Raw genomic sequence first — 57,671 nt, 5'->3', positions numbered from 1 at the left:
GAACTACCTCAAAAAGTATAACGATCCGCGTTTGCCAGTATACGCGCAGCCTTTATCGACAGATCCTAATGCCTATGTTGGGGAACTTTATGGTTTGAAGCAAGGTGATGAGCGTAATTCTAATGGTGATCAAACTGTGGTAAGCTTGCCAAGCGTGTATGCTATTGGTGCTCAGGCTCCAACAATTTTACTTGATTATTCTGAGGTTGAATTTATGCTGGCAGAGATTGCTGCCCGTAATCTTAGCGTAGGTATAACAGGCACCGCTGAAGAACATTACCAAAAGGGTATAAAAGCTTCTTTCGCATTCGCGAACTTAAGCGAAGATGAGGCTAACAACTATATCGCAAGAGTGCCTTATGTTGCAGCAGAATGGAAAGATGCTATTGGTTCTCAGAAGTGGATTGCAATGTATACACAGGGTATCCAAGCATGGCTGGAACGCCTTCGCCTGGATTTTGAAGACCCATATACCGGAGAAGAAATTTTTGTAGCTCCCATTGGTGGCTCTACGGATCCGGATGTTACTTTAGTTCCGGAGCGTATGTCGTATCCAGTTACTGAAGCTGCACTAAATGGTGAAAGCTACCAAGCTGCAATAGATTTACTTGGGAAGAATTCCAAAGGTGTTAAAACCTGGTGGGATATTTATTAACAGTCTTTATTGTTAATAGAAACAGATGGATCAGAGTACTAGAGAATAGTCTTCTTCATCGAAGAATATGAATCATCCCGAACTTTACAAAAGCTACACTTAGCTACTAAAAGAGGGTATCGAAGTACTGGAACACCATCAATAGACAGACATAAAAAGCGCCTTAGTAATCTAAGGCGCTTTTTGTGCTTTTATACTTCTCAAAAGATTCGGGATGGTTTATATTTAGTTTATAGCAATAAAACAGTAAGAGCCTCAACTAACATATAACTGAGATCTTGCTGTTTAAATTCGGATAGCAAGCTTACTTATAAATCAAGAATACTGCCGGTTGTTTATGTATATCGGGCAGATGGCCGCGCCACTGGCTGATACTTTTGGTTCGGATAAATTCGTGTTCAGGTGAGGTGATGTTGGCAGCGATGCAGAGTTTTGTTTCGGAGTGCAGCGTCGCGATTACATCCTCCAGCAGTTTGTTGTTGCGGTAGGGCGTTTCCATAAAAATCTGTGTCTGGTTGCGCTGCTGCATCTCTTTTTCCAGCTGGCGCAATGCCTGCAGCCTTTCATGCTTCTCAATTGGCAGGTAACCATGGAAAGCGAACTGTTGCCCGTTAAAGCCACTGGCCATCAAACTTAAAAGTATAGCCGATGGTCCGGCAAAGGGCACCACTTTTATACTGTGCTGGTGTGCATACTTTACCACCTCTGCGCCGGGGTCGGCCACGCCCGGGCAACCGGCTTCCGAAATGATGCCGGCATCTATACCTTTCTCCAGCAGCGGCCTCAGCGAAGCCTGTACCTCGGCAGGCGTAGCCTCTTTGTCTACCTGCATAAATTGCAGCTGCTCAATTACCAGTTCCGGGCAAATGCTTTTCACATAACGGCGTGCAGTGCGCAGGTTCTCCACAATAAAGTAGGTAAGGTGCCGTACGGTGTCCTTTACCTGCGGTGAGATTACCAGATCGGCTGTACCGTCGGCAAGTATGGTGGGGATGAGGTACAAGGTGCCGGGTTGTTTCATAGTGATTTGATTGCTGGTTGTTTCGCAAAGTACCTCGCGCGATTCCGCAAGTTTTACAGCATTATTTGTCTGAATCAGGATTTACAGGATTTCAGGATGAAGAAAGTATAAAAATGCAGAATTATGCTATTTAGATTAGGAACTCCGGAAGATAAGGACGTATTACAGGCAGTATAAAGTATAATCATCCCAACATTCCTGTGGTAGGCCCCTCGAAAAATTCTGCAAATCCTGATTCAGATAAATTGATCAGTGTTCCAGAAAATTCGTGACCAGTTCGTATACTTTGTCCGGTGCCTCGGCATGTACCCAATGGCCTGCTTCCGGTATGGTTTCCACCTCCACCAATGTAAACAAATGCTCAATACAGCCATATACATCTTCCGGTTTGATATACCCAGATCGGCCGCCCTTGATAAACAGCGTACTCTTTTTGAAAGGCACATCAGAAGTTATAGCAGCAGCTACCTGGTCGTAATTCTTTTCAATGACGTCCAGGTTCATGCGCCAGCCGAAAGTGCCGTCTTCCTGGCGGTATAGATTCTTCATCAGGAACAGGCGCACCTCTTCTTCGGGTATAGTTTTAGCCAGCTGGGCATCAATATCGCTGCGGCTTGTCAGCTTCGCAAAGTCTACGGACTGCAGCGCGGCAATAATCTCGTCGTGGTGCGGCGGGTAAGCTTTGGGGGCAATGTCGACCACAATCAGTTTGGTGATGCGGGTCGGATAGTGAAGCGCATAAGTCATGGCTACTTTGCCGCCCATCGAGTGGCCCATAATCGCGGGCGTTGGTATCTGCAGGTTATCTACCAGCTCCAGCACATCGGCCGCCATGGCATTATAATCAAATTCTTCGGAGTGGGGCGACCGGCCGTGGTTGCGCAGGTCTACCAGGAACACGTTGTAATGTTCTGCCAGTCGCTTGGCCAGGGTTGCCCAGTTATCCAATGTACCGAATAAGCCATGCAATATCAGCAGCGGCTGGCCATGGCCCATTTCTTTGTAGTGTAATTTCATCTTTTCAGTTATCAGTTCAAAGTACTGGTTTTGCTTACGCAAGTATGGGCAAGGCGATGGCTTTATGCATTTATAGTATAGCTGGCGTGCCTTCGTTCTGCTGGCGTGCCTTTTCAACTCGTGCCTTTTTGTAGCATCAAGTTAGAGATTGCACGTTCTTGTAAGTCAGCGTCAGAGACCCGCGCCAGCAGAACGAAGTATAAACACGCATACCTTTATCTCCAAATTTCCACATCCTTAAATCACCCAAATCAATTTTCCTTCATCCTGCTGTGCTTTCAAAACACCAAACGGCTCCAGCTGCAATCCATACTTTTCAAATATCGCCAGTACCTCTTCGCGCCCAGAAGGATCTACAGCAACCAGCAGGCCGCCGCTGGTTTGCGGATCGCAGAGCATGTGTTTCTGCTCGGGTGTAAGCGTTGCAACTTTGTGGCCATAGCTGTCGAAGTTGCGGTGTGTTCCGCCCGGAATGGCTTTCTGCGCGAGGTATTCCAGCGCTTCGGGCAGCACCGGCACCTTATCGAAGTATATTTCCGCCGTCAAATGGCTGCCCTCGCACATCTCTGAAAGATGGCCGAGTAGGCCGAAACCGGTTACATCCGTCATGGCTTTTACCTGTGGCAGCTGCCCTAATTCGGCACCAATCCTGTTGAGTTGCATCATCTGCTGCGGTGCAAGTTGCGCGTGCTCAGGCTGCAGTATAGCTTTCTTCTGCGCAGTAGTCAGTATGCCTACACCGAGGGGTTTGGTCAGGTATAGTTCGCAGCCGGCGGTGGCGGTGTCGTTCTGTTTCAGGTTTTTGATATCCACCATACCGGTTACGGCGAGGCCGAAAATGGGCTCCGGGCTGTCGATGCTGTGGCCGCCAGCCAGCGGAATACCTGCTTCGTGGCAGATGCTGCGTGCGCCTTCCGTTACGCGTCTCGCTACTTCCGGAGCCAGCTTATCGATGGGCCAGCCAAGTATGGCAATGGCCATCATCGGCGTGCCACCCATTGCATACACATCCGAAATGGCGTTAGCCGAAGCGATTCTTCCAAAGTCATAAGCATCATCCACAATCGGCATGAAAAAGTCGGTGGTGCTGATAACGGCGCGGCCCTGGCCGATGTCGTACACGGCGGCATCGTCTCGGGAATTGTTGCCGACCAGCAGGTTTTTGTTTTCAGGGTAACTTATTTCCGAGTGCAGAATAGCATCTAGTACTTTAGGTGATATTTTGCAGCCGCAGCCCGCGCCGTGGCTGTATTGTGTCAACTTTATACTTTCTGTGGATGTATCTTCCATTGATTTAAATCAGGTTATGTTTTTGGGCCAGCTGCAGCACTTGCGCAGCATTCTCTTCGGGGTTTATACCTGTTAGATCCAGCGGAAGCACATGCTCCCGCTGTTCCAGGCCATACGTATAAGTTTTATCATAATAGGTGAGGGCCAGCTCTACCATTTTCTCCATGTCGCCGGCGGCAATAGCAGCCAGTGCATCTTTGGTAGCCAGGCCACCCAACCGTTTTTTTATTCTGAGGATCGATGCCTCCAGTAAGGCAGGATCAGTGCGGCAATATTCCTGGGCCAGCTTTTGCACACGGAGCTTTTTGGGTAATTGCAATACAATGGTTGGTGCCTGCTGCATCTGGTTAAAAAAGGGCTTGGGTAGCACCACCCGGCCAATCGTTATACTTTCATCTTCCAGCCACAGGGGTTGCCGGTCGTTCAGTTTTAACAGCTGCATGCCCAACAGGTTTTCGAAATGTTCGGTGCTGGGCTGCGGTGGCATATCTATACTTCCAAAAGCAGAACCTTTGTGGCTGGCCAGAGCTTCCAAATCTATACATTGCTGGTCGTGCTTTTGCAGGTAGGGCAGCAGGTCGGTTTTACCGCTTCCTGTCAGGCCACCCAGTATAAGTATAGGCCGGGTTTTGGCAAAAGCCTCCTGCATCAGGTGGCGGTAATTTTTGTAGCCGCCCTCCAGCAGATATACTTTAAACCCGGCGAAATCAAGCAGCCAGGCCATGGCGCCACTACGCATACCGCCGCGCCAGCAATGCACCAGCAGTTCTTTGTCCTTCGCCAGCTTTTTAGCTTCCTTCACAAAACCCGACATGCGGGGGCCAAAGGAATCCAGTCCAAGCAGCACCGCCGGATCGTGGCCCTGTTGCTTGTAGGCCGTGCCGATAACGGCACGCTGGGCATCATCAAAAATAGGAAAAGAATGTGCTGCCGGCATGTGCCCCACCGCATACTCTTTGGGCGCGCGCACGTCCAGCACAGGCAAAGTCTCAGCCTTTTCCAGGAATTCCTGAATGGAGATAGCGTTTATCATTTACTTTAGCTGGCGCAGGTATAACTGAATCGTATTTTCCAGCCCAAGGTATAGCGCGTCGCAAATAAGGGCGTGGCCAATGCTTACCTCGTCCAGCCCCGGCAGGTTATCTTTGAGATATTTCAGGTTGTCAAGATCCAGGTCGTGACCGGCGTTGAGGCCGAGGCCAAACTCCTTTGCTTTTTGAGCGGCAGCCAGGTAGGGCGCAAGAGCTCTTTCTCTGTTCTGGTGGTAGTTTTTGGCATAAGCTTCGGTGTAGAGCTCAATCCTATCAGTATTTACCAGGGCTGCGCCTTCAACCATACTTTCTTCTGGATCAACAAAAATAGAAACCCGGATGCCGTCTGCTTTCAAGTCCTGTATTACATCCGTCAGAAAATCTTTATACCTGCGTGTATCCCAGCCGGCGTTGGAGGTGATGGCGTCTGGTGCGTCGGGTACAAGTGTGGCCTGTGCGGGCTTTATCTCTTTTACCAGCTTAAGAAAGTCCGGTGTCGGGTTGCCTTCAATGTTAAATTCGGTAGTAACCACTTCTTTTAAATCATATACGTCGCGGTAGCGGATGTGGCGCTCGTCGGGGCGTGGGTGCACGGTGATGCCCTGGGCGCCGAAACGTTCACAATCTCTGGCAGCCTGCACTACATTTGGCCGGTCGCCGCCGCGGGCGTTCCGAAGCGTAGCTATTTTGTTTATATTTACACTCAGCTTGGTCATAAGGTGGAATGTTGTGGCTTCTGCAGCCAGTTTATACCTTTGTTCTATAAATGACTAAATTTAGTTGAATTTTGTTTAACATGTTTAACTATAAGCCCGGCTGTGGCCGCGTATACACCAGAAACTAAACCATAAGGTGCAGCATCTCAACCTATAAATACATAAAAAATTAAAACTATGACCTTAAAAGAACGCGTTGATACGGACATAAAACAAGCCATGCTGGCCAGAGATAAAGTACGCTTGCAGGCGCTGCGAAGTATAAAGTCGCAGGTGCTGCTGGCCGAAACCGAAAAAGGCGGCATTACGAATCTGTCGCAGGACACAGAGATGAAGCTGCTGACGAAGGCAGCCAAACAGCGCCGCGAATCGGCAGCGCTCTACGCCCAGCAGGGCCGCACCGACCTGGAAGAGATAGAGTTGAATGAACTGGCTGTAATTGAAGAATACCTGCCCAGGCAGTTGGATGAAGGTGATTTGCGCATACGCCTGGTAGAAATTATTCAGCGCGTAGGAGCTACCGGCCCATCGGATATTGGCAAGGTAATGGGCGTAGCTTCCAAAGAACTGGCAGGCCAGGCGGACGGACGCGCTATTTCGCAGACAGTTGGCCAACTGCTCAACAACACCGATTTTTAAAGTATAAAGGCTGTATCCGGAATCCTACTGAATGCTTCCGGATGCAGCTACAATACAAGTAGGCAAAGGTATAACCATCAGCTTAATTTTTAACCTTGAGTACATTCGATATTTTTCTGGCTATTCCGATAGCGTTCGGGGCTTTTATGGGCTTCCGGAAAGGGCTCCTGCTGGAGCTGATATCGTTGGTGGCGCTGGTGCTGGCCATACTTGGCGGGCTCAAACTGCTGGACACGGCTTTGCCCGTGATGGAAAGCTTTATTGGCGATGTGCATGGGCTGCTGCCTTTCGTTACCTTTCTGGTGGTGTTTGTGGGCATTGTGCTGCTGGTGCGCCTGGTGGGATTGCTGCTCAAAAAGGTCGTTGATTTTACGCCGTTCGGCTTGTTCGACAACGTGCTGGGTGCCATACTGGGTGCGCTGAAGTGGTGCGTGGCGCTGAGCCTGCTGCTTTATGTGGCTGATATAGCCGGTATCAGCATCACCAAAGAAACAGCCGATGCCTCGGTGGTATACCCGGTAGTACTTAAAACCACACCTTTCGCGCTGGACATCCTAAGCTATGTGCTTCCGTTTGTAAAGGCGCTCGTCTTCTCGCTGAAGCAGCACTTTTAATGTGCTAATTGCTTAATGAGTTAATATGTTGATGATCCCTAATTTATTTAATGTGCTGCTGATTTTATTTTAGGGTATTCCCGCGCAAAGTAGACGAGGGTTATAGAGCCTAAGCCACTAGCATATTATTCTATTAGCATATCAGTACATTAAACAATCAGCACATTAAAATCATGCTTCTGCTCCTCGATAACTTCGATTCGTTTACTTATAACCTGGTCGATTATTTCGGACAGCTGGGTGTAGAGGCAAAAGTGGTGCGCAATGATGTGCCGTTGGCTGTGCTGAAACAACTGCCGGTTACGGCTGTCGTGCTGTCGCCAGGGCCAGGTGTGCCGCAGCAGGCGGGCCACCTGATGGATGTGATACAACATTACCACAGGCGGGTGCCGATGCTGGGCATATGCCTGGGCCACCAGGCCCTGGGCGAATTCTTCGGGGCGAAGCTGGAGAAGGCGCTAAGACCCATGCATGGCAAAATATCTGACATAGCCTGCGTAGCTGATCCGATTTTTGCAGGGCTGCCTGCCACGATGCCGGTGGTGCGTTATCATTCTCTGGTGCTGCGGCACATGCCCCAAACCCTTGTACCACTGGCGCATACGCCCGATGGAGAGTTGATGGCGTTCCGACACAAAGCACTTCCAATCTATGCCCTGCAGTTTCACCCGGAGGCTGCACTCACTACTTATGGGTTGCATATGCTCCAAAATTGGCTTAGTATTGTTAATATTATAGTATAAATATCGTATACTTTCAAATCACGAATTTTTTACATAGCTTCTCACACGAAATGGATCTACAAATCAGACAAGAAGGCGAGTTTGCGTATATAGACGAGGGGCAGGGCGAAGTGCTGCTGTTGTTGCACGGCCTGTTTGGCGCGCTGAGTAACTGGAATGGCGTGGTAGAACATTTTTCCAGGAATTATCGTGTCGTTATCCCGCTGATGCCTATCTATGAAATGGCCCTGCACAAGGCGGGCGTACCCGGGCTGGTATCGTTTGTAGAGGATTTTGTAAACTTAAAGAAACTGACGGGCATGACGGTGCTCGGCAACTCGCTGGGCGGGCATGTGGCGCTGGTGTATACTTTAAAAAATCCTTCTAAGGTAAAGCGCCTGGTGCTCACGGGCAGTTCCGGACTGTTCGAGGATTCGATGGGCGGATCTTTTCCGAAGCGAGGCAACTATGAGTATGTAAAAGAACGTGTAGAGTATACGTTCTACGATCCCGCCACGGCCACGCAGGAACTGGTAGATGAAGTATTCGGAATTACCAACAGCAACGCCAAGTGCCTGCGTATCATCGCTATCGCCAAATCGGCGCAGCGGCATAACATGGCCAAGGATATCACAAATATTCAGGTGCCTACGTTGTTGATATGGGGGCTGAACGACACCATTACGCCGCCGCTGGTAGGGCATGAGTTTAACCGCCTGATGCCAAATTCAGAGCTGCATTTTATCGACCATTGCGGCCATGCTCCTATGATGGAACATCCGGAGAAGTTTAATAGTATTTTAGAGAAGTTTTTACAAAAAGAAGCGATAAACGCACCAGCCACATGATAGCAGAAGAACTCATCAACCAAATGATTCCGCCGCTGAAGCTGTATGACACCGTGGAGAAAGCCCTGCGTTGGATGGATGAGTTCCACGTAAACGAACTGCCCGTGGTCAGCAACCGCAGGTACCTGGGGCTGGCAACCGAGCATAACCTGATTGAACTGGACGACCGCAGCCTGCCGCTGAAAGAAGTAACACTGGAATACCAGGACGTACACGTGCAGCAGCACCAGCATTTTTATGATGTGATGGAGGCAGCCATCAAAAATAAAATCCAGGTGGTGGTGGTGTTCGACGAGGATCAGGATTACGTTGGTATCATCACCATAAACGATACGCTGGCCGCTTTCGGGCAGATGTCGGCCCTGCAGGGGCAGGGTAGCATCCTGGTGCTGTCCATGGCAGAGCGCGACTATTCGCTGGCCCAGATCAGCCGCCTGATAGAAGAGGAAAACGTAAAGATACTCAGCGCCTACGTGTCGCCGGACGAGCTGGACCCCTACCAAATCAAACTGACGTTGAAGTTAAATGCGTCTGACCTTACCCGCATTATTGCCACCCTCGAGCGCTTCGAATACCGCATTACGGCTCAGTTTAACGATGGCGCCAAGTATGATGTGGGCCGCGACCGGCTGGATATGCTCCTCAAGTACCTCGACATTTAGCCGGTGGCAGAAGTGGTGCAACTGCGCTCCTGTATTTTCCTGCTTCTGATGTTGCTGCAACGTGTGGTTATAGCCATGCCCTGCGATCCGCCTACAGTGGTGATAACGGGTATAGCACTGCAGGGCAACCACGACACCAAAGCACAGGTGCTGCTGCAGGAATTAACTTTTGCATCCGGCGATACAGTAGCCACGAATGAGCTGGAGCCCCTGCTGGAGGACAACCGCAAACGGCTCTTTAACCTGCGCCTCTTTCACAGTGTCAGCTATACTTATACTTGCCTGCAGGGGCAGGTGCTGGTAACTTACCTGGTGCAGGAGCGCTACTACCTGTACCCCATTCCTATTTTTGATTTTGCTGACCGTAATTTTAATGCCTGGCTGGAGAAGGAAGACTGGAGCCGCATCGACTATGGCCTTAACCTGGTGAAGCGCAACTTCAGGGGGCGCAACGAGGATGTGCGGCTAAAAGTGCAGCGTGGCTTTAACCGGTGGTTAGAACTGGTATACCGCGTGCCTTATATCAGCCGCAACAACAAATTAGGGATCGAGGTCGGCGCGTTTGATTACCGCAGCCGCACCATCAATTATACCAACAGGCAAAACAGGCAGGTTTTTTACGAGCAGGAGCAGGGCTTGCCTATCCGGCGTACTTCCTTTGCGGCCGCGCTGCTGCACCGCCAAAGCGTGCAGCGGCAGGAGGCGCTTACGCTGGCTTACCACACCGAGAGTATCTCTGACACAGTAGCGCGCCTGAACCCCGCATACTATGGCAACGGTATGCGTGAACGGCAATACCTGCGGCTGGAAGTGTCTAAAGTCATTAACCTGCGCAATACATTTGCCTACCTCTTGTCGGGCAGCTATTTTGAGGCCGCTGTTGGCCAGACATTCTTCCTGCACAACAGCGGCTCGCCGTATACCACCATCCGGGCAAAGTATGTAGATTATGCCAAACTATCTGCTAAGCTATACTATACCATAGGAGCAGAGGGGCAACTGCGCCTGGCCCGGCATTATGCCTTTGCGGATAATGCGGCGCTGGGCTTCCGGTCGCTGGTTCGCGGATATGAGCTGTACGTGGTGGGCGGGCAGCACTATGCCCTTTTTAAGCAGGGATTGTCGCGCCTGTTGGTGGATATTAAAAGCATAAGGCTTACCTTTATCAACAATCCGAAGTTTAACAGCATACCGCTGGCAGTATACTTAAATGCTTTTACGGATGCAGGCTACGTGGCAGATAAGACCTTTGCGCAATACAACCCACTTGCAAACCGCCTGCTGGCGGGTGGCGGCCTGGGGCTGCATGTGGTTACATTTTACGACATAGTTCTGCGGATGGAATACGCCATAAACCGTGAAGGCGACAGCGGGCTTTACTTTGGCGGGCGTTTTCCGTTTTAAGTATAGAAGTATAAGTAGCCGAAAGCAGCTAACAGTAAAAGAATCTTATGTTTAATATCCGGATACCTGTGTCTTTTCATCTATGAAAATAGCTATACTTGGCAGACCCTTCAGTGAGCACATCGCGCCTTTTGTACAGGAACTTTTTGATGAGCTGCAGCGCCGGCAGGCCGTGCTGGTTGTGGTGGAGCACTTTTATTTATACCTGAAAAACACGATTAAGCTGCCTTTAGGCATCGAAACCTTTAAGCGCGGCGATAAGCTGGAAGGCGTGAACGTGGTGCTGAGCATCGGAGGCGATGGCACTTTGCTGGACACGGTGACCTATGTGGGCGCCCAGGAACTTCCTATACTTGGTATTAACACGGGCCGGCTCGGCTTTCTGGCCACCATCCCTTACGACAGCATCAAGGTGGCGCTTGACGCCCTCTACAAAGGCCATTATACTTTAGATGACCGCGCTCTGATCCGGGTAGATTCTGACCAGGAAATATTTGACGGGATAAACTTTGGCCTGAACGAGTTTAGCCTGTTAAAGCGCGATACTTCGTCTATGATAGTGGTGCACACGTATTTAGATGGGGAGTACCTGAACTCTTACTGGGCCGACGGGCTGGTAGTAGCCACGCCAACGGGCTCCACGGGCTATTCGCTTAGCTGTGGCGGGCCTTTGGTATTGCCGCAAACCAATAATTTTGTTATTTCGCCCGTGTGCCCGCATAACCTGAACGTACGGCCCATGATTGTGTCTGATAAAAGTGTGCTTTCGTTTGAAGTAGAAGGCCGTAGCAGTAGTTACCTGGCTTCGCTGGATTCCAGATCAACTGCCGTGGACATGAACCTGCAGTTAGCCGTGAGGCGCGAAAGCTTTGTGGCCCGGCTGATAAAGCTGCACCACGTTAACTTTTTGTCTACACTGCGTAGTAAATTAAACTGGGGATTAGATAAGCGCAATAATTTGTTAGGGTAATACAAGATAAATATATAGTGTTATTTCTTTAGAAAGGTTTTATCCTTATTTTTGTCGTGCATTAAATTGAATTCTAAATTATCCATCCTGAGCAAGCACTTTAATATCAACTGCTTATAGCCATAGCCCTGATGCTTGTGCGCGTATACTTGTAATCCCGGTGAAATACCATTCCTTTAGATGTCTTTAACTTATGAGCAGATCATTTACCCTTGCGTTACTTTTCTTTGCGCTTGCTGTGTTTGCTACAGAGGCAGATGCACAGCGCTATATCAAAGAACAACGCTACGGCAGTGTGGGGGTGAGCGTAGGAGCGATGAACTACTTTGGCGACATTGTGCCGGAACCCGATTTTACCAGCCTTCGCTTTAAATCAACCCGGCCAACCATAGGCCTTAGCTATGCACATCGGCTGGGGCCACATATAGCTGTTAGAGGTGCTTTTAACTGGGGCCGTATTATAGGAGACGATGCCGTGAGCGCATCTGCAAACGAAGGAGAGAACCTGGGCCGCTACAAGCGTAACCTGTCATTCCGGAACGACATCAAAGAATTGAGCGCCGTAGCTGTCTTCGATTTGCTTGAGAACCGCAGGTCTTACCGCCTCCGGCCGGATTTTGTGCCATACGCATTTCTGGGAGTAGCTGTATTTCATCACAACCCAAAAGCATACTACGAGAACGGTTCGCGCCCGGGCCTTGATCCTGCCAGCGATATACCCACAGGATGGTACGAACTGCAGCCACTGGGCACCGAAGGGCAGTTTGCCGGCGATGCAGGAACGTATCCCGCCCCCTACAAACGCCTGCAGATTGCCATTCCGTTTGGGCTGGGCGCCCGCTACAAGATAAACACCCGCCTGGACATAAGCCTGGAAGTAAGCTGGCGAAAAACGTTTACAGACTACCTGGACGACGTAAGTACCTCCTATGTAGATAAAGCCTTGTTCCTGAGCGATTATGCAGGCGTTAACGACAAAGCATCGGCCATTCTATCAGACAGGAGCGCCGAAAGCGGATTTGATACAGTAGAAGATCCGAGTGGCACAGTATACGATGTGGTGCCGGGATATGGCTCATCCGTGAACACGTCTAGAGGCGGTGATTCAAGCAACGACTGGTACATTACCACCAATCTTACCCTGAGTTATATTGTGCCTCCCAGAATCAGAAGTCCTAAGTTTAGATAATAGATTCACAGATGTAATCGTTGTTCTCTAAACTCCGTATAGCGTTCCATGACTTTACAGCATTTCAAGCAGGCACTCCTTATTTGTTGCACACTACAAATAGGAAGTGCTTTTTTCAGCAACCCTGCTCTGGCGCAAGGCCCGGTATCCACCAGCGAGGTGGGGGCAGGCATAGGCGGTGCAAACTATAAAGGTGATCTGGCGCCCAATTATCGCCTGCTGAACAACCAACCAGCCTTAACCGTTTTTTACCGGCGGGATATGTCTAACCCGATTACGCTTCGGGGAGGAGTGATGCTGAGTCATCGCATTTTCGACAACAACACCATTGGCGACCATTCTTACGATTTGCCATACCCCGACTACCGGCAGGCCGAATTGCGCCTTAGCATGGCAGAACTGTCGGCCGTGATGGAGTATAACTTCCTTGATTATTATGACCTGCAACAGCGGCCACGCTTTTCGCCCTACTTTTTTGCCGGTGTGGCAGGCTTAATCTACAACGCCAAACTCGAAACCGACAGCCCTGTGCTGCAACCGGAATTAAACAAAGCCTTTGATACACGCCTGGCCTTTGCCATACCTTTTGGGGTAGGTATAAAATATGCCCTGAGCAAGCACTGGAACCTGGGGCTGGAATTTGGCGCACGCAAAATGATAACCGATAACCTAGATTACCTTTCAGAGAAAGACAGCAAGCGTTTGGCTAATCCAAACGACAAAGATTGGTATTACTACAACGGCATCAGCCTGTCCTATACTTTCTACAGAATTAACTGCCCCCCACCTTATAAGAAAACCCCCGGCATATTAGATTAGGAAAGAATGTTAGCAGAATTTATACTGCTTTTTGTAACTTGCAGGGAAATTGTGGTTTAATGAATCTGAAGGAGCAAGTAGATGTAGACAATTTACCCAAGCATATTGCCGTTATCATGGACGGTAATGGGCGTTGGGCAAAGCAGCGGGGCGGCTTACGGATATTCGGTCATCAAAATGCTGTGAAGGCAGTGCGCGACACGGTAGAGGGCGCTGCAGAACTGGGCGTGAAGTACCTGACGCTGTATGCTTTCTCGACGGAGAACTGGAACAGACCGGCTATGGAAGTATCGGCCCTGATGCAATTGCTGGTGTCCACCATCCGCAAAGAAACGGCTACCCTGAATAAAAACGACATCCGGCTAAAAACCATAGGCCATACAGCGAGCCTGCCTGACGCCTGCCAGCAGGAACTGCAGGAGGCAATGGAATTAACAAGCCAGAATAGCCGCATGACACTGGTGCTGGCGCTCAGTTACAGTGGCCGCTGGGACATGACGCAGGCCGTGCAACGTTTGGCGCAGGATGTGGGTCATGGTATAGTAGCAGCCGATGCGATTACGGAAGCTACCATCAGCCAATATCTCTCTACTGCCGGTATGCCCGATCCGGAACTGCTTATACGCACAAGCGGCGAGCAGCGGATAAGTAATTTTTTGCTTTGGCAGCTGGCTTATACAGAGCTTTATATCACCGATCTGCTCTGGCCTGACTTCAGGAAAGAACATCTTTACGAGGCCATTGTGGCTTACCAGCGCCGGGAACGCCGGTTTGGCAAGACAAGTGAACAACTAATTAAGTAAAAATATTAATGACAAGATGCATCTGGGTGCTTGTGTTTCTGCTTTTAACAGGCACGGCTTCGGCCCAAGTTCTGAATAACCCATCCCCAACAAACCCCCTCGACTACTCACAGCCGAAACAATACCGTATTGGAGGTATAAACGTAAGCGGTACCAATTTTCTGGATCCGAATGCGCTGATATCCGTAACCGGCTTAAAAGTAGGCGATGAGATTACGGTACCGGGCGAGGACATCAGCCGCGCTATCCAGAAACTTTGGGATCAGGGTATTCTGGGCGATGTGGAAGTATACGTAACAAAGATAGAAGGCGATCAGATCTTTCTCAACTTTGAGTTAAAGGAACGTCCGCGTCTTTCCCGCTTCACCTTTTCCGGCATCAGCAAAACCCAGCAGGATGCCCTGAAGGATAAGGTGAGCCTGCAACGCGGCAAGGTGGTTACAGATGCCGTGCTCAACAGCACCCGTAACGTTATCCGTAATTATTTCCTCGAAAAAAGTTACCTGAACGTTAAAACTACCATCACCCAAAAGCCTGATCCGTTGCTGCCAAACAGTGTGGTGCTGAATGTGGACATAGATAAAGGTGATAAGGTAAAAATAGCAGATATTGACATTGTGGGCAACGAGGCTTTTACAGATAAAAAGCTGAAGCGCCAGATGAAAAAGACCAAGGAAAAGCGTTTCTATAAGATATTTACCTCTTCTAAGTTCCAGAAGAGCGAGTACGAGGCCGATAAGGAAAAACTGATTGCTTTTTACAACAACCACGGATACCGCGATGCGACCATTGTTTCTGATACAGTGTACAATGTGAGCGACGACCGCCTGGCTATCCGGATTACCATAGATGAGGGCAAGCAGTATTATTACCGTAACATTACCTGGAAGGGCAACTACATTTACGACGATGCTTACCTGTCCAGGTTGTTGGGCATTGATAAGGGCGACGTATATAACGCAGAGGAGCTCGACAAGCGCCTGCACTATAATCCGACAGGCATTGATGTATCTGCGCTTTACCAGAACGATGGCTACCTGTTCTCCAGCATTGAGCCGGTGGAAGTGGCCATTGTCGGCGACTCTATAGACCTGGAAATGCGCGTATTTGAAGGAGCACAGGCAACTATAGACAAAGTAACCGTATCTGGCAACGACAAAACCAGCGACTACGTGATTCTGCGGGAACTGCGCACGCTGCCCGGTCAGAAGTATAGCCGTGATGATTTGATCCAGTCGCGCAACGAACTGGCAGCTCTTGGTTATTTTGATCCTGAAAACATTGGCCTGAACCCGCTACCAAACCCGGTAGAAGGAACAGTAGATATTAACTATAGCGTAGTAGAGAAACCCAATGACCAGATAAGCCTGTCTGGCGGCTGGGGCGGAACGCTGGGCCCTGTAGGTACCGTGGGCCTGACGCTCAACAACTTCTCTACCCGTAAGTTTTTCGACTGGGATGCCTGGCGGCCGATTCCGAGCGGTGACGGGCAACGGCTGGCACTCAACATCCAGGCAAACGGTAAGTATTACCAGTCTTACTCGCTGTCGTTTACAGAGCCGTGGCTGGGAGGCCGCAAGCCTAATTCTTTGACTGTAAGTATATTTAAAACGGTTTACAGAAGAAGCATGGGGCTTTATGGCTCTTATGGCTCGGCAGAGTCCGACAACGACAGCCGCCTGAATGTGAATGGAGCATCTATAAGCCTGGGCCGCAGACTGAACTGGCCGGACAATTATTTCCAGATGAGCCATGCGCTATCATACAATCAATATAATCTGACGAACTATGCACTGTTTTCGGATTTCAGCGATGGCACCTCAAACAGTGTTTCCTTTATCAACACCATTGCCCGCTCCAGTATAGACAACCCGACTTTCCCGAGAAGCGGATCTTCCCTGACTTTAAGTATAAACCTGACACCACCATACTCGCTGTTTACAGAAAAGGAAAACAATTATGAGTTTGTGGAATTCAACAAATGGATGTTCGATGGCTCTTACTTTATAAATCTGGCAGGGAATTTGGTATTGAATGCCAGAGCACACTTTGGTTTCCTGGGATCTTACGGATCTGCTAATGTAGGTCCTTTTGAGCGCTTTAAATTGGGTGGTTCCGGTATGGGAGGAAGCGGAGGCGGTAATTTCTTTGTAGGTACAGAGTATATCGGCTTGCGCGGCTATGATGAAGAAAGCGTGGTAAACAGTGCTGATCCGACATTAAGATCTGCCGGCGGCGTGGCTTACGACAAGTATGTACTGGAGATGCGTTACCTGATATCGCCTAACCCGGCAGCCACTATTTATGGCCTGACGTTTTTAGAGGCAGGTAACAGCTTCAGCTCTCTTAAAAACTATAGCCCGTTCAAATTGTATCGTTCGGCGGGTGTGGGCGCCAGAATTTTTATGGCCGCCTTCGGGTTGCTGGGCTTTGACTATGGCTGGAGACTGGATGATATACCAGGCCAGCCTGATATGAAACGTGGCCAGTTCCATTTCATGATCGGCCAGCAGATACGCTAAGGAAGGGAATTAGTATGAAAAAGTTTTTGTTCATCTTTTTAGCAGGTTTTTTATTCACGCATATTTCACAGGCACAGAAGATTGGCTATATTGACTCGAATTTTATTCTGAGCAAGATGCCGGCTTACAACAAAGTGCAGCAGGAAATGGATAAATATGCGGAGAACTGGCAGCACGAGATAGAAGGTTTGCAGCAGGAATTAGACAAGCTGAAGCAGGAGTACAAGGCCGAAGAAGTGCTGCTAACTGAAGAGATGAAGCAGAAAAGGCAGGCCGAAATAGCCAAAAAAGAAACAGAGGTGCGCGAATATCAGCGCAAAGTTTTTGGCTACGAAGGAATGATGTTTAAGCGCAGGCAGGAATTAATGCGCCCGATACAGGATGAAGTGTTTACGGCTGTAGAAAAAGTATCCAAGGACAAGGGCATCCAGATGATGTTCGACAAATCAGGTGACCTGGTGCTGATTTATACCAATCCGGTACATGACTATACCGAATATGTGCTGGAAGCGCTGGGGCTGGTATCGGAGCAGCAAAACCAGCCAGGTGCACAGCCCGCCGGAGGCATAATAGATAACCCGGATGATTTGCCCCAAACCGAATCCCTGGAGCAGGAACAGGAAAATCAGCCCGCACCACAACAGCAGAATACCAGGCCGAAGCCGGCACCAAAGAAGAAGTCTAATAACTAAACCCTGAATAATTAATTAACCAACCAATGATGAACAAAATCAAAACCTTAGTAGCAGCGTTTTTGCTGATCAGCTTTGCATCTTTTGCACAAACAGGCAATCAGCCTTTAAAAATTGGTTATACTAACGTAGAGTATATTCTGCTGCAATTGCCAGAAAGCAAGCAGATTGAGTCTGAGCTGAAAACACACAGCACACAGCTGGAAAACCAGCTACAGGCCAAGTATACCGAGTACCAGGCCAAAGTAGATGCTTATCAGAAAAGTGCTGCCACCATGGATAAAACTATCCGTGACGACAAAGAGAAAGAGTTGATGAACATGAACAACTCTATCCAGGAGTTTCAGCGCAGCGCACAGGCTTCGTTGCAGGCTAAGGAAAAATCTCTAGTAGATCCCGTTATCGCTAAAATCGACAAAGCTATCAAAGATGTGGCCAAAGAGAGCGGTTATACTTATGTTATCAGCAACCAGGCTTTGTTAGCTGGTCCAGAAGATGGCGATATTTCACCGCTTGTGCTGAAAAAGCTTGGCGTTGATCCATCTAAAGTTCAGCCAGAGCCTGCACCTGCAGCTGCTAACCCGGCTGCTGCCACTCCGGCAGTTAAAGCTCCGGCTAAATCTACGAAGAAGAAGAACTAAGTATAGTAAAACTATTTTTATAGTTCCGGAAAGCCGTTGTTTATACTTCGGCTTTCTTTTTTTATACAGAATTTCCAGAAAACAGTGGCGGATTATACAGATCAGGAACAAACAGATTCAGACGACTCCGACGAGCTGTACGAGCATCACCGGATTGTGGTAGACAAAGGGCAGGCTTTGCTGCGGATAGATAAGTTTTTGATGGACCGCCTGCCAAACGTAACGCGCAACAAACTGCAGGGCGCTATCCGCTCCGAATCGGTGCAGGTAAACCAGAAGCCGGTTAAAGTAAGCTACAAGGTAAAGCCGCTGGATGTAATTACCATAACGCTGGCAGAACCCCCGCGCGACACAGATGTTGTGCCCGAAAACATTCCGTTGGATATTGTATATGAGGATGAGGAGCTCCTTATTGTAGACAAGAGCGCGGGTATGGTGGTGCACCCGGCTTATAACAATTGGAATGGCACGCTGGTAAATGCCCTGACATACTACCTCCGTAACCTGCCCACAAGCCGTAACGGGGAAGGCAGGCCCGGCCTGGTACACCGCATCGATAAAGATACTTCGGGGCTGCTGGTAATAGCCAAATCAGAGTATAGTATGGCTTTTCTGGCAAAACAATTTTTCGACCATAGTATAGAGCGCACCTATTATGCGCTTGTCTGGGGTGTACCCAAAGAAGATACCGGAACTATCACGGGTCATGTTGGGCGCAGCCCTAAAGACCGGCGCGTAATGACCGTATACCCCGACGGCTCGTATGGCAAGCATGCCGTAACGCACTACAAGGTGTTGCGTAGGTTTAAGTATGTATCGCTGGTGCAATGTAACCTCGAAACTGGCAGAACACATCAGATCAGGGCACACATGAAGTATATCGGGCATCCGCTGTTTTCGGATGCCATGTATGGTGGTGATAGTATTTTGCAGGGGATGCCAAGCGGAAGCTACAAAACTTTTGTGGAGAATGCGTTTAAGTTGATGCCCCGGCAGGCGCTGCATGCCAAATCACTGGGTTTTGTACATCCAACAACCAGAGAATTTATACATTTTGAATCTGCACTGCCGGAAGACTTTGAAGCAGTGCTGCAAAAGTGGGCTTTGTATGAAGCGCAGTAATAGCCGCTACAGCCAGCCATACTTGCAAAAAGCAGCTTAGGAGTAGAGAAATGCTGAAGGTTAAGTATACTACGCTGGTACAAAGTAGCGCACAGGCCGCACCTTGCCGGGAAGGCTTCAGCAAAAAATACGAACTAAGTTTCCTCCTTATTCTTAAGAAGGAGCAGCTTTTATAATTTACTTTCCGCTAAGTTCTGCTGTTGTCTGAAAATCACCAGCAAGCAGCAAGTATAGATAACAAAAAGCCCGCTCTGTTCAGAGCGGGCTTTTTGTTGATGAAGCTTATAAGGCAAAGATTATGGCTTCTTGGATTTGTTGATTTCAGCGAGGGCAGTTGCTGCCTGTTCGTTACCAGGGTCAAGCGTTTTTACTTCTGTCCAGTATTTCGTAGCGTTTGCTCTGTCGCCTTTCAGGTAGTAGTAATAACCCAGGTAGGAGTTGGCCTCAATCAGATCCTGCTTAAACTTGTCCTTCTCATTGGCAGTCAGCTTGATAAACTCCTCGTAATAAGGTTTTGCAAGACCTTGCTCGGTTTCAGGGTCCTGGCTGGCATTGGCACGAGCTCTCCACAGGTAAGCATAAGGATAAGTCGGGTTATCCTTTGTTACGTTTGCATAAGTCTCATCAGCCAGCTTAAAATATTCGGCTGCTTTCTGAGGATTGTTAGCCTTTACCATATCCTCGCCTGCCATCATATAGATGTTACCCATATAATAAAAATCGGCATTCGATGGCTTGATGGTTTCGCGCTTCTTGTTCAGCACGGTAATAGCCTGGTCATACTTTCCGGTGCTGGCATAGGCATTGGCAAGTTCCTGGTAAAGCTCTACTTTGGTCGGGTCCATTTCCAATGCCTTCTGCAGGTTTTCAACGGCCTTTTCCGGTTGGCTGTTTTTTGCCAGGATACGACCATAGTATTCATAATCCTGCGCAATTAATTTGTTAGGATCTACCTTCTGCAGATATTGCTCCATGGCCTGCAGCGCCTTATCGGGCTGGCCGAGCTCCAGGTAAGAGTAGGCTCTCAAGCGGTTCATCACCGTATTATCCGGCTCCTGCTGCAGTACCTGCTCTGCCACTTGCAGGGCTTGGTCGTAATTTTTGGTCAGGAACAGGAAAGAGGCATACTTGGCCTGCGTTTCCGGTGTCTTCTCAGCCATATCTACATACTTTTTAAATGTAGAAAGGGCCTTGTCATACTGGCCGGCAAAATAATACAGCTCGCCTAAATCGCGGTAAACAGGGGCGAAGCTGGGATCAATTTCAATAGCTTGCTGGAATGCTTTCTCTGCTTCGGGGAAGTTGCGGGAACTGGTGTACAACTGGCCCCGGCGCAGGTAGGCTTTCGCATACTTATCATCCAGTTGGATAGCTTTGTCATAAGCCGACATGGCTTCCCCGCCTTTTTTAAGCTTCAGGTATGCGTCGCCAAGTATAACATTAGCTACCGGGTTTTTGCTTTCGCGCTCCAGTGACTGCTTCAGGTAATCAATACCTTTAGTTATTTGGGCATCGGTGGCATTTGGCGCTTCCACATAAGCTTCGCCGATCATGGCAAGTACATAGGGGTCTTTTTTACCTCTTCCTTTCAGGGCCTCCTCAAAGTGCTGCTCAGCGGCAGCCTGATTGCCTTTTTCAAGCTCTATTTTTCCCAAGCCTACATGATTAATGTAAGATTTGGAATTTTTGGAAATACCCTGGTTGAAATAGTAAGCTGCCGAATCGGGCTTCTCTGTTCTCAGATAAATATCGCCAAGGGCAAAATAAGCATTATCAGCTGCATCCTTGTCATTCAGCTGAGATTTGTAAATAGATTTTGCTTGCTGATATCGCTCTAAATCAACGGCTCTTCTGCCTGCATCACTTGATTGCGCCAGCGCGGCAGTTGTCGGCATGGCAATCCCCATCAGAACGATGTACTTCCAGTTATTGGTCATTGTATTAAAGTTTAGTTGGTTGCAATTATTTGTTTGTTGAAGTAAAGGTTTTAGTTACCCAGGCCAATTACACGAACCGGCATGGTGGCTGGCACCAGACCAGATTTTAATATAATGCGCTGTCCTTTGTCTCCGGCTACAAAAGATACAAAACCTGTGCCAAGTCCGGCGCGGCCTTCTGCACTGATCATGTACAGGAAGCGGCGCAACGGGTAAGCGCCCTGTGCAATATATGCCTGGTAGGGCTGGTAATAACTTTCTGTTGTAACAGGATTCGGATCTTTACTGATGCCGATTACTTTTATTTTATTCAGAAATCCTACTGCCGTAGAATCATCTAAGTCGCTGATCCAGTTTACCCCGATTACGCCTAATGCATTCTTGTTCTGCGATACATAATCAATCAGGGCCTCATGTGAGTTGGATGCAAATGTGTTTTGCGGCAGCTTATGGTCAGCCGTCAAAGAATCCCTTACGTAGCGGCTCGTGCTAGAGTTGTTGTTATCGAAAACGATGGTAATATCCTCCAGATTGCTTTCGCTGTTAAGTTCTTTCCAGCTCTTTATATCTCCATTAAAAATAGCCTTAACCTGTTCCATCGTCAGAAGCGAATCCGGATTGTCGTTATTCACGATGAGGGCTATGGCATCGATAGCAATTTTGGTTACGCGTGGAATTATCTTACGCTGATCAAAAACTGCTTTTTCCTGCTCTGTAAGTTCTCTTGATAGTACAGCTACCTGTGAGCTGTCGTTGAGCAGGCTTTCTATCACAGCACCCTCAGACAGATACTGCGGTTCTATTTGCGCATACTTGTAAATGCCTTCAAAAGTATTTACCTGCGACGCGATAATAGGTTTGAAGGATTCATCAACACTGATGGTTACATTGCCCGACGTAGGCGTATTTGTTACTTCTGATTTGCCGCATGCACTCAGCGCCGCCAGTGCCAACGCCATCAGGAAAGGCTGAATTCTAATCTTCATATCTTCTTTTTCGTTTAGAGTCGCTTTGGTATACCCGCATAAACCGGACTACGCCATACAAAATCAATACTCCCCCCAGAATAATCTTAACGGTATGCGGCACAGCCAGATTCAGTTTTTTCTCATCAGCAAATAAGAGAAACAAGCCCAGGCCAACGTATAACAGTGTCATCAGCAAGGCAAACCACTTTGCAAATTTATTGAAGATATTCACGGGCGAATTATCTTGTTTTCGTCTATCCATGATTTGTCTCCTCCGGAAGAATTAAGTTATAACCCATAAAAATAAGATTTTTGCTACAAAAAAGAAAGCAGAAGCTTACAAAACTAGTTTGTGGCCTCTGCTTCTTATTATTGATTTTTATACTGCTACTTCAGGCTGAACCGTATGGGTAAGGTATAGCGTACCGGCACAGCCCTGCCGTTCTGTCGTCCGGGGGTCCATTGAGGCATCTTACGGATTACACGTATTGCTTCTTCCTCTGTTCCAAATCCGAGCCCTTTTAATACCTCCACATTCTGAATGCTTCCGTTGGCTGCTACCACAAAGGTTACCACAACAAGCCCTTCTGCGCCTGCCTGCCTGGCGCGGGCAGGATAGTTTATGTTGTTGCTCAGGAATGCAAAGAGCGCTTTTTCACCACCCGTAAATTCGGGCATCTGATCTACAGTTATAAAAGGTTCGTCAGAGTCGGTGGTTCCGGTACCTGCATCTATACCTGCCGGCGGAGCAACTGTTATCGTTGTGGCCGGTACTTCGGGTGCTACGCCATCCATGTTTTTCGTGCCGATGTTGGCAGTTTTCAATTCCTCCTGGCTGGCAAGTTCCGTAACAGGTTCCGGCGAATCATCAGGTACTATTTTCGTGCTGGTGTAGGCAGCAGTTTTAACAGGCTGGGCAGGCGTAACAACAGGTACCTTAATTTCCTTTGGCTTTTCTACTACTGGTGGGGGAAGTATATCAATAGGTATAACAAGATCATATACCGGCTTTTCATATTTTACCTGTTCGCCAAACAAAAGGGTTTTTAGAAGCGGCGTGACCAGTGCCCCTGAAAAAGTAACTGTTGCAAGTATAGTGGCTATAGCCAAATGTCTGCTATACTGCCGGCGTAAAGCATACGCGCCATACGCTTTGTTTCGGCCGCTGAACACTACATTGTTGAACGTGGTGCTGAATAAATAGCTCTTTTCCATGGGCATTGTTGTTTTAGGTGAAGTAATTAACTGTTTTACATCTCAGAAGTAGGGGGTTTGGTTGATAAATTTCTTTCTTTATTTACAGTGCGGTTGAGCATTGTTATATCTTGTGCCGCATCGCAGGCACTTTGGTGATGCAGGAGGAGATTAGGATAAGATACGAATAAATTTTAAACAAGTATGCATGCTGACTATTTATTTTTAATAGAAACAAAAAGCCCTGTCCGGAAGGACAGGGCTTTTTGTTTCTAAGGATTGTTTACTTGATAGTAAAGCGAACAGGCAATGTATAACGTACAGGTACTGTTCTGCCGTTTTGCTTACCTGGGGTCCATTTTGGCATTGATTTCACAACGCGTACGGCTTCTTCGTCAGTACCGGCACCTAGTTTCTTGAGTACCTGTATATCCGATATTTCCCCTGTTTTGCTTACTACGAAAGAGAGTACTACCAGGCCTTCTACACCGGCGCGTTGCGCAGCTGCCGGATAGCGGATGTTTTTGCCCAGGTACTTCAGCATCTCGCTTTCGCCACCAGGGAACTCCGGCATCTGCTCCACATAAGTATAAGGCTTCTCCTCTACCGCTTCGGCCACAACGTCGCTTGTACCGTCGATGTCACCCAAATCAGGTGGCGCGTTGTTGTCGCCTTCTATGGTTTCTACGCCGGCATCAATTTCTTCGAGTACCTCTACGTCCGGAATTTCTTCCTCTTCGACTACCTCTTCGTCACGCTTCACTACCGGTGGCGTATACTTCACTGTAGAACGCACAGGCGGTGGCGGTGGTGGCAACTCCGGTGGCGGTGGCGGTGGCGGTGGGGTGTTTTCCTCCACTGGTGGTGGCTGTGCCAGTTCTACTTCTGTTACGATTCGCTCCGTTTCTACTACTTCTTCTTCGCCTACAATCATCTTCTTTATCAGTGGAACACTGATGAAAAGTAAGAAGAGGAGCGTGGCAATGATAGCGGCCTTAATAAGGTGCGAGTTGTAAAGCTTGCGAAGTAGGTAGGCGCCATATGCTTTGTTTCGTCCGTCAAAGACGATATCATCAAGCGAGGCCTTATCTAACTTACTTGCTTCCATATCTATTGTCCGATTTTAGTTTCTACCAATTGCTTGTCGTTGTCGGTTATCTCCACAAGGGCATACTTTTTGGTATCTGTGATTCTTAATTCATCCAGAATATCTACAACGTTCTTGTAGCGCGATTCATCCATAGGCTTGATCATTACAGTCATCTTGTCGTTGTTTTTAACTTTTGGAGATCTAAGCACATCGCGGATGCCACTATCAGAATAGTCGGTTTCTATTAATTCGGGGTTCTCAGCCGGATCGCCGAGGCCAAAGTAATAAAATATCCGATCATTATCGCCCAGGATGATGGTCATCGCATTGCTCGCTTTCAACACAATTTGCTCTTCTTTAGGAACGTCTTTCACAGGCATGTTTATTTCCATTGTCTGTGGCTTGGCGAACGTGGTGGTAAGCATAAAGAACGTTAATAGCAGGAAGGCAAGATCCACCATCGGTGTCATGTCTATTTTGGTAGACATTTTCTTGGCGCGTTTCTTCCCTCCCTTGCCGGAGTCCGCTTGCTGTTGTACTTCTGCCATTTCTTATTTCCTTTCTTTTAAAGATTACGAGGCTTGGCTTCCATGTCTGTAATCAGGTTAAACCTGTTTACTTTCTTGTCCTGCAGCGTATTTATTACCTTCTGAACCGTATCATAGTTTACGTCTACGTCTCCTTTAACAGCAATAATTACCTTCGGATTCGACAGGCGGGTTTGCAGCACCCAGTCGCCAAGCTCATTTTTAGCTGAATCGATAGGTATGCCGGGCTGGTTTACCTGCTGGCGTTCCTTGCTGCTCATGTCCAGAAAAGACTTCAACTGGGCAATAGGCACCCCAAAGTCACCCATCAGCGAGAAGGTTTTCTTCTCCTCGTCGGTGAAGTTTATCCCGTACTTGGCCGCTATCTTGTCAATTAACTTCATCTTTGTATTCTGACCATCTACGCTATAAAACACCCGGTCTTCGTTATCGATAGAAATAGTGATAACGTTGGAGTCAGGAAGTTTTGTTTCTGATACAGATGAAGGTGTGTCTACGACCACTACTTCATCCGGCGTCATGGTAGCCGTCAGCATAAAGAAAGTAACCAGCAAGAAGCCCAAGTCCACCATCGGCGTCATGTCCAACGACGGGTTGTTCCTTTTTACTTTTACTTTAGGCATTGTTTTAGGTTAAGGTTCAGTTATACAGTGTGCTGTCTTACTGCCGGAGCCGAGTCATGCTGTGCCGCAAACGTAGAGATAATGCTGAAACCAGCTTCATCTATACTATACGTAAGCGCATCAATTTTGCTTGTAAAGTAGTTGTAAGCAATAATGGCAAGCGCAGAACCCGTGATACCGATAGCCGTGTTAATCAAGGCCTCAGAGATACCGTTTGAGAGCGCTGTCGCATCCGGGTTACCAGATGTGGCAAGGGCCGCAAACGCCTTAATCATACCTAATACCGTACCAATCAAACCAGTCAGTGTAGAAATAGAGGCGATAGTAGAGATAATTACCAGGTTTTTCTCCAGCATCGGCAACTCCAGGGAAGTAGATTCTTCAATTTCTTTCTGGATGGCAGCTACTTTTTCTGCTTTCAGCAGTTCCGGCTCGTTCTGCATTTCTTTGTATTTGAGCAGACCTGCCTTCACCACGTTGGCCACAGAACCTTTTTGCGCATCACAGGCAGCAATCGCGCCATTGATGTCATGCTGGTTAAGTCTGGCAGAAATGGTACGCACAAAAGAAGTAACGCTTTTAGTACCTGTTGCCCTGCTGATAGTAAGAATACGCTCAATAGAGAAGATGAACACCATCAACACAAGCGCCATCAGAATAGGCACCACAAATCCGCCTTTATATACAATGCCGAGGTAGTTGCCCGGAAGCGGGTGATTTTCGCTGCTGCCGCCTTCGAAGTTGGCCGGATTGCCCAGAACAAAAATATAGATCAGGATACAGGCAATTACCGCCAGCGGAATTACGATAGTAGCAAATACAGAACCTGTCGTCCCGCTTTTAGCTTCTACATTAGCATCTTTGCTTACTACTGCAGTCTTTTTTTCCATTTTTTTAAGAGTTTAAAGTTTAAAGTTTAGCTGTTTGTGTTGTAATTAAATTGTTTGTGTAAATGTAAAATGTTAAGAGTTTTCGGATTTGTTCCTTTAATGAATTTGCAATTTCTGCTTTTTCTGCAATTTTCAAATACAAAAGACATAAATTTTAAAAATTCCTGTCAAATCTTCCCTGCGGCGTCGTCCCTCCTTTCTTATATTATAATTGCAGTAAACAGGCTATTCTGCCTCTACAAATCTATTGATTCTGATGATTTATTCAAATAAATCAAAGTATAAACATTAAATATTTGCTACAGTTATTCTCTTTTGCCCTGATACGCTGCCTGGTACATAGCACAGTAAGGCTATGCCTGCTTATAGCCTGTCGCAACTGCATGCGGGCAGGGTACAGTTTCGGGGCCTTAGATCCTATGCTACGTAAAAGCGTTCAAAGGGTGTTATTCAGGTATGTTTTATAATGGTGGTATAAGTATAGCGATTTTTTAGCACTAATACCTGCTGACTACTGTTTTTTTGCTTCATTCCAGTAGCGGTCCATCTCTTGCAGGCTCATATCCTGCAGGCTTTGGCCGTTTTGCGCAGCCCGGGCCTCCATATACTGAAAGCGATGTATAAATTTCAGGTTTGTTCGTTCCAGGGCTTCTTCGGGGTTTATATCTATAAACCGGGCAAAGTTAATGAGCGAAAACAAAAGGTCGCCAAACTCGGCTGTGGCGAACGTTTTGTTAATGTTAGCGGTGTCTTTTATGTTGAACTCCGATTCAAACTCATTTAGTTCCTCCTGCACCTTTTTCCATACCTGGGCCTTCTCTTCCCAATCAAATCCGGCACCGCGGGCCTTTTCCTGAATGCGCATGGCCTTTATCAATGCCGGCAACGACGAGGGTACGCCACCCAGCACCGATTTGTTGCCCTCCTTCAGTTTGAGTTTCTCCCAGTTTTGCTTTACTTCCTGCTCTGTTTCCGCTTTCGTGTCGCCGTAAATGTGCGGGTGACGGAAAATAAGTTTATCGCACTGCGCATTTAGTACGTCCGCTACATCAAAAGCGTTTTGTTCAGCCGCAATTTTGGCATAAAACACCAGGTGTAGCATCACATCGCCCAATTCTTTCTTTATTTCCGGCAAATTATTTTTCAGGATGGCATCTGATAACTCATAAGTTTCTTCTATGGTGAGGTGGCGCAGACTGTCCATGGTTTGCTTGCGATCCCAAGGGCATTTCTCCCGTAAATCATCCAGCACATCCAGCAGGCGGTTAAAGGCCTGCAACTGCCTGCCCCGCGGGCTATCGTCTAAGTATGTCTTGTTCATGCAGGCAAATATACTAAAATGATGGAACTGCTTGTTTACGTGAATTCCGGGTATTGCTGCTTTGGGGGTAACAGGAACTGGACTGCAACGCAACGATAAGCAGAGAAAATGTGCTGAAAGTGAAAATTAAAATTATTACTTTTGCCCGGATAAAAAATGACGACGAGTGGCTTTAATAAAATCAATTTCAGGAATACGGGGAACAATTGGCGGCAAAGCAGGTGAGGGGCTCACGCCCGTGGATGTGGTAAAGTTCTCTGCTGCCTTTGGCGCATGGATGCTGCAAACCACCGACAACAACACCATCGTAGTGGGCCGCGATGCCCGCCTTTCTGGTGAAATGGTAAACAAGCTGGTTTGCGCCACGCTGCAGGGGCTTGGCATTCATGTAATAGATGTAGGCCTGTCTACTACACCTACTGTTGAGATGGCGGTTGTAAACAAAAAAGCGGGCGGCGGCATCATACTTACCGCCAGCCACAACCCCAAGCAATGGAACGCCCTGAAACTGCTGAACCATGAAGGCGAGTTTATCTCGGACGAGGAGGGCAGGCTGGTGCTTGAAATTGCGGAGAAGGAAAGTTTTGAATTTGCACAGGTAAACAACCTGGGCAAGTACAAGCAAAGCGAAAATACGCTAAAAAAACACATCAAAGCTATTCTGGATTTGCCATTGGTTGATGTGGAAGCAATAAAAGCAAAAAACTTCAGCGTAGTGGTGGATGCCGTAAACTCCAGCGGCGGTATTGCGGTGCCGATGTTGCTGGAAGCGCTGGGTGTTACCAGAATTGAGAAACTGTACTGCGAGCCCGATGGCAACTTTGCCCACAACCCGGAGCCGCTGCCCGAAAACCTGCGTGAAATATCCAGGACAATCGAAAAAGGTAAGTTTGATCTGGGCATCGTGGTAGACCCTGATGTAGACCGCCTGGCGCTGGTGAACGAAGATGGCAGCATGTTCGGCGAAGAGTATACTTTGGTGGCCGTGGCTGATTATGTGCTGCAGTACCAGAAAGGGAACACTGTATCTAACCTGTCGTCTACACGTGCGCTGCGCGATATAACCGAAAAAGCCGGCGGCGAATACAATGCTGCTGCCGTAGGCGAAGTGAATGTGGTGAACAAGATGAAAGAAACCAACGCCGTCATTGGCGGCGAAGGCAATGGAGGAATTATTTACCCGGAGCTGCATTATGGCCGCGATGCTTTGGTGGGCATCGCCTTGTTTCTGTCGCACTTGGCGAAGGCAAACATGAGTATGACGCGCCTGCGCGCTTCTTACCCGAGCTATTATATCTCCAAAAATAAAATTGAGCTGACGCCGGAAGTAAACGTGGACGAGGTGCTGCGCCAGATGCAGGAGCGTTACGCCAAGCAGCCTATCAACACCATTGATGGTGTAAAGATTGAGTTCGACAAAGAGTGGGTACACTTGCGCAAGTCTAATACCGAGCCCATCATCCGCATTTACGCCGAGTCGGACAGCAATGCCACGGCCGAACATTTGGCAAACAAAATAATTGCCGATATCAAAGAGATTATCTCTGTAAAAGCATAAAATATGTGTTGTTGTAGCTGTACATACATCCCATAGCAATAAAGTTGCGCCACAAGGATATGAGACTTGCTCAGCCTGCGGCGCAACTTTTTTTTATACTTTATTGGTTCATAACTATAGTATCTCAATTTAAAGCTTACCAACATGCGTGTTTATTTAGATAATGCCGCCACCACTCCGCTGGACAAAGAAGTTTTTGACGCCATGGCTCCCTTTATGCTGGAGCATTATGGCAATCCGTCATCTATCCATTCGCATGGGCGGGAAGTACGATCGGCCATCGAAAAAGCACGCCGGACAGTAGCTACCCTGTTAAACACGTCGCCGGCTGAAATTTTCTTTACGTCAGGCGGCACCGAGGCTGATAACGCTGCCATACGTTGTACCTGCCGCTCCCTGGGCATCAAACACGCTGTTACTACTAAGCTGGAGCATCATGCGGTGCTGCATACCATGGAACTGCTGGCGCAACAGGAGGGAGTAAAGGTAGATTATTTGCACCATGACGAGCGCGGCAACCTGGATCTGGAGCACCTGGAGGAATTGCTGGCCAGCCAGCCGCAAACCCTGGTGTCTGTTATGCATGCCAACAACGAGATTGGCAACCTGAATGATGTGGAGGCGATTGCAGCAATTTGCAAAAAGTATAACGCGGTTTTCCATTCTGATACTGTGCAGACCATGGGCCACTACAGGCACGATGTACAAAAGCTGGGCGCCAATTTTATCGTGGGCTCGGCGCATAAGTTTCATGGGCCCAAAGGCGTGGGTTTTCTGTACAGTGATGCCGGTATCAAAATTCAGCCGCTGATACAGGGCGGGGCACAGGAGCGCAACATGCGCGGCGGCACCGAAAACGTATACGGCATCATCGGCCTGGCCAAAGCCCTGGAGATTGCCTACCGCGATATGGAAGAGCATGCCACTTATATCCAGGGCCTGAAAGACAGGATGATTTATAAGCTGCAGGAGCAAATGGATGAGGTAAGTTTTAACGGCATGTCCGAATTTGGCGACAAAAGCCTGTATACGGTGCTGAACGTGAGCCTGCCTGCTTCCGACATCAACGAGATGCTGCTCTTCAGCCTTGATATCAACAAGATATCGGCTTCGGGCGGAAGCGCCTGCAGCAGCGGCGCCAATACCGGATCGCACGTGCTGCGCGCCCTGGATATTGATCCTGCACGCGGCTCCGTTCGTTTCTCGTTCAGCAAGTATAATACCCCCGAAGAAATTGATTTCGCAGCCGAAACACTGGCGCAGATGTATAAAAAAGTGCTGGCCTAAGCACGGTGGGTTATACTTTAAAGGCCCCGGCAGCAGTGTTGGGGCCTTTGTTTTTTAGTGATACGCGCAATGCTTCAGAAGTATAGAAAGAGTAAGTATAAATCAGCAAGTATAAATAAGAACGATGACAAGTATAGGTGTTTTCTGCGGAGCCAGCCACGGCTTTAACGATATTTACCGCAAGGCTGCCGCCGAACTGGGTGCAGCCATGGCGGCACAAAGTATAACTCTGGTGTTTGGCGGCGGCAAGGTAGGTTTGATGGGCACGATAGCCGATGCCGTGCTGGCCGGTGGCGGAAAAGCAATCGGCGTGATTCCGCAAAGCCTGGTGGACCGTGAGGTGGCGCATGCCGGCCTAACCGAGTTGCATGTGGTGCAGACCATGCACGAGCGAAAAGCCCTGATGGCATCTTACGCTGATGCATTTGTTGCCATGCCGGGCGGCTTCGGCACCCTGGACGAGGTAAACGAAATCATTACCTGGAACCAGCTGGGCATTATCCGCAAGCCAGTCGCTTTTTATAACGTGAAGGGCTTCTACAACAAGTTCCTGGAAATGATTGACCACAGTGTGGAAGAAGGCTTTATAAAAGCATCGCAGCGAGACAGCCTGGTTGTGGCAGATGAGGCCTTGCTGTTGCTGCAGCAAATCAGGGACCAAGCCGAAGCTTCTTTGGATAAGCCGGTTGATTTTGAACGAATTTAGTATTTGCTGATTTTCAGTATGCGGTTTCTGATAAGCAATCATCCTGTTGCCCTTCTGCCGCAAGTTTAGTGATAGCGTAATTTTCAACTTCTTTAATTTTTTGCTATCGCAGAAAGCAAGTTGAAAACTTGAAATATATACTATCACAAGTTACGCTATCGCTAAACTTGCGATAGTATGAGAAAAGAAGAATCAACCCCTTAGCTCCGCAGCACCATTGCCTTCACGGCGTCTACCCAAAGCGCATTAGAGTTAAGGCTTTCTACCAGTTGCCATTTTTCGCCACCGGCTGCTAAAAACAGGTGCTTAAATTCTTCGCCTACTTCTATCGTAGTTTCCAGGCAGTCGGCTACAAAAGCGGGGCTATAGGCCAGTACCTTTCTGATGCCTTTCGCCGGCAAATCCTTCAAAATAATATCAGTGTATGGTTTCAGCCACGGATCTTTGCCCAGCCTGGACTGAAAGGATACGGTGTACTGGTCTTCGCGCAGGCCCAACTCAGCGGCCAGCAACCGCGATGTTTCAAAACAGGAAGCACGGTAACAGTATTTATTCCGTTTGTTGTAGCTGTTGCAGCAGGCGCCCAGCTGGCAGTAGCCGTGGTCGCTGCCTTTTAGTATCTGTCGCTCGGGCAATCCATGGTAGCTGAAAACTACAAAATCATAATCATCCTGGGCCATATGCTGTTTGCCCAGCGTGGCAAAGGCATGTATAAAACCCGGATCATCGCAGAAGGAGGAGATAAATTTGATGTCCGGAATAACCCACCAGTCTTTTACAATTTCCATCACCTTGTCGTGCACCGAGCCGGTTGAGGCAGAGGCGTACTGCGGAAACAATGGCAGCACAATAATCCGATCCACGCTTTGCGCGCGCAGCTCTTCCAGGGCGCTTTTTATACTTGGGCTTTGATACCGCATCCCGAAAGCCACGTAATAATCCGGGCCCAGCGCCGCCTGCAGCTTCTGTTGTAAATCCTGACCGTGGTAAAGCAGGGGCGAACCTCGCTCTGTCCAGAGTTGCTTGTATATTTTGGCGGACTTAGGCGCCCGGAATGGGGCGATGATACCGTTGATTAAGGCATAACGTTGCACCGCAGGTATGTCTATCACGCGCTTATCGAGCAGGAACTCGCGCAGGTATTTACGAACATCGGGGGTATTGGGGCTGTCTGGTGTGCCGAGGTTTACCAGCAAAACCCCAATCTTGCCTTGGGCTTTTTTACTCATTTAAGTATAAGTGCTTTTCTCTGCAAAGATACAGGTATAAGGCGTAAAATGTTGACGTATAATTTTCCGGAACCGGTAAAGAAGCTACTGAAACTGTAAAAGCAGGAAACATCAGAAATGTTTTAAGATCATGACACTAAGTATAACCATGGCTGCTTTTGCTTAATCCTTACGGAGGTTGAGAGCCCTTGCCTGCAGCCTTGAGTACTTCGGCACGTCCGCAAAGCCCTGTCTTGCCTTTGCCCCAGGCTCTGCAAAGCACTTTTCCTGTTAACGATTTGAGAACAATGACAGGCACTTATGGTGTTTTAAGATCGATAATTTTGAAATAAGCCAAATAAATTCTTTACCTTTGCGGTTCTAAAAATGGCGGACGGGTTCCGCCGACTTAAATTTATAAAAGCAAATGGCAGTAAAAATCAGGCTGGCCCGCAGAGGCCGTAAAAAATCAGCTATGTACGACATTGTGGTAGCTGATGCGAGAGCGCCACGTGATGGTAAGTTCATCGAGAAATTAGGTACCTACAACCCCAACACCAACCCGGCTTCTATCAATTTTGATGAGGTAAAGGCGTTCCAGTGGGTGATGAACGGTGCGCAGCCAACAGATACCGTAAGAGCAATGCTTTCTTACACAGGCATACTGTACAAAAAACACCTGCAGATAGGTGTGGTAAAAGGCGCTATTAACCAGGAAACGGCTGATGCGCGTTTTGATGAGTGGAAGCAGGCAAAAACAGCTAAAATTGAAGGCAAGCGCCAGGATGTTGGCACTGCAAAAGATGCAGCCCGCAAAGCTGCTCTGGAAGCTGAAACAAAGAAAAAAGAAGCACGTGCAGAGGCTATCCGTCAGCGTGAGGCTGATAAGGCTGCCGCTAATGCACCGGCTCCGGCTGAAGAAGCTTCTGCTGCCGAAGGCGAAGCTACTACAGAAGAACAAGCATAAATTTTTGTGCCATGAACCAGGATGCCTGCTTTTTGCTGGGACATATTGTAAAAACACATGGCACAAAAGGGCAGGTAGTCGCATTTTTTGACGTAGACTATCCCGAGGATTATGATGATTTGGAATCAGTCTTCCTGGAACAACAGGGAAGGCTGATTCCTTTTTTTATTGACAGCATGGAGCCGCAGCCGAAAGGCCGCTACATCATTCGTTTTGAGGACATCAAAACAATGGAGCAGGCTGAAGCCTTACGTGGCACTTCTTTATACCTGCCCCTCGATGAGCTTCCGGAACTGGAAGACGATCAGTTTTACTTTCATGATGTGATCGGCTATACGGTAGTAGACGAAAATCATGGACGGCTAGGTACGGTGAAGGAATTTTATGACTTGCCGCAGCAACAATTGATGTCTATGAATTATTTAGACCAAGAGATGCTGATACCCGTTATGGACGAAATCCTGCTGCGCGCCGACCATGAGGCTAGAGAACTGCACGTAAAACTGCCTGAAGGTTTGCTTGAAGTATACACCCAGCCTGCCAACCCCGACGAGGCCGATGATGCCGACACGGAGGACGAACAACAATAATGCGTTTCGATATTATCAGTTGCCAGCCCGACCTGCTCGACAGCCCTTTCAGTCATTCTATACTGAAGCGGGCACAACAGAAAGGGCTTGTGGAGGTGCATGTGCATGATTTGCGCAAGTATGCTATCAACAAGCACGGCCAGATTGACGATTACGCTTTTGGCGGTGGTGCTGGCATGGTGATGATGATCGAGCCGATTGACAAGTGCCTCTCGGAACTAAAAGCAGCACGCACCTATGACGCGGTTATTTACATGACGCCGGACGGACAGACGCTGAATCAGCGGATGGTGAACCAGTTTTCGCTGCTGCATAACGTAATTATACTTTGCGGCCATTACAAAGGCGTGGATGAGCGTGTACGGCAGCTGTTTGTTACCCACGAAATCAGCATTGGCGATTATGTGTTATCGGGCGGAGAACTGGGCGCGGCTGTGCTGGCTGATGCCATCATCCGTATTATTCCGGGTGTGCTCAACGACGAGTCTTCGGCGCTAACAGATTCTTTTCAGGACGGGCTGCTGGCGCCGCCTGTTTATACCCGCCCTGCTGAGTACAATGGCTTGAAAGTGCCCGACATTCTGCTTTCCGGCGATTTGCCTAAAGTGGAGCAGTGGCGCTTTGAACAAGCGGTTGCGCGTACCAAAGCACGGCGCCCAGATTTGCTTGACGAATAGAAATTATCTGTATACCGGGCAGGTTCCATCGCTATCCGGTGTTACGTTATACTGCTTGGCAGGCAAACTTTGGTGAGGATAAGGCAGCACTACATTGGCTTTACAAGTGTAAATCAGGCTGCATCTGCCTTTCTGCTAAGAAGGCAAAGGCCGCAGTTATATTTTTTTTCTGTAAAGGTTCTTATGTAATAAATAATTGCATATCTTTGCAGTCCGAATTTTGAAGAAGATATTTTTAAGAACATAGCCATCATGAGCGAGCTAATTAAATTTCTAGAGCAGGAATCTACTGAAAAACGCGCCTCTTTCCCCAAGTTCCAGGCCGGCGATACCATTAACGTGCACGTTAAAATCCGTGAGGGTAACAAAGAACGTATTCAGCAGTTTCAGGGTGTTGTGATTCAGCGCAAGAACCCAAATACAAATGGTGAGACGTTCACTGTTAGAAAAGTATCTAACCAAATCGGACTTGAGCGTATCTTCCCGCTTCTTTCGCCTTCTATCGAGAAAATCGAACTGGTGAGAAGAGGTAAAGTAAGAAGAGCCAGAATTTACTACCTGAGAGGACTGCAAGGCAAAGCTGCCCGTATCAAAGAAAGAAGATAATAATACCTGTTATTATAATTGGAGTGAAAGAGGAGCTGCTTTGGCAGTTCCTCTTTTTTATTTATACTTAGCTGGCCGGCATTTATACCTGTCCTGCAAAAGAATTGAAGATGAAAAAACTGTTTTTCCTGCTGCTTCCTGTGTTCGCACTGCTCTCCGGCTGCAAAACAGACTACGCTAACCTGCCCACCTATTCCGGTGCCAGGCAACTGCAGGCCGTGATAGAAGTGCCGGCCGGCAGCAGCCATCGCCTGATTTATAACCGCGAAACAAAGGAATTTGTGAACGACAAGAAAGCCGGCCTGGATCGCGTTATCCCGTTTCTGCCTTATCTGGCTAACTTCGGGTTTATACCTTCTACTGAGATTAGCAGCAATGGCAACGGCCTGAAAATACTGGTAATAGCCGAGAGCCGGGAGCCTGGCACCGTAATGGAGGTAATTCCGCTGGGTGTTATGCAACTGGAAACCGCCGGCGAACTGGAGCATGTGGTGGTGGCTGTGCCGGCACGACCCAGCGAGCAGCTTATCTCCGCCACCGATTTCGCCAGCTTCAGCAAACAATATCCCGGTATAAAAAGTATTCTTCAAACCTGGTTTACGCACTACAATCCCACTGCCCACACTACATTTGTAGGCTGGCGCAACGAAAGATTTGCCGATGAGGAAATACAGCGCTGGATGAAACTGTAAGTATAACTATGGCTGCTGTGTTTCTCCTGTTTTAAATGGGGAACAGCTAAACCGATTGTTTCCGGCGCAGCAAGTATAACCTTCAGAAGTATAACTCATGATTTAAAACTTCTGGCAGTTATAACCATTTATCTGACACGAACAGGGCTTATGCCTAGTGTTCTTATACTTGTACCTTTTTACTTATCGTTCTGGTAATCAATAATTCACACATCCGGCTGTCGTCTCGTAAAAAAGAAGTAATTTTGCAACCTCAAATTTAAACGTATGGCCGAGACACCGCATAAAGCCGGGTTTGTAAGTATAGTGGGCAAGCCAAACGTAGGCAAGTCTACGTTGATGAATGCGCTGGTAGGCGAGAAGCTGTCCATTATCACCTCCAAAGCGCAAACCACCAGGCACCGTATTATGGGCATCCTGAACGGCGAGCACTTTCAGCTGGTGTACTCTGATACGCCCGGCATCATCAAGCCGCAATATGCGTTGCACGAGTCGATGATGGGTTTTGTGCGCACCTCGCTGGAAGATGCCGATGTGATACTTTTTGTAACTGATATTTACGAAAAGCACGACGAGGAAGAAGTTATAAAGCGGCTGCAGCACGCAGAGGTGCCGGTACTGGTGCTCATCAACAAAATAGACCAGGCCACGGCAGAAGATGTAAGGGATAAGATGATTTACTGGCAGGAGAAAATGAGCCCGACCGAGGTGCTGCCGATTTCAGCCCTGCACGGCACCAACCTGGAGCATCTGTTTGATCGCATACTGCATTACATGCCCGCGCATCCGGCCTATTTCCCGAAGGACGAACTGACCGACAAGCCGGAACGTTTCTTTGTGTCGGAAATCATCCGTGAAAAAATACTGCTCAACTATAAAAAAGAAATTCCTTACAGCTGCGAAGTGGTAATAGAGGAGTTTAAAGAAGAAGAGGACATTATCCGTATCCGCGCCGAAATAAGCGTGGAGCGCAAAAGCCAGAAAGGTATTGTGATTGGCCACAAAGGCGAGATGCTGAAGAAAGTAGGCACGCAGGCTCGCGTGGATATGGAGGAATTTTTCGGGAAAAAGATTTTCCTGGATTTGTATGTGCGCGTGAACGAAAACTGGCGAACCGACCAGCGGCTGCTACGCCGCTTCGGTTACAACGAGTAAGTAGGCGCACTGCATAAAGCTTCGGGGCAAGGCGCTCCGGGGGCACTTTAACAATTTTATTATTTACTAATGTCGAACATTATTGCCATTGTGGGCCGCCCGAATGTGGGCAAGTCCACCCTTTTTAACCGCCTGGTAGGTAAGCGCAAAGCCATCATGGACAACGAGAGCGGTGTAACCCGCGACAGGAGCTATGGCCACGGCGAGTGGGTAGGCAAATTTTTTACTGTGATTGATACCGGTGGCTACGTGCATGGCTCCGATGATATTTTTGAAAGCGAAATAAACAAACAGGTAGAGCTGGCCATACAGGAGGCGGACGTAATACTTTTTATGGTAGACGTAGACGCTGGCCTGACCAGCCTGGACGAAGAATTTGCCAACATATTGCGCCGCACCGATAAACCCATCCTGATTGTGGCCAACAAGGCTGACACCACCGCACGGGCACAGCAGATGAACGAATTTTATGCTTTGGGAATAGGCGAGGAGATTTACCCGGTATCATCGCAAAGTGGCTCGGGCACCGGCGAGCTGCTGGACGAGATTGTGCGGCATTTTGAAGACGAAGGTATAGAAGATCCGGATGCAGGCATTCCGAAGATTGCGGTACTGGGCCGCCCGAACGTGGGCAAGTCTTCGTTTATTAACCTGCTGCTGGGCGTAGACCGTAATATTGTAACAGATGTTGCCGGCACTACCCGCGATGCCATCGATGCACGCTACAATGCCTTTGGCAAAGAGTTTATTATTGTGGATACTGCCGGACTGCGCCGCAAAAGCAAGGTCAGCGAAGACATAGAATTTTACTCCGTGATGCGCTCGGTGCGTGCCCTGGAAGACGCCGATGTATGCATCATCATGCTGGACGCTACCCGTGGCATAGAGGCGCAGGATGTAAACATTATTATGCTGGCCGAAAAAAACCGCAAAGGCATTGTGATACTGGTGAACAAGTGGGACCTGATAGAGAAAGATACCCACTCCACCAAGAAGTTTGAGGAAGATATCCTGGAGCGCATCGCGCCCATCAAGTATGTGCCGGTTATTTTTACTTCGGTGCTCACCAAGCAGCGCATACACAAGGCGGTAGAAGTGGCAATGGACGTGTATGATAAAAAGACACAGAAAATCTCTACTTCCAAGCTGAACGACAAGTTGCTGCCTGATATTGAGCGTTATCCGCCACCCGCTATTAAAGGCAAACTGGTGAAGATTAAGTACGTTACGCAACTGCCGACGCACAACCCGACGTTTGCTTTTTTCTGTAACCTGCCGCAGTACATCAAAGAGCCATACCAGCGCTACCTGGAAAACAGGTTGCGGGAGCATTTTGATTTTACAGGGGTGCCGGTAAAGCTTGTATTCCGCAAAAAATAATTCTTAAAGAAAAGGAGGCATTCAGATATAGTAGTATCTTTGCGCCTCATTTAAAAACATCAGAACAACATGAAAAAAGTATTTGGTTTGCTTTTCGTTGCCGGTCTTTTCGTTTTCGCATCTTGCAACAACACCGAAGAGGCTGCTACAGAGTCTGAAACTACTGAAACTGTAGTAGACGAAACAGTTCCAACAGAAGAAGTTGATACCACTACAACGCCGGTAGATACTGCCACTGTTCCAGTGGATTCTGCTGCCGTAGTTCAGTAATCAGCAAAAACACCCGGCGCATGGCCGGAATCAGCGGGAGACAATTGCAAAATTGTCTCCCGCTTTGTTTTATACCTACTGAACTATATCATGATATTCTCGTATTCGTTCTGATACCTTCTGTGCTGTATTTGCACAGGTTTTTGGTAGCTTCATTACCAAACTTATAACCACCTAAATTAAAACATCATGAAAAAACCAATCTATTTCTTCCTGACAGCCGGCCTGCTTACTTTCGGTATGGCAACATTCTCTTCCTGCGATTCTCCTGCTGAAAATGCAGTGGAAGAAAACGCTGATCAGGTTGAAGAAGCCGGTGAGGAAAGAGGCGAAGCCATCGAAGACGCAGCAGAAAACAAAGCTGATGCCATGGAAGATGCCGCTGACGACATGGATACCACTGTTGTCGTAGAGTAGTTAAAATAGCATCATAAAATAAAAGAGCCTGGCGCAAGCCAGGCTCTTTTATTTTATGGCCCCAGCCGCTTCTGAATCATACTGTTTACCAGGCCAAACAGGCGTTTGGGAGTGAAAGTACGCCAGTGGATATCGTCGAGGGTGCCGCCATAGTTCAGGTAAGAATCCAGGTTATAGTTGCGCATCTCGTCCAGCACAAAGTCCCGGAAGTTGAGGGCCGCTATCCAGCCGTCTTCCACGTCTTCAAACCACTCTTCGTAATAGTCGTCTTCGGAGCCGTGGAAGTTGAAAACGTTTTCGCCGACAAGTATAAAGTGCTTGATGCCTTCGTGCAGCAGTGGATCGATGATATTGCGTTTCAGCATCATGATGTCGTTGTGCAGCGCATCGTTCCATTCGCCCATAAACTCTATCACCGTAAAGCGCAGGTCATAGTCGGTGAACAGGATTTTCAGGAACAGTGTCTCCGATTCTATATCGTCCCACTGCGGATGAATGTAGTAACCATAAATGGTGTTGGTATATTGCGTGAGGCTGTTCTCGGCGCCATAAAGCGGTGAGCGGGGATCTTCGGATGCCTCGTAGTGCTCAAGCCAGTTATAAAAAGGTTCTATCGTATGCATAAAAGTTCTGTCTGGAGAAGGTGGCAACAGCCTTAATTTTGCTGTACTCTGAAGCTATTGTAAAGTTGGCGCCTTTCACCTGAAAAACGCTTATTATCTTCCCAAAACAGCCGGTAGGGGCAAACTGTTCCGCTGGAAAGGCTGCTTTTGAAGTATGGGAGATGGCCGGCATTGGCGAAATGCTTTGCACCCGCCACACATTTTATCGCTTAGATATTCGTTATACTTGCAGCGTATTAGTTTTGCACCATGTTTTCACACTCTTTCAACACCCTTTCTGCTCCCCGGCGGCGCTATTTGTTGTCGCTGCTACTGGGCTTTTGCCTTATTCTATTAAATGCTGCCCCCGCCGCGGCAGCCCCGGATTATGTAACAGATTACTACCCGGTTATCAACGAGGCGGAGTTAAGTATAATAGAGCAGGATTATGCTGCCGCACTGAATGCTTACCAGTATGCCTTTGCCGCCGTGCCCTCGCCCTTTGCCCGCGATTATTACAACGCGGCCATATGTGCCCTGCTGCTACAAAACGAGAAGCAAACTTACGAATACCTGGAGAAACTGGTAGAAAAAGGAGTGAGCCTCGAGTATCTGGCGCAGCAGCCCTTGCTGGATTCGCTGGCTGGTACCAGGCACTGGAAAAAGTTTAGGAGGAAGTATAAAAAGCGACGGCGTGCCTATGAGGAACATGTTAAGCCGGATTTGCGCGCCAATTTAGATGAGTTGTATGCCCGCGATCAATACTTCAGGCAGGCGGAAGGCGGTCTGCGCGTATACGGCGACACAATCCGGAAAATAGAGGCGGCCAATGTGCAGCTGTTATTGGATTGGGTGGAACAGTATGGCTACCCCGGTGAAGACCTGATAGGTGTGGCGGATACGCTGGAGCAGTTGCCGCGCTTTACCATCGTAATTCAGCGGCAAACGAAAGCACGCAAAGGGTACGATTTTTCTCCTATACTACGCGACGCCGTGCACCACGGGCAACTGGCGCCGCAGGCAGCCGCTTACCTGCTGGAGCAGCAGGCGGGCAGGAGCACGTATGGCTCCAAAGCTTTTGTGCGGGTTAACTGCAGCGCCTGCCAGGAAGATAAAAAGAAGCCAAAGTACCTGGGCCGGTACCTGCTGGAAAGCAGGAGCGAAGCAGAACAGCAGCGGGTAGATGCGCAGCGCAAGGCGCTGGGACTGGAGGCACTGGAAGATTACCGGAAAAAAGTGCTTTATAATCTCAACGACAATCGTTTTAAACTCGACTATACATGGTCGGTAGCGGATTACTACGCGCCCAGCAGCGAGGCAGCTTCGGTACTGATGCAAAGGCTGGTTGTGCCGGAATAATTCTGATGGAGCCTTTCAGGAGATTGCAGATGCATGAACACGAAGCCGAAGCGCTCTTTTTCAAGTGCAGATATCTCTGAAACATCAAAGACGCATACTGTCATTTTAAAACGGCAGTATGCGTCTTTGATGTTTTGGTTAACTATCTTATCTGCAAACATCCACATCGCTTACTTCGGCAGATATAAGTATTTAAGCTGGCCTGTGTATCCGGAAGAGAATGCGCTCAGGTTTTACCTTAAAATAGCTTACTTTTCGCCAGTAGTAGCTAACAATTCCTGATGATACTGAATAAGGCCTTCGCTCGGGCTGGTAATTACTTTGCCCAGATGAGCGCCATACTTTTTGGCTACCTGTTGTAGTGTGTCTGAGAAGTGGTAAGCAATGGAGCCCACAAAATGTATGGGCAGTTCGGTAAAGCCCTCATACTTGCTGACATGGCGCTCAAAAAATTCTGAAAAGTTTTCATAGATCATGGCATGTATAACCGGGTTCTTGCGCTTGTCATGACAGAACTTAGCAAAAGTAGCCAGATACGTGCTGGGCATATCAGAATAATATACCGCGTCCAGAATGCTGTTTTTGGTCAGGTTGTATGTGTTTTTCAGTGAGTTGGCCAGTTCATCCGGCAATTCGCGGTAGAGGTAAGCTCTGATAAGCATTTTGCCCAGGTAAGCGCCGCTTCCTTCGTCACCCATCAGGAAGCCCAGCGAAGGCACGTTGTCTGTGATGTTCTGCCCATCATAGAGACAGGAGTTAGAACCGGTACCCAAGATGCAGGCAATGCCGGGCGCATGGCCGCAGAGGGCACGTGCTGCCGCCAGCAGGTCATGGTCTACATGCGCCGGGCTATTGGGAAAGGCTTTTTGCAGCGCCTGTTCTACGCGCAGGTTCCGGTCGGGGGAACTGCAGCCGGCACCATAGTAATAAACAACGCCGGGGTTCTTCTCTTTTAAATTCGGGAGAAGCTCATCTTCGAAAATGGTGTAAATCTGGTCTGCGTCCAGGTACTGCGGATTGATGCCGGCCGTATAAACCTGCTCCAGCACGCCATCGGCGTTCATCAGGCGCCAGTCTGTTTTTGTGGCGCCACTATCAGCTATTAGAATCATAAGTATGCTATGGTTTGAGTATCTGGTTATGCATTGCTCCGTAAAGAGGCAAGCGGCATGTCCTTTCTTTATACTTTGTTTTTGTTTAAGTGGTGCTTTACAAGGCCGACTGCCTCAAATTTGTCGAACACGTTGGCGTTGTGCGGCGCATCCTGTAGCTCCGCTGTCAGGTCCTGGCCTGCCCAATGCTCGTAATGGCGACCGTTGCGCCACAACCTTGACTTTCTTACATCATAGATCACGCCCTGGTACGCAATCCAAATCTCCTCCCTGTCCTGGCCATTGCGCAGCGCCAACTGCTGTAGCGTGTATTCAGGTAGGTTCATGCATTTGAAGATTTGGAGGTGAGAAAATGTAGAGATGAAACAGGATCAGGCATGATAAAACAGCTTAATATCTTATCATACATTCAAAAGAATTGGTTTAAACGCTGCATCTGCAAATTTCCACATCTTCAAATTTAAAAATCTTCAGGTCAGCCAATCCGCGCCTGTGTCAGAATCCAGCGGTTAGGCACTTCGCCTTTGGTGGCCTGCAGGTAATCTTCGTAGCTACAGGGTATTACGCGGCTGCCTTTGTCGCCGGCCGATAGCGGCTCTACCTCCATCCACCATTTTTCGCTCTGTTTGCTTTTATAAAAAACCATACGGTTTGGGTTGTCATGAAACGCCACGGCATACCGGGTAAATTGCCTGCTGCTGAAATTTAGCTCATTTTTGCGGTGGTAAAAGCCCTCAATAAAATACCAGATCATCGTGGCAATGGTCATGGCCGTGATGTTGCGCTCATCCTGTTCCGGCTGATATTCGTAAATACCCAGCGAGGTCAGGTTGTCGTTCAGACCCGCATACCAGCAAAGCTGGCAGGCTTCCTCGCCCGTCAGGCCAAACGGGTTAGCCGGTTCATAGCCCGGCGCATCCTGGTGGCGGATGGCTGAAATATCGAAAGTCAGCAGATCGGCTACGCGCACCACCGGCTCCATCTCCTGCAAATTGCGGTGCACTTCACCTACCCTGAACGCTTCAAAGTGCAGCTTTTCCAATGTTGCCATCACCTCCGGTTCTACCAGATACGACTGATAACCTATCTGGCCCAGGCTAAACAGGTAATTGGGTTCGTGCATCAGAATCTGGCGCAGCTGCTTTCTGTTGGGCGCGGCATCGGTGTCTTCGGTCATGTCCACGCTGCTGTCTACGGTTACCATGTTCACGGCGCGGTTCAGGTGTTCGTAGCCCAGGTACTGGCCATACTCCAAATCATGCGAGCCACCGATAATCACGGGAATGGTATTGTGCGAAATCAGTATTTCCACTATTTCTTTCAGGCGCAGGCAGGTATCTTCCAGCGTAATGCCGGGGCGCAAGTTGCCAAGGTCCACTAGCTGGCAGCGACCCGCACCTTTGGTCAGGCTGTAGAGTTTTTCCCGCACAGCACGCGCCGGGGCCAGGCTTTCTTCCGGCTCCAGTGCTGCCGTGTGGCGGCCGCGGGTTTCGTTTATACCTATCAGGGCAATGTCGGCCCCGCGCCAGTCCGGGAGCTTGCTTACAAAGCGACTGGTATAGGCGCCCAGTGTGCGCGGCTTGTTAAAGGTGGCGAATACATCCTCATTCAGGGGCTCAAAAAATATCGCAAGGTTCATGTGGCGTTGTCTCGAAATCAAAAATAATAAAAATACGGCAGCAATAAAGATTTCAGCAGGCCACGATCGTGATTTGTTGCGCACCGTATGCTGAATATAATTTGTGCCAAATATTTATACCAGTCTGTCTGGCAGAATATGAAAAAAATGGTTAAAATGCGTTTAAATGGCCGTAACATTTCTGAACGCGGCATAAAGTAATGGTTTTTCTACTTTCAGGGCGACAGAACCGGGGAAGGCAAAAGGCAGGATTAATTATTAATTATGCTTAGCAAGGCTTGTGTCTGACGTCCTGATACTCTGTTCTTTTACATTATAAAATGATTGAAGTATAAATCCAGCTTTGCCTTTTTACTAAAAGCGTATCTCACCACCCTCTTGAACCTATAAGTATGAATATCAGCCGTACGTTTGATTTGCTGCCCTATCAGCTACAGAACTATCCGCAGCCCGATTGCCTGGCGGCTAAGATAAATGGCAGCTGGGTAAAGTATAGCACCCAGGATGTGCAGGATTATGCCAATAAGGTAAGCCTTGGGCTGCTGAAAACAGGCGTAGGAAAGAATGACAAGGTGGCTATTATTTCGTTTAACCGTCCTGAGTGGGTGCTGGTTGATTTTGGTATTCAGCAGATAGGGGCTATCAGTGTGCCGATGTATCCTACTATTACGGAGGAAGATTACCGTTATATTTTCAGCGATGCAGCGGTGAAAGCCATCTTTGTATCTGATAAAAGCCTTTATAAAAAAGTAGCGGCTGCCACTAAAGGTATGGACAGCGTGCAGGCCATTTATACCTTTGATGAGGTGGATGGCGCAAAGCATTGGAAAGAAGTGCTGGAACTAAGTAAGGATGAAAACGCGCAGCAACTGGAGCCACTGAAAGCCGCCGTGCAGCCCGACGATATCCTGACGATTATCTATACTTCGGGTACTACCGGCAATCCCAAAGGGGTGATGCTAACGCATAACAATCTGGTGAGCAACGTGCAGGGTACGATGCCTTATGTGCCGGTAAACGAAACGCACCGGGCGCTCAGTTTTCTGCCGCTCTGCCACGTGTTCGAGCGCATGTTGCTGTACTTATACTTCCGCATTGGCGTGTCTATTTACTATGCCGAAAGTATAGAAAAGGTAGCCGATAACCTGAAAGAAGTGAAGCCGCACCTGTTTACCACCGTGCCGCGCTTACTCGAGAAAATATACGACAAGATTGTAGCTACCGGCATGGAGCTGACAGGCGCCAAACGCAAGCTGTTTTTCTGGGCGCTGGAGTTGGGCCTGAAGTATGACACACAAACAGACCAGGGTTGGTGGTATAACCAGCAGTTGGCGCTGGCCAACAAACTCATTTTCAGTAAATGGCGCGAGGCGCTGGGCGGAAACGTGATTACCATTGTATCCGGTGGTGCAGCGTTGCAGCCACGGCTGGCGCGCGTGTTCTGGTCGGCTAATATCCGCGTAATGGAAGGCTATGGCTTAACCGAAACATCGCCTGTAATTACGGTAAACCGCTTTGAGCCGGAGAACAACATGATTGGCACCGTAGGCCTGCCGATTGATGGCGTGGAGGTAAAAATAGCGGAGACGGATGGCGAAGTGCTGACCCGTGGGCCGCATGTGATGAAAGGCTACTATAACAAACCAGAGCTAACTGCCGAAGCTATCGACGCAGAGGGCTGGTTCCATACCGGCGATATCGGCGAGATGGTAGAGGGCAAATACCTCAAGATTACCGACCGCAAAAAAGAAATGTTCAAGACCTCCGGCGGTAAGTATGTGGCGCCCCAGCCGATTGAAAACAAGCTGAAAGAATCGGTAGTGGTAGAGCAGGCGATGGTCGTGGGCTCGGGCGAAAAGTATGCCGCAGCGCTTATCGTGCCCTCGTTCGTGGGCCTGCGTGACTGGGCAGCACACAAAGGCATTGCTTATACCACTGATGCCGAAATGCTTGAGAACCCCGACGTGTTGGAGAAATATCACAGAGAGATTATTAAGACCAACGAAGGGCTGGCCCAGTATGAAACCATCAAGAAGTTCAAGCTCATTCCTAACATGTGGACTGTAGAAAGCGGCGAGCTCACGCCTACCCTCAAAGTAAAACGCAAGGTCATCAATGCCAATTACAAGGATGTGATTGAAAGCATGTATAAGCATTAAGTTGCTCAAGTTTAACTAAAACAAAATTAACTAAGCCCATGAAGATTATTCTTCCATTCTTACTTGTAATCCTTATTTCTTTCACTGCCTACAGCCAGGGGTTTGAAGGAAAGATAGTTTATAAAACTGCATACAAAAGTAAGGCGCCGGGTATGACAGATGAAGAGTTAGTGGCGATGCTGGGCACTACGCAGGAATACTTTTATAAAGCGGGAAGCTATTAATCCGTTATGAACGGCGCTTTGTTTCAGTGGCAGTTGTATAATGAGAGTGAAAATAGGATTTATAACAAAATGGCGAGTTCAGAGTCAGTTTATTGGATGGATGCAGGCCAGACGGATGATGAAGTTTTAGAGGTAAAAATCAATAAAGGAGTAGCAGAAGTATTAGGCTATACATGTGATGAACTTGTTCTTACTTGTAAGTCAGGACTACAGAAGTATTATTTTAATTCACAATTAGCGTTAGACCCCCAACTTTTTGCCCGCCATAAGTTTGGCAACTGGTCTGCGTATGTGTCTTTAGCCAAAGCTTTACCGTTGAAATCAATTATTGAGAACAAACAGTTTGTATACGAAAGCGTTGCTGTGGATATTAAACCGATGCAACTTGATAAGAATATCTTTGTGCTTGAAAAAGGGATGAAAGTTGAAAAGAGCCCTTTTTAATGTTGAAAAGTATAGGACACCAGTCCTGACCTATTTGTAAAAGTAAACGCAGCCAAACAAAAAGCCCCTCCGGTCTGGCAGGGGCTTTTTGTTTGGCTATACTTTCATCCCCTGCGCGCCTATACTTGCTTTTTACCCTCCTACATATTTCAACATCTCACGTACTACAAGTATGCATGCAGCTAAAATATTTCACAAAGTAGTATGCAAGCATAACATATTTTTCCTATATTTGGTATACACCAACACCAGTGCATGAAGCCGGAAGAAACAGTAGACTATAACTTTAAAGTATGTTGGCACGCCATCGCGCGGATGTATAACACCGAGGCGGCCAAGAACGATATTACCACCTCCATCGGGTTTGTGTTGCTCAACATCGACCAGGAAAACGGGACGCCTGCCACCAAAATTGCACCCTTGCTGGGCCTGGAAGCGCGCAGTCTCACCCGTATCCTCAAAAGTATGGAAGAACAGGGGCTTATCTACAAAGTATCCGATGACCGCGACAAGCGCCTGGTGCGCATCTTTCTGACGGAAAAAGGGCTGGAGAAAAAAGAGGTGTCGCGGCTGACGGTGAAGCATTTTAACAACAAAGTGCGCCAGCAGATACCGCAGGAAGAACTGGATGTGTTCTTTAAGGTATGCGGCCGCATCCAGGGCATGATAGAAAACAAAGAAATCTTTTAAAACCATAGACAACCATAGCTATTCTATGAAAAGAATCATTAAAAAAGTAGCGGTGCTTGGATCCGGGGTGATGGGCTCGCGCATTGCCTGCGTGTTTGCCAACATCGGCGTGCAGGTGCTGTTGCTCGACATTGTACCCAAAGAGCTGTTGCCCGAGGAAGAGAAAAAAGGCCTGACGCTGGAAAGCAAAGCCGTGCGCAACCGCCTGGTGAACGGGCACCTGCAGGCCGCCATCAATTCGAACCCTTCGCCGCTCTACCGCAAATCCGACGCGCACCTTATCCAGACAGGCAACTTCGACGATAACATGAAGGACATCGCCACTGCCGACTGGACGATAGAAGTAGTGGTGGAGAACCTGAAGATAAAAAAGCTGGTGTACGACCAGGTAGAGCAGTTCCGCAAACCGGGCACCCTTATTACCTCTAACACTTCCGGCATCCCGATTCACCTGATGCTCGATGGCCGCTCCGATGACTTTAAAAAGCATTTCTGCGGCACGCACTTTTTCAACCCGCCGCGCTACCTCAAGCTCCTGGAAATCATTCCAACACTGGACACGGACAAGGAAGTAGTGAATTTCCTGATGCACTACGGCGATTTATACTTAGGAAAAACCACCGTGCTGGCCAAAGACACGCCCGCCTTTATTGCGAACCGCGTGGGCATTTACGGCATTATGCAGACGCTGGCGGCCATGGAGAAAACCGGTTTAAGTATAGACGAGGTGGACAGAATCACCGGCCCAATGGTGGGGCGTCCGAAGTCGGCTACGTTCCGCACACTGGATGTGGTGGGTTTGGATACGACCGTGAATGTTGCGAATGGCCTCTACCAGGCAGGTGAGCAGGACGAGTCGCGGGAGTTATTTAAAATCCCGAACTACGTGCAGCAGATGGTGGAGAACAAATGGCTGGGCGATAAAACCGGGCAGGGTTTCTACAAAAAGACCAAAGACGCCAAAGGCAAAACCGAAATCCTGACGCTCGACCTGAACACGATGGAGTATGGGCCGAAGCAGAAGGTGAAGTTCCAGAGCTTCGAAGTACTAAAACCTATTGACGACCTGCGCAAGCGCATCAAAGTTTTCTCGCAGCAAACCGACAAAGCCGCGCAATTCTTCAACGAAACGCTTTTCGGCCTGTTCCAGTACGTGAGCAACCGCATTCCCGAAATCTCAGATGAGCTCTACAGAATAGATGATGCCCTGCGTGCCGGATTTGGCTGGGAGCTGGGTCCGTTTGAGTACTGGGATGCCATTGGTGCCCGCGAAGGCGTGCAGCGCATGCTGGAAAACGGCTACAAACCGGCCGCGTGGGTTGAGGAAATGCTCAACAGCGGCAAAGAGTCCTTTTACATTGTAGAGAACGGCACCCGCCGCTATTACGACATTCAAACCCAAGAATACAAAGCCATACCGGGCGCTGAGAACTTTATCATACTGGATAACCTGCGCGGCAGCAAAACAGTGTGGAAGAACAGCGGCGCCAGCCTGATTGACCTCGGCGACGGCATCCTGAACATTGAGTTCCATACCAAAATGAACACCATGGGCGGCGACCTGGTTGCCGGCCTCAACAAAGGCATCGAACTGGCTGAAAAGGATTTCCGGGGCGTGGTGCTGGGCAACGATGCGGCCAACTTCTCGGCGGGCGCGAACCTGGCGCTGGTTTACATGTATGCGCTGGAGCAGGAGTACGACGAAATCAACTTCATGATTAAGCAGTTCCAGGACACCATGATGCGCATGCGCTACTCGGCCATTCCGGTAGTAGGTGCACCGCACGGCCTGGCGCTAGGTGGTGGCTGTGAAATAAACCTGCATTGCGACCATGTGCAGGCGGCGGCCGAAACCTACATGGGCCTGGTGGAGTTTGGCGTCGGCCTGATTCCCGGCGGTGGTGGAACCAAAGAAATGACGTTGCGTGCATCGGAAAGCTACGAGGAAGGCGACATCGAGTATAACACACTCAAAAATGTGTACCTCAACATCGGTATGGCCAAAGTATCTACCTCGGCCAAAGAAGCACAGGATTTGGGCTATCTGCGCAAAAGCGATGGCATCACCATCAACAGCAACCGCCTGATTGCCGATGCCAAAGCGCAGGCCATCCTTCTGGCCGAAGAAGGCTATACCCAGCCGGTGCGAAAGACCAACATCAAAGTGCAGGGCAAAGGCGCGTTGGGCATGTTCCTGACGGGTGCGAACGCCATGTACTCGGGCCGCTATATTTCGGAGCACGACAAGAAAATTTCGCACAAACTGGCTTGGGTGATGTGCGGCGGCGATTTATCCTCGCCTACCGAAGTAAGCGAGCAGTATTTGCTGGACCTGGAGCGGGAGGCCTTCCTGTCGCTGACCGGCGAGCGCAAAACGCTGGAGCGCATCCAAAGCATCCTGACCACCGGCAAGCCGCTGCGGAATTAAGCGGAGTAAGCACCCTCGTAGGGACAGGTCGCGACCTGTCCGAATCGTGCACCGGGTTTTGTCTGAATTAGGATTCTCAGGATTCGGGGATTGGCAGTCTCTTATACTTTCAAATGGCAGTCCTTTGCTATACTTGCTGCGGTGTTTTATAGCCCGGCCTATGCGCGGACAGGTCGCGACCTGTCCCTACGAGGGGATAAAATAGGGCGATTTGCAGCAGCAATCAACCATGTAACAATTTAGCAATTAAGATATGAACAATGCATATATCGTAGCCGGATTTCGTAGCGCTGTGGGCAAAGCAGGCCGTGGCGGATTCCGGTTTACCCGGCCGGATGACTTGGCTGCGGATGTTATCAAATATTTACTGAGCACCGTGCCGGCGCTGGACCCTGTACGGGTAGATGACCTGATTGTCGGAAACGCGGTACCCGAAGCGGAGCAGGGGCTGCAAATTGGCCGCATGATTTCGTTGCTGGCGCTGCCCATGTCGGTGAGCGGCATGACCGTGAACCGCTATTGCGGCTCCGGTCTCGAAACTATTGCCATTGCCGCCAACCGCATCTCGGCCGGTATGGCCGACTGCATCATCGCGGGTGGCACCGAATCGATGTCGCTGGTACCAACGGCTGGCTGGAAAACAGCGCCGAACTATAAAATCGCTAAAGAGAACCCGGACTGGTACCTGAGCATGGGCCTGACTGCCGAAGCAGTGGCAGCAGACTATAATGTTTCACGTGAAGACCAGGACGAGTTTGCTTTCAAATCGCACCAGAAAGCCATCAACGCTATCCGCAACGGCTACTTTAAAGAGCAGATTGTGCCGATAACCGTAGAGGAAACTTACCTGGATGAAAACAGCAAAAAGAAAACGAAGACGTACGTAGTCGATACTGATGAAGGTCCGCGTGCCGATACCTCGATGGAGGCGTTGGCCCGCCTGAAGCCGGTGTTTGCTGCCGGTGGCACCGTAACGGCCGGTAACTCGTCGCAAACTTCCGATGGTGCAGCCTTTGTTATAGTGATGAGCGAGCGCATGGTAAAAGAGCTGAACCTGGAGCCTATTGCGCGCCTTGTTAGCTACGGAACCGGTGGCGTTGACCCGCGCATTATGGGTATGGGCCCGATTGCCGCTGTGCCGAAAGCCCTCAAAATGGCTGGTATGACCCTCAACGACATCGACCTGATTGAAATGAACGAAGCCTTTGCTGCCCAGTCTATCGCGGTAATGCGCCACCTCAACTTCAATCCTGACAAGCTGAACATCAGCGGCGGCGCCATCGCGCTTGGCCACCCGCTGGGCTGTTCCGGCGCCAAACTCAGCATTCAAATGTTCCATGACCTGCGCCGCACCGGTGGCAGTTATGGCCTGGTAACCGCCTGCGTCGGCGGCGGACAAGGGGTAGCGGGGGTTTATGAGTTGTTGAAATAGATATTAGACGTTAGATATTAGATGTTAGACTTTTGTCATGCATAATTTCAAGGAATTGAAAATATGGCAACGTTCAATGGAGCTTGCAAAGCTGGTTTACAAAACGACAGCGCAGTTTCCTGCAAACGAGAAATATGGTCTAACATCTCAAATCAATCGCTCTGCAGTTTCTATTCCTTCTAATATTGCTGAGGGGGCAGGACGCAATTCATCAAAAGAGTTCTCCCAATTCTTAAGTATAGCTTTAGGCTCCGCCTTCGAATTGGAAACACAACTATACCTGGCCGAATCTTTCGGTTTTATCACGAATGACACATTGGCAACGCTGTTAAATCAGTTAGACCCCCATTCAGAAAATGATTAACAGCTTTAGAAATACTCTAATCGATAAAAGGTCTAAGGTCTAAAATCTAGCATCTAAAATCTTGAAAATAATGGAAAACGCAACCAACCAAACAGCTACCATCAAAGGTGGTGAGTTCCTGATAAAGGAAACCAATCCGCAGGACGTATTTATACCTGCCGAATTTAACGAGGAGCAACGCATGATGGCCCAGACCTGCAAAGATTTTGTGCAGGACGAGGTAATGCCTTTGCTCGACCGCCTCGACAACCACGAGGAAGGCCTGATGGAAAGCCTGATGAAAAAAGCAGGCGAACTCGGCCTGTTCGCCGTGTCCATACCTGAAGAGTATGGCGGCCTGAACATGGACTTTAACACGGCCTTGCTGGTAACGGAATCGGTAGGGGGCGGCCACTCGTTTCCGGTGGCTTTCGCGGCACACACCGGTATTGGTACACTGCCTATCCTATACTTCGGCAACGAAGCGCAGAAGCAGAAATACCTGCCAAAGCTGGTAAGTGGTGAGTGGATGTCGTCTTACTGCCTCACGGAGCCGGGTTCCGGTTCTGATGCACTGGCCGCGAAAACCAAAGCGGTGCTGAACGATGCCGGTACGCACTACATCCTGAACGGTCAGAAAATGTGGATTACCAACGCGGGTTTTGCTGATGTGTTCATCGTATTTGCGCAGGTAGATGGCGATAAGTTCACGGGCTTTATTGTGGAGAAAGGGTATCCGGGCCTGAGCCTCGGCAACGAGGAGCATAAAATGGGTATCAAAGGTTCGTCTACGCGCCAGGTATTTTTCTCTGATTGCCAGGTGCCGAAAGAAAACGTGCTGGGCGAAATCGGCAAGGGTCATTTGATTGCGTTCAATATCCTGAACATTGGCCGTATTAAACTGGGCGCAGCTACGTTGGGCGCTGCCAAGCACGTGGCCGACCTGTCGATTAAGTATGCCAACGAGCGCATCCAGTTTAAGCTGCCTATCTCCAAGTTCGGGGCTATCCGGCACAAGCTGGCGGAGCAGGCTATCCGTATTTTCGGTATAGAATCTGCGCTGTACCGCGCCGGTATGGATGTAAACCGCATGGAACAGGCCTTGCTGGCTTCCGGCAAAGGCGAAAACGAGGCGCTTTTGGGTGCCGCTCGCGAGTTTGCTGTAGAGTGTGCCATCTTAAAAGTAGAAGGTTCTGAAGCGCTTGATTACGTGGTAGACGAAGGCGTGCAGATCTACGGCGGCTATGGCTTTTCGGCCGATTACCCGATGGATCGCGCTTACCGCGACTCCCGTATCAACCGTATCTTTGAAGGTACCAACGAAATCAACCGCATGCTGATTGTGGAAATGGTATTGAAAAAAGGCATGAACGGTGAGCTGGATTTGATGGGCCCCGCGCAGGCGGTGCAGCAGGAACTCATGGCCATTCCGGATTTCGGGGCTGAAGAAGAAGGCCTGTTTGCCGCGGAGAATAAAGCCATCCGTAACCTCAAAAAAGCCATTTTGCTGGTAGCGGGCACTGCGGTACAAAAGTATATGAACTCGCTGGCCAAAGAACAGGAAGTTCTGATGAATATCGCCGACATGGCCATTAAAACCTATGTGGCGGAATCAACATTATTGCGGGTAGAAAAACTGGTGAGTATAAAGGGCGAAGCGGCGGTGGCCAATGAAATAGACATTGCCCGCGTAACCGTGAATGATGCCGCAGACATCGCTTTTATTGCCGGTAAAGAAGCTATTGCCTCTATGGCCGAAGGCGACGAGCAACGCCTGTTATTCATGGGCCTGAAGCGCTTTACTAAAAAAGATCTGTATAATACCAAAGAAGCACGCCGGCGCATTGCTGCGAAATTGATTGATGCAAACGAATATGCTTATTAACTTTTTAACGATTATACTTTAAAAGAGGCTATTTCTTGAAGAGATGGCCTCTTTTAAGTTTTTGATGTAGTAATTTTGAAGCTGGAATTAAAAGTGAAGCCGGAGAGATGTTGTTTTTTAACGTAAGAGGATAGCAAACATTACCTGATAAGAGAAATAGATGTATGGATATAACCTGTTTGATCCCTTTTTATAACGAGCGGGAGCGCATTGCACCAGTCCTGGAGGTACTTACAACAATAAACCAGATTGCGCAGGTGCTGTGCATCGACGATGGCTCTATGGACGGAACATCTGATTTTATACAACAGCACTGGCCGGATGTGGAGGTTGTGCGACTACCGCAAAATGCGGGAAAAGCAGCCGCTGTAAAGTATGGTTTAAAACACGTCAGGAGCAAGCACGTGTTGCTGATGGATGCCGATTTGCAGGATATCAACAAAGCAGAACTCGAAGCAGCTATTGAAGCGTATATTTTACATGCCGATGCTGTGAATATGCTTATACTCCGGCGCATTAACGCGCCCTGGTTTGTAAAGTGGTATCGTAGTGACATTCTGTTGTCGGGTGAGCGGTTGCTCCGCAAACAGGATTTGGAGAGGGCGCTGTATGAGCCTATAAAGTGTTATCAGCTGGAAGTGGCGATTAACCGTTACATGCTGCGCCACCGGAAGGTAGTGCGCTGGATCCCTTGGTCGGCCATCAACACCTATAAAGTAGATAAACTGGGCGTAATCGACGGCTCCCTGCAGGAGTTCAGAATGTATGTGGATATTGTGTCGTATGTAGGTTTCTCGCACATGATGCTGCAGCTCGCCTCTTTTACCAGGAAATTGCGGCATGAACGGCAGCAAACGACAAGCTACACGTATTCTGATTTGCAGGTATAGACTTGTGTGAGGAAAGTATAACACCAGGTGTATAGTATGGAAGGCATGGTTTCGCGTGAAATCATGCCTTTTTATTTAGCAGGTGCTTTTGCCATAAAGTCTGCTGTAAACTTATGCTGGCAAAGCAAGGATCTTAGCTAATCCGGCTCCAGTTTACCGCATTCGCACTCAGGGATTTAATATGCCTTAGGATATTGGCATTTGGTGGCTGGTCCAGTTGCGGATCTGCTTCCAGAACACGCTGCGCCGCTGCCCGCGCTTCCTGTAGGATAGGGGCATCTTTGGCCAGATCGGAAATGAGCAAATCCAGTACGCCGCTTTGCTGGGTGCCCATCAAATCGCCGGGGCCGCGTAGTTTCAGGTCGATGTCGGCAATCTCGAAGCCGTTGTTGGTGCGCACCATCGTCTCCAGGCGTGTTTTGCTGTCTTTGCTCAGTTTGTAACCTGTCATCAGAATGCAGTAGCTCTGTTCCGCACCACGCCCCACTCGCCCGCGCAACTGGTGCAGTTGCGACAGTCCAAAGCGTTCCGCACTTTCTATCACCATCACCGAAGCATTGGGCACGTTCACCCCAACTTCAATTACGGTGGTTGCTACCATTATCTGTGTTTCATTCTTCACGAAACGCTGCATCTCAAAGTCTTTGTCCTGCGACTTCATTTTGCCATGCACCATACTTACCTTTAGCTCCGGAAAGGCCCGTTTCACGCTCTCGTAGCCGTCCATCAGGTCTTTGTAGTTCTCCATCTGCTCCGATTCCTCAATCAGCGGATACACGATGTATACCTGGCGGCCCAACTTCACTTCATTCCGGATAAACTGGAATACGCGCAGGCGGTGCGAATCGAAGCGATGCACCGTAATGATATCTTTACGTCCTGCTGGCATTTCGTCTATCACAGATACATCCAGGTCGCCATACAGGGTCATAGCCAGGGTGCGCGGAATTGGCGTCGCTGTCATCACGAGCACATGCGGAATGATGCGCGGGTTTTTGCGCCATAGCTTGGAGCGTTGCTCCACGCCGAAGCGGTGCTGCTCGTCCACAATACAGAGTCCCAGGTTCTGGAATTGAACTACATCTTCGAGCAGCGCGTGCGTGCCCACAATCATTTTCATGTCGCCGGAGCGCAGCTGTTCGTGCAGTATTTTGCGTTCGCTGGCTTTGGTAGAGCCGGTGAGTTTGCCCAGGTTGATGCCCAGGCTATCGGCAAATTTCTTCAGCCCCACATAGTGCTGGTCAGCCAGAATTTCGGTAGGGGCCATCAGCACGGATTGTGCGCCGTTATCAGCCGCAATCAACATGGTGATAAAAGCGACGATGGTTTTGCCCGAACCTACATCGCCTTGCAGCAACCGGTTCATTTGCTTGCCCGAGGTCAGGTCAGCGTATATTTCCTTTACCACGCGCTTCTGCGCGTTGGTAAGGTCGAAGGTGAGGTGATTCTTGTAGAACTCGTTGAGGGTAGGCACGTGGTTGAACACCTGCCCTTTCAGGTCGGCTTTGCGCACGAGTTTCTGCCGGAACAGGCGCAGCTGTATGTAAAACAGCTCTTCAAACTTGAGCCGGAAGGTGGCCGCTTTATACTTCTCCGCCGACTCCGGGAAGTGAATGTTGCGCAGCGCATTGCGCTTGTCCATCAGCCGGTAGTGGTCAATCAGCTCTTCCGATAGGGTTTCCTGCACCTGTGGCAGCGCCACCTTCAGCAAATGTTCCATCATCTTGCTGATGACTTTGCTGTCGATGCGGTGCGCTTTTAGCTTTTCGGTAGTATGGTAAACGGGCTGCAGAAAAGCGGTGGTTTGTTTCTCCTCCGCCAGTTCTTCCAGCTCGGGGTGCGCCATACTATAACGGCCGTTAAATTCGGTGGGCTTGCCAAACACGATGTAATCGGTGTGGTTTTTCAGCGTTTTCTGCATCCACTTCACGCCCTTAAACCATACTAGTTCCAGTTGGTCTCCGTCCTCGTCTACCAGCGTGGCTGCCAGGCGTTGCTTGCGTCCTTCGCCCAGCACTTCTTTTCCCCTGATGCGGCCACGCACCTGCACGTAGGGCATGCTCTCGTCCAACTCGGCTACTTTGTAGAACTGTGTGCGGTCGAGGTAGCGGAACGGATAATGCTGGATGAGGTCGCCGTAGGTGAACATGTTGAGCTCTTTCTGTAACAGCTCCGCGCGCATCGGCCCCACGCCTTTCAGGTACTCCAGCTTTGTATGGAAAAAGTTGCTCAAGACCTCTGGTTTACTCTGGGTGAAAGTATGGCAAGTATAGATTGCAAAAATAAGCAAAAGCCCCGACAGGAGTAAATGCTGCCGGGGCTTTATATTTGGTATCGGTGGGTTGTTGAAAAGAAGTATTGGCTATAAGACCCACCTCTTATTCCATTAATCGCCACTAGATACATAAATGTACTTCTGGGGCGGACCTTCATACTTGCCCATTCTTTCGATCCTTGCCGATCGGTGCTAACTTTTTCAAAACTAAAGTGGCTACTTAGGTTAGCGGTCTCAAAATAACCATTGAACCCATATATTTTTATGTTTCCGCTAGTAGATGAAAGAAAGACATCATAAGCACCAGTCCACCCGGAATAAACAGGATGTACAAAGCTTTTAGGAATTGCCCATTTATTGTACTTACCTACAGTAAAATAAGTATAGTTTCCTTTAAAAATGCTGCTGTACTCTACCTTGGTGACATAGGTATCTTCAGGAGGAAGCTTGTAATAGGTGAAATCATACTTTGGAACCAAGATGTACACCAATATCAAAGCTGTAACAGCAGGAACTATATATCTTGAGTTTAAGTATTTACTGTTCATGCCTATGCTTGATGCTACTCTTTCTTAAAAGGCTTAAGCTGCAGCGCCTCAATAACAGCTATCCTATTCAGACGCTCGCAGAACTGCGCACACTGCGAGGTCTTTGGAGCTACTGCTTGTCCTTCCACTCCAGCGTGTTGAGCAGGTGCACGATGTCCTTTTTTACATACTCGATCACAG

Annotated in this window: 59 protein-coding genes (2 of these 59 cut by a window edge); 37 read left to right on the top strand and 22 right to left on the bottom strand. The window is 48.7% G+C overall.

The features are described 5' to 3' along the window. Positions 1–655, top strand: partial view of a SusD/RagB family nutrient-binding outer membrane lipoprotein gene (locus I2I11_RS18395; RefSeq protein WP_196269211.1) — the final stretch only. It extends 857 nt beyond the left edge of the window; 655 of the gene's 1,512 nt are visible here — the last part of the coding sequence; the start codon falls outside the window, past its left edge; the stop codon is at positions 653–655. Positions 656–959: 304 nt separating this feature from the next. Here the strand turns inward: I2I11_RS18395 and I2I11_RS18390 are convergent, their stop codons facing one another. The 5 genes from I2I11_RS18390 to I2I11_RS18370 form a co-directional block, all read right to left on the bottom strand. Then, complete coding sequence (locus tag I2I11_RS18390; RefSeq protein WP_196269210.1) at positions 960–1,676, bottom strand: SAM-dependent methyltransferase; 717 nt, start codon at positions 1,674–1,676, stop codon at positions 960–962. Between the two features lie 249 nt (positions 1,677–1,925). Continuing rightward, the gene (locus I2I11_RS18385; RefSeq protein ID WP_196269209.1) at positions 1,926–2,693 is read right to left on the bottom strand and encodes an alpha/beta fold hydrolase; all 768 of its coding nucleotides are present in this window, start codon (positions 2,691–2,693) and stop codon (positions 1,926–1,928) included. Positions 2,694–2,930: 237 nt separating this feature from the next. Continuing rightward, the gene (gene selD / locus I2I11_RS18380; protein ID WP_196269208.1) at positions 2,931–3,983 is read right to left on the bottom strand and encodes a selenide, water dikinase SelD; all 1,053 of its coding nucleotides are present in this window, start codon (positions 3,981–3,983) and stop codon (positions 2,931–2,933) included. 4 nt (positions 3,984–3,987) lie between these two features. Then, positions 3,988–5,016: a tRNA 2-selenouridine(34) synthase MnmH gene (mnmH, locus tag I2I11_RS18375; protein ID WP_196269207.1), complete on the bottom strand. Its 1,029-nt coding sequence runs from the start codon at positions 5,014–5,016 to the stop codon at positions 3,988–3,990. Continuing rightward, positions 5,017–5,730, bottom strand: coding sequence for a pyridoxine 5'-phosphate synthase (locus tag I2I11_RS18370; protein WP_196269206.1), 714 nt, complete (start codon positions 5,728–5,730; stop codon positions 5,017–5,019). A 177-nt stretch (positions 5,731–5,907) separates the two neighbouring features. Between I2I11_RS18370 and I2I11_RS18365 the strand changes: the two genes are divergently transcribed. The 14 genes from I2I11_RS18365 to I2I11_RS18300 all read left to right on the top strand — a co-directional run bounded on the left by I2I11_RS18365 (position 5,908) and on the right by I2I11_RS18300 (position 19,377). Further along, the gene (locus I2I11_RS18365; RefSeq protein WP_196269205.1) at positions 5,908–6,369 is read left to right on the top strand and encodes a GatB/YqeY domain-containing protein; all 462 of its coding nucleotides are present in this window, start codon (positions 5,908–5,910) and stop codon (positions 6,367–6,369) included. 95 nt (positions 6,370–6,464) lie between these two features. Further along, positions 6,465–6,983 carry a CvpA family protein gene (locus I2I11_RS18360; protein WP_196269204.1) on the top strand — a complete coding sequence of 173 codons (519 nt, stop codon included), beginning with the start codon at positions 6,465–6,467 and terminating at the stop codon, positions 6,981–6,983. A gap of 173 nt (positions 6,984–7,156) precedes the next feature. Then, entirely contained in the window at positions 7,157–7,726 is a 570-nt protein-coding gene (locus I2I11_RS18355; RefSeq protein WP_196269203.1) for an anthranilate synthase component II, read from the top strand. A gap of 50 nt (positions 7,727–7,776) precedes the next feature. Next, positions 7,777–8,553, top strand: coding sequence for an alpha/beta fold hydrolase (locus I2I11_RS18350; protein ID WP_196269202.1), 777 nt, complete (start codon positions 7,777–7,779; stop codon positions 8,551–8,553). After that, complete coding sequence (locus I2I11_RS18345; protein WP_196269201.1) at positions 8,550–9,215, top strand: CBS domain-containing protein; 666 nt, start codon at positions 8,550–8,552, stop codon at positions 9,213–9,215. The genes I2I11_RS18350 and I2I11_RS18345 overlap by 4 nt, the downstream gene beginning before the upstream one ends. 3 nt (positions 9,216–9,218) lie before the next feature. Beyond that, a complete protein-coding gene (locus I2I11_RS18340; RefSeq protein WP_370583014.1) occupies positions 9,219–10,619 on the top strand; it encodes a BamA/TamA family outer membrane protein in 1,401 nt (466 codons plus the stop codon). 82 nt (positions 10,620–10,701) lie between these two features. Then, complete coding sequence (locus I2I11_RS18335; protein ID WP_196269200.1) at positions 10,702–11,589, top strand: NAD kinase; 888 nt, start codon at positions 10,702–10,704, stop codon at positions 11,587–11,589. Positions 11,590–11,782: 193 nt separating this feature from the next. Further along, the gene (locus I2I11_RS18330; protein ID WP_196269199.1) at positions 11,783–12,778 is read left to right on the top strand and encodes a DUF6089 family protein; all 996 of its coding nucleotides are present in this window, start codon (positions 11,783–11,785) and stop codon (positions 12,776–12,778) included. 48 nt (positions 12,779–12,826) lie between these two features. Beyond that, the gene (gene porG, locus I2I11_RS18325) at positions 12,827–13,597 is read left to right on the top strand and encodes a type IX secretion system protein PorG (RefSeq protein ID WP_196269198.1); all 771 of its coding nucleotides are present in this window, start codon (positions 12,827–12,829) and stop codon (positions 13,595–13,597) included. Between the two features lie 65 nt (positions 13,598–13,662). Beyond that, a complete protein-coding gene (gene uppS, locus I2I11_RS18320) occupies positions 13,663–14,400 on the top strand; it encodes an undecaprenyl pyrophosphate synthase (protein WP_230680409.1) in 738 nt (245 codons plus the stop codon). Between the two features lie 8 nt (positions 14,401–14,408). Then, positions 14,409–16,922 (top strand): outer membrane protein assembly factor BamA, encoded by a 2,514-nt coding sequence (gene bamA, locus I2I11_RS18315; protein WP_196269196.1) that lies wholly within the window; start codon positions 14,409–14,411, stop codon positions 16,920–16,922. A 14-nt stretch (positions 16,923–16,936) separates the two neighbouring features. After that, positions 16,937–17,614 carry an OmpH/Skp family outer membrane protein gene (locus I2I11_RS18310; RefSeq protein WP_196269195.1) on the top strand — a complete coding sequence of 226 codons (678 nt, stop codon included), beginning with the start codon at positions 16,937–16,939 and terminating at the stop codon, positions 17,612–17,614. Between the two features lie 26 nt (positions 17,615–17,640). Continuing rightward, on the top strand, positions 17,641–18,255 hold the full coding sequence (locus I2I11_RS18305; RefSeq protein WP_196269194.1) for an OmpH/Skp family outer membrane protein: 615 nt from the start codon (positions 17,641–17,643) through the stop codon (positions 18,253–18,255). Positions 18,256–18,339: 84 nt separating this feature from the next. After that, the gene (locus I2I11_RS18300; RefSeq protein WP_370583013.1) at positions 18,340–19,377 is read left to right on the top strand and encodes an RluA family pseudouridine synthase; all 1,038 of its coding nucleotides are present in this window, start codon (positions 18,340–18,342) and stop codon (positions 19,375–19,377) included. A gap of 296 nt (positions 19,378–19,673) precedes the next feature. On the opposite strand, the gene I2I11_RS18295 is transcribed toward I2I11_RS18300, so the two are convergent. The 9 genes from I2I11_RS18295 to mazG form a co-directional block, all read right to left on the bottom strand. Beyond that, positions 19,674–21,314, bottom strand: a complete 1,641-nt coding sequence (locus I2I11_RS18295) for a tetratricopeptide repeat protein (protein ID WP_196269193.1) — start codon at positions 21,312–21,314, stop codon at positions 19,674–19,676. A gap of 50 nt (positions 21,315–21,364) precedes the next feature. After that, positions 21,365–22,300 (bottom strand): PstS family phosphate ABC transporter substrate-binding protein, encoded by a 936-nt coding sequence (locus I2I11_RS18290; RefSeq protein WP_196269192.1) that lies wholly within the window; start codon positions 22,298–22,300, stop codon positions 21,365–21,367. After that, a complete protein-coding gene (locus I2I11_RS18285) occupies positions 22,290–22,544 on the bottom strand; it encodes a sulfite exporter TauE/SafE family protein (protein ID WP_196269191.1) in 255 nt (84 codons plus the stop codon). The genes I2I11_RS18290 and I2I11_RS18285 overlap by 11 nt, the downstream gene beginning before the upstream one ends. A gap of 125 nt (positions 22,545–22,669) precedes the next feature. Then, complete coding sequence (locus I2I11_RS18280) at positions 22,670–23,497, bottom strand: energy transducer TonB (RefSeq protein ID WP_196269190.1); 828 nt, start codon at positions 23,495–23,497, stop codon at positions 22,670–22,672. Positions 23,498–23,759: 262 nt separating this feature from the next. Beyond that, positions 23,760–24,584 carry an energy transducer TonB gene (locus I2I11_RS18275; RefSeq protein ID WP_196269189.1) on the bottom strand — a complete coding sequence of 275 codons (825 nt, stop codon included), beginning with the start codon at positions 24,582–24,584 and terminating at the stop codon, positions 23,760–23,762. A gap of 2 nt (positions 24,585–24,586) precedes the next feature. After that, positions 24,587–25,054: an ExbD/TolR family protein gene (locus I2I11_RS18270; protein WP_370583012.1), complete on the bottom strand. Its 468-nt coding sequence runs from the start codon at positions 25,052–25,054 to the stop codon at positions 24,587–24,589. Positions 25,055–25,131: 77 nt separating this feature from the next. After that, positions 25,132–25,737, bottom strand: coding sequence for an ExbD/TolR family protein (locus I2I11_RS18265; protein ID WP_196269187.1), 606 nt, complete (start codon positions 25,735–25,737; stop codon positions 25,132–25,134). Positions 25,738–25,757: 20 nt separating this feature from the next. Then, on the bottom strand, positions 25,758–26,627 hold the full coding sequence (locus tag I2I11_RS18260; protein WP_196269186.1) for a MotA/TolQ/ExbB proton channel family protein: 870 nt from the start codon (positions 26,625–26,627) through the stop codon (positions 25,758–25,760). Positions 26,628–27,138: 511 nt separating this feature from the next. Next, entirely contained in the window at positions 27,139–27,948 is an 810-nt protein-coding gene (gene mazG, locus I2I11_RS18255) for a nucleoside triphosphate pyrophosphohydrolase (RefSeq protein WP_196269185.1), read from the bottom strand. A gap of 166 nt (positions 27,949–28,114) precedes the next feature. Here mazG and glmM point away from each other — a divergent pair, with 166 nt between their 5' ends. The 3 genes from glmM (at position 28,115) to I2I11_RS18240 (ending at position 31,499) form a co-directional block, all read left to right on the top strand. Then, complete coding sequence (glmM, locus tag I2I11_RS18250; protein WP_196269184.1) at positions 28,115–29,506, top strand: phosphoglucosamine mutase; 1,392 nt, start codon at positions 28,115–28,117, stop codon at positions 29,504–29,506. A gap of 144 nt (positions 29,507–29,650) precedes the next feature. Then, positions 29,651–30,793 (top strand): cysteine desulfurase family protein, encoded by a 1,143-nt coding sequence (locus I2I11_RS18245; protein WP_196269183.1) that lies wholly within the window; start codon positions 29,651–29,653, stop codon positions 30,791–30,793. Positions 30,794–30,917: 124 nt separating this feature from the next. Then, the gene (locus tag I2I11_RS18240; RefSeq protein ID WP_196269182.1) at positions 30,918–31,499 is read left to right on the top strand and encodes an LOG family protein; all 582 of its coding nucleotides are present in this window, start codon (positions 30,918–30,920) and stop codon (positions 31,497–31,499) included. Between the two features lie 200 nt (positions 31,500–31,699). Here I2I11_RS18240 and hemH read toward each other — a convergent pair whose 3' ends face one another. After that, positions 31,700–32,728 (bottom strand): ferrochelatase, encoded by a 1,029-nt coding sequence (gene hemH / locus I2I11_RS18235; RefSeq protein WP_196269181.1) that lies wholly within the window; start codon positions 32,726–32,728, stop codon positions 31,700–31,702. Positions 32,729–33,134: 406 nt separating this feature from the next. On the opposite strand from hemH, the gene I2I11_RS18230 reads away from it, so the two are divergent. The 9 genes from I2I11_RS18230 to I2I11_RS18190 all read left to right on the top strand — a co-directional run bounded on the left by I2I11_RS18230 (position 33,135) and on the right by I2I11_RS18190 (position 39,461). Then, a complete protein-coding gene (locus I2I11_RS18230; protein WP_196269180.1) occupies positions 33,135–33,674 on the top strand; it encodes a 30S ribosomal protein S16 in 540 nt (179 codons plus the stop codon). An 11-nt stretch (positions 33,675–33,685) separates the two neighbouring features. Beyond that, the gene (gene rimM / locus I2I11_RS18225) at positions 33,686–34,264 is read left to right on the top strand and encodes a ribosome maturation factor RimM (protein WP_196269179.1); all 579 of its coding nucleotides are present in this window, start codon (positions 33,686–33,688) and stop codon (positions 34,262–34,264) included. Continuing rightward, positions 34,264–34,941 (top strand): tRNA (guanosine(37)-N1)-methyltransferase TrmD, encoded by a 678-nt coding sequence (gene trmD, locus I2I11_RS18220; RefSeq protein WP_196269178.1) that lies wholly within the window; start codon positions 34,264–34,266, stop codon positions 34,939–34,941. The genes rimM and trmD overlap by 1 nt, the downstream gene beginning before the upstream one ends. A 252-nt stretch (positions 34,942–35,193) precedes the next feature. Beyond that, on the top strand, positions 35,194–35,547 hold the full coding sequence (gene rplS / locus I2I11_RS18215; RefSeq protein ID WP_196269177.1) for a 50S ribosomal protein L19: 354 nt from the start codon (positions 35,194–35,196) through the stop codon (positions 35,545–35,547). Positions 35,548–35,657: 110 nt separating this feature from the next. Continuing rightward, positions 35,658–36,239: an inorganic diphosphatase gene (locus tag I2I11_RS18210; RefSeq protein ID WP_196269176.1), complete on the top strand. Its 582-nt coding sequence runs from the start codon at positions 35,658–35,660 to the stop codon at positions 36,237–36,239. A gap of 267 nt (positions 36,240–36,506) precedes the next feature. Beyond that, positions 36,507–37,394 carry a GTPase Era gene (gene era / locus I2I11_RS18205; protein WP_196269175.1) on the top strand — a complete coding sequence of 296 codons (888 nt, stop codon included), beginning with the start codon at positions 36,507–36,509 and terminating at the stop codon, positions 37,392–37,394. Between the two features lie 69 nt (positions 37,395–37,463). Continuing rightward, complete coding sequence (gene der / locus I2I11_RS18200; RefSeq protein ID WP_196269174.1) at positions 37,464–38,774, top strand: ribosome biogenesis GTPase Der; 1,311 nt, start codon at positions 37,464–37,466, stop codon at positions 38,772–38,774. Positions 38,775–38,843: 69 nt separating this feature from the next. Continuing rightward, entirely contained in the window at positions 38,844–39,044 is a 201-nt protein-coding gene (locus I2I11_RS18195) for a hypothetical protein (protein WP_196269173.1), read from the top strand. Positions 39,045–39,233: 189 nt separating this feature from the next. Beyond that, complete coding sequence (locus tag I2I11_RS18190) at positions 39,234–39,461, top strand: hypothetical protein (RefSeq protein ID WP_196269172.1); 228 nt, start codon at positions 39,234–39,236, stop codon at positions 39,459–39,461. 53 nt (positions 39,462–39,514) lie between these two features. On the opposite strand, the gene I2I11_RS18185 is transcribed toward I2I11_RS18190, so the two are convergent. After that, positions 39,515–40,084 (bottom strand): hypothetical protein, encoded by a 570-nt coding sequence (locus I2I11_RS18185; protein WP_196269171.1) that lies wholly within the window; start codon positions 40,082–40,084, stop codon positions 39,515–39,517. Between the two features lie 249 nt (positions 40,085–40,333). Between I2I11_RS18185 and I2I11_RS18180 the strand changes: the two genes are divergently transcribed. Next, on the top strand, positions 40,334–41,422 hold the full coding sequence (locus I2I11_RS18180; protein WP_196269170.1) for a hypothetical protein: 1,089 nt from the start codon (positions 40,334–40,336) through the stop codon (positions 41,420–41,422). Between the two features lie 248 nt (positions 41,423–41,670). On the opposite strand, the gene I2I11_RS18175 is transcribed toward I2I11_RS18180, so the two are convergent. The 3 genes from I2I11_RS18175 to I2I11_RS18165 all read right to left on the bottom strand — a co-directional run bounded on the left by I2I11_RS18175 (position 41,671) and on the right by I2I11_RS18165 (position 44,173). Further along, positions 41,671–42,534, bottom strand: coding sequence for a hypothetical protein (locus I2I11_RS18175; protein ID WP_196269169.1), 864 nt, complete (start codon positions 42,532–42,534; stop codon positions 41,671–41,673). A 68-nt stretch (positions 42,535–42,602) separates the two neighbouring features. Then, the gene (locus tag I2I11_RS18170) at positions 42,603–42,860 is read right to left on the bottom strand and encodes a cytochrome b5 domain-containing protein (protein WP_196269168.1); all 258 of its coding nucleotides are present in this window, start codon (positions 42,858–42,860) and stop codon (positions 42,603–42,605) included. A gap of 149 nt (positions 42,861–43,009) precedes the next feature. Further along, on the bottom strand, positions 43,010–44,173 hold the full coding sequence (locus I2I11_RS18165; RefSeq protein WP_196269167.1) for a formimidoylglutamase: 1,164 nt from the start codon (positions 44,171–44,173) through the stop codon (positions 43,010–43,012). A 392-nt stretch (positions 44,174–44,565) separates the two neighbouring features. Between I2I11_RS18165 and I2I11_RS18160 the strand changes: the two genes are divergently transcribed. From I2I11_RS18160 to I2I11_RS18125, 9 genes are all read left to right on the top strand, one after another. After that, positions 44,566–46,332, top strand: coding sequence for an AMP-dependent synthetase/ligase (locus I2I11_RS18160; RefSeq protein WP_196269166.1), 1,767 nt, complete (start codon positions 44,566–44,568; stop codon positions 46,330–46,332). Positions 46,333–46,370: 38 nt separating this feature from the next. Next, positions 46,371–46,556 carry a hypothetical protein gene (locus I2I11_RS21335; protein ID WP_230680405.1) on the top strand — a complete coding sequence of 62 codons (186 nt, stop codon included), beginning with the start codon at positions 46,371–46,373 and terminating at the stop codon, positions 46,554–46,556. 6 nt (positions 46,557–46,562) lie between these two features. Next, entirely contained in the window at positions 46,563–47,000 is a 438-nt protein-coding gene (locus tag I2I11_RS18155; protein WP_230680404.1) for a hypothetical protein, read from the top strand. Between the two features lie 255 nt (positions 47,001–47,255). Further along, positions 47,256–47,690: a MarR family winged helix-turn-helix transcriptional regulator gene (locus I2I11_RS18150; RefSeq protein WP_196269165.1), complete on the top strand. Its 435-nt coding sequence runs from the start codon at positions 47,256–47,258 to the stop codon at positions 47,688–47,690. A 25-nt stretch (positions 47,691–47,715) separates the two neighbouring features. Then, entirely contained in the window at positions 47,716–50,118 is a 2,403-nt protein-coding gene (locus I2I11_RS18145; protein WP_196269164.1) for a 3-hydroxyacyl-CoA dehydrogenase/enoyl-CoA hydratase family protein, read from the top strand. Positions 50,119–50,371: 253 nt separating this feature from the next. Next, entirely contained in the window at positions 50,372–51,550 is a 1,179-nt protein-coding gene (locus I2I11_RS18140; RefSeq protein ID WP_196269163.1) for a thiolase family protein, read from the top strand. A gap of 37 nt (positions 51,551–51,587) precedes the next feature. Continuing rightward, a complete protein-coding gene (locus I2I11_RS18135; RefSeq protein WP_196269162.1) occupies positions 51,588–51,914 on the top strand; it encodes a four helix bundle protein in 327 nt (108 codons plus the stop codon). A gap of 70 nt (positions 51,915–51,984) precedes the next feature. Beyond that, complete coding sequence (locus tag I2I11_RS18130; RefSeq protein WP_196269161.1) at positions 51,985–53,778, top strand: acyl-CoA dehydrogenase family protein; 1,794 nt, start codon at positions 51,985–51,987, stop codon at positions 53,776–53,778. 164 nt (positions 53,779–53,942) lie between these two features. Next, entirely contained in the window at positions 53,943–54,668 is a 726-nt protein-coding gene (locus I2I11_RS18125; RefSeq protein WP_196269160.1) for a glycosyltransferase family 2 protein, read from the top strand. Positions 54,669–54,801: 133 nt separating this feature from the next. Here the strand turns inward: I2I11_RS18125 and recG are convergent, their stop codons facing one another. The 3 genes from recG to gldD form a co-directional block, all read right to left on the bottom strand. After that, entirely contained in the window at positions 54,802–56,901 is a 2,100-nt protein-coding gene (recG, locus tag I2I11_RS18120; RefSeq protein WP_196269159.1) for an ATP-dependent DNA helicase RecG, read from the bottom strand. Between the two features lie 89 nt (positions 56,902–56,990). Continuing rightward, the gene (locus I2I11_RS18115) at positions 56,991–57,491 is read right to left on the bottom strand and encodes a hypothetical protein (protein ID WP_196269158.1); all 501 of its coding nucleotides are present in this window, start codon (positions 57,489–57,491) and stop codon (positions 56,991–56,993) included. Positions 57,492–57,600: 109 nt separating this feature from the next. Beyond that, on the bottom strand, positions 57,601–57,671 hold the 3' end of the coding sequence (gene gldD / locus I2I11_RS18110; protein WP_196269157.1) for a gliding motility lipoprotein GldD. The gene runs 550 nt beyond the window's last position; 71 of the gene's 621 nt are visible here — the last part of the coding sequence; the start codon falls outside the window, past its right edge; the stop codon is at positions 57,601–57,603.

Source organism: Pontibacter rufus (genome assembly GCF_015694705.1).
Taxonomy (GTDB): Bacteria; Bacteroidota; Bacteroidia; order Cytophagales; family Hymenobacteraceae; genus Pontibacter; species Pontibacter rufus.
The sequence above is the reverse complement of the archived record's forward strand: the minus strand, read 5'-3'. Positions and strand labels throughout refer to the sequence as shown.

Coding starts and splice junctions, on each gene's coding strand:
- I2I11_RS18185 (WP_196269171.1), bottom strand. CDS start 40,084: ATGCATACGATAGAACCTTTTTATAACTGGCTTGAGCACTACGAGGCA.
- I2I11_RS18305 (WP_196269194.1), top strand. CDS start 17,641: ATGATGAACAAAATCAAAACCTTAGTAGCAGCGTTTTTGCTGATCAGC.
- I2I11_RS18195 (WP_196269173.1), top strand. CDS start 38,844: ATGAAAAAAGTATTTGGTTTGCTTTTCGTTGCCGGTCTTTTCGTTTTC.
- I2I11_RS18335 (WP_196269200.1), top strand. CDS start 10,702: ATGAAAATAGCTATACTTGGCAGACCCTTCAGTGAGCACATCGCGCCT.
- I2I11_RS18125 (WP_196269160.1), top strand. CDS start 53,943: ATGGATATAACCTGTTTGATCCCTTTTTATAACGAGCGGGAGCGCATT.
- I2I11_RS18310 (WP_196269195.1), top strand. CDS start 16,937: ATGAAAAAGTTTTTGTTCATCTTTTTAGCAGGTTTTTTATTCACGCAT.
- I2I11_RS18180 (WP_196269170.1), top strand. CDS start 40,334: ATGTTTTCACACTCTTTCAACACCCTTTCTGCTCCCCGGCGGCGCTAT.
- era (WP_196269175.1), top strand. CDS start 36,507: ATGGCCGAGACACCGCATAAAGCCGGGTTTGTAAGTATAGTGGGCAAG.
- I2I11_RS18355 (WP_196269203.1), top strand. CDS start 7,157: ATGCTTCTGCTCCTCGATAACTTCGATTCGTTTACTTATAACCTGGTC.
- mazG (WP_196269185.1), bottom strand. CDS start 27,948: ATGAACAAGACATACTTAGACGATAGCCCGCGGGGCAGGCAGTTGCAG.
- I2I11_RS18160 (WP_196269166.1), top strand. CDS start 44,566: ATGAATATCAGCCGTACGTTTGATTTGCTGCCCTATCAGCTACAGAAC.
- I2I11_RS18330 (WP_196269199.1), top strand. CDS start 11,783: ATGAGCAGATCATTTACCCTTGCGTTACTTTTCTTTGCGCTTGCTGTG.
- I2I11_RS18130 (WP_196269161.1), top strand. CDS start 51,985: ATGGAAAACGCAACCAACCAAACAGCTACCATCAAAGGTGGTGAGTTC.
- I2I11_RS18365 (WP_196269205.1), top strand. CDS start 5,908: ATGACCTTAAAAGAACGCGTTGATACGGACATAAAACAAGCCATGCTG.
- I2I11_RS18210 (WP_196269176.1), top strand. CDS start 35,658: ATGAAAAAACTGTTTTTCCTGCTGCTTCCTGTGTTCGCACTGCTCTCC.
- rimM (WP_196269179.1), top strand. CDS start 33,686: ATGAACCAGGATGCCTGCTTTTTGCTGGGACATATTGTAAAAACACAT.
- I2I11_RS18280 (WP_196269190.1), bottom strand. CDS start 23,497: ATGGAAAAGAGCTATTTATTCAGCACCACGTTCAACAATGTAGTGTTC.
- I2I11_RS18165 (WP_196269167.1), bottom strand. CDS start 44,173: ATGAACCTTGCGATATTTTTTGAGCCCCTGAATGAGGATGTATTCGCC.
- der (WP_196269174.1), top strand. CDS start 37,464: ATGTCGAACATTATTGCCATTGTGGGCCGCCCGAATGTGGGCAAGTCC.
- I2I11_RS18150 (WP_196269165.1), top strand. CDS start 47,256: ATGAAGCCGGAAGAAACAGTAGACTATAACTTTAAAGTATGTTGGCAC.
- I2I11_RS18390 (WP_196269210.1), bottom strand. CDS start 1,676: ATGAAACAACCCGGCACCTTGTACCTCATCCCCACCATACTTGCCGAC.
- I2I11_RS18135 (WP_196269162.1), top strand. CDS start 51,588: ATGCATAATTTCAAGGAATTGAAAATATGGCAACGTTCAATGGAGCTT.
- I2I11_RS18140 (WP_196269163.1), top strand. CDS start 50,372: ATGAACAATGCATATATCGTAGCCGGATTTCGTAGCGCTGTGGGCAAA.
- I2I11_RS18155 (WP_230680404.1), top strand. CDS start 46,563: ATGAACGGCGCTTTGTTTCAGTGGCAGTTGTATAATGAGAGTGAAAAT.
- I2I11_RS21335 (WP_230680405.1), top strand. CDS start 46,371: ATGAAGATTATTCTTCCATTCTTACTTGTAATCCTTATTTCTTTCACT.
- I2I11_RS18350 (WP_196269202.1), top strand. CDS start 7,777: ATGGATCTACAAATCAGACAAGAAGGCGAGTTTGCGTATATAGACGAG.
- I2I11_RS18175 (WP_196269169.1), bottom strand. CDS start 42,534: ATGATTCTAATAGCTGATAGTGGCGCCACAAAAACAGACTGGCGCCTG.
- hemH (WP_196269181.1), bottom strand. CDS start 32,728: ATGAGTAAAAAAGCCCAAGGCAAGATTGGGGTTTTGCTGGTAAACCTC.
- I2I11_RS18345 (WP_196269201.1), top strand. CDS start 8,550: ATGATAGCAGAAGAACTCATCAACCAAATGATTCCGCCGCTGAAGCTG.
- I2I11_RS18260 (WP_196269186.1), bottom strand. CDS start 26,627: ATGGAAAAAAAGACTGCAGTAGTAAGCAAAGATGCTAATGTAGAAGCT.
- bamA (WP_196269196.1), top strand. CDS start 14,409: ATGACAAGATGCATCTGGGTGCTTGTGTTTCTGCTTTTAACAGGCACG.
- trmD (WP_196269178.1), top strand. CDS start 34,264: ATGCGTTTCGATATTATCAGTTGCCAGCCCGACCTGCTCGACAGCCCT.
- I2I11_RS18230 (WP_196269180.1), top strand. CDS start 33,135: ATGGCAGTAAAAATCAGGCTGGCCCGCAGAGGCCGTAAAAAATCAGCT.
- I2I11_RS18275 (WP_196269189.1), bottom strand. CDS start 24,584: ATGGAAGCAAGTAAGTTAGATAAGGCCTCGCTTGATGATATCGTCTTT.
- I2I11_RS18245 (WP_196269183.1), top strand. CDS start 29,651: ATGCGTGTTTATTTAGATAATGCCGCCACCACTCCGCTGGACAAAGAA.
- porG (WP_196269198.1), top strand. CDS start 12,827: ATGACTTTACAGCATTTCAAGCAGGCACTCCTTATTTGTTGCACACTA.
- I2I11_RS18295 (WP_196269193.1), bottom strand. CDS start 21,314: ATGACCAATAACTGGAAGTACATCGTTCTGATGGGGATTGCCATGCCG.
- I2I11_RS18265 (WP_196269187.1), bottom strand. CDS start 25,737: ATGCCTAAAGTAAAAGTAAAAAGGAACAACCCGTCGTTGGACATGACG.
- I2I11_RS18385 (WP_196269209.1), bottom strand. CDS start 2,693: ATGAAATTACACTACAAAGAAATGGGCCATGGCCAGCCGCTGCTGATA.
- I2I11_RS18370 (WP_196269206.1), bottom strand. CDS start 5,730: ATGACCAAGCTGAGTGTAAATATAAACAAAATAGCTACGCTTCGGAAC.
- mnmH (WP_196269207.1), bottom strand. CDS start 5,016: ATGATAAACGCTATCTCCATTCAGGAATTCCTGGAAAAGGCTGAGACT.
- I2I11_RS18290 (WP_196269192.1), bottom strand. CDS start 22,300: ATGAAGATTAGAATTCAGCCTTTCCTGATGGCGTTGGCACTGGCGGCG.
- I2I11_RS18240 (WP_196269182.1), top strand. CDS start 30,918: ATGACAAGTATAGGTGTTTTCTGCGGAGCCAGCCACGGCTTTAACGAT.
- I2I11_RS18190 (WP_196269172.1), top strand. CDS start 39,234: ATGAAAAAACCAATCTATTTCTTCCTGACAGCCGGCCTGCTTACTTTC.
- rplS (WP_196269177.1), top strand. CDS start 35,194: ATGAGCGAGCTAATTAAATTTCTAGAGCAGGAATCTACTGAAAAACGC.
- I2I11_RS18170 (WP_196269168.1), bottom strand. CDS start 42,860: ATGAACCTACCTGAATACACGCTACAGCAGTTGGCGCTGCGCAATGGC.
- selD (WP_196269208.1), bottom strand. CDS start 3,983: ATGGAAGATACATCCACAGAAAGTATAAAGTTGACACAATACAGCCAC.
- I2I11_RS18285 (WP_196269191.1), bottom strand. CDS start 22,544: ATGGATAGACGAAAACAAGATAATTCGCCCGTGAATATCTTCAATAAA.
- I2I11_RS18115 (WP_196269158.1), bottom strand. CDS start 57,491: ATGAACAGTAAATACTTAAACTCAAGATATATAGTTCCTGCTGTTACA.
- I2I11_RS18270 (WP_370583012.1), bottom strand. CDS start 25,054: ATGTCTACCAAAATAGACATGACACCGATGGTGGATCTTGCCTTCCTG.
- I2I11_RS18145 (WP_196269164.1), top strand. CDS start 47,716: ATGAAAAGAATCATTAAAAAAGTAGCGGTGCTTGGATCCGGGGTGATG.